Here is a 57,671-nt window from a genome sequence, read left to right on the forward strand (position 1 = left end):
GGCTGAAGGTATCTGGATCGAGGATATGGACGGCCGGCGTTACATGGATTTCCATGGCAACTCGGTTCATCACATCGGCTATGGACACCCGCGCCTGGTTGCCGCGATCAAGGCACAGCTGGACGACCTGCCGTTTGCGCCACGGCGGTTCACCAACGACCCGGCAGTGGAACTTGCGGAAAAGCTCGGCAGCATTGCGCCGGGTGACCTGAACAAGGTGCTGTTCACCACCGGCGGGTCCGATGCAAACGAAGTGGCGCTCAAGATCGCGCGCGCGGCGACAAAGCGCTTCAAGACCATAAGTTTCTGGGATGCGTTCCACGGCGCCGGCTTCGGGGCTGCGAGCGTTGGCGGAGAAGCGACGTTCCGCAGCCACATTGCCGGGCCGCTTCTGCCGGGGACGGAGCATGTGGCCACCTATCATCCCACGCAATGCCCTTACGGACACAAGACCCTTGAGGACAGCGCGGCAGCCTGCGCCAACATGATCGAATTCGTTCTCGGCCGCGAGGGAGATGTCAGCGCGGTGATTGCCGAACCGATGCGCGCCATTCCCCTGGTGCCGCCGCCCGGTTTCTGGAAACGGGTGCGCGAGGCCTGCAACCGGCATGGTGCATTGTTGATATTCGACGAGATCCCGACAGGCCTGGGCAAGACCGGCAAGATGTTCGCGTTTGAACATGACGACGTCATCCCAGACATCGTCACCGTCGGCAAATCGCTCGGCGGCGGCATTCTGCCGATAGCTGCCTGCGTCACGCGGCAGGATCTGGATGTGTGCGGTGAATACGCCATTGGCCATTACACTCACGAGAAGAACCCCGTGACGTCCCGCGCCGCCTTGACGACACTCCAGATTATTGAAGAAGAAGGTCTCGTCGAGCGCTCGGCAGAACTTGGCGCATACGCCGTCTCACGCTTGAAAAACGAACTTCAGGATCTTCCGGCCGTTGGAGATATCCGCGGCCGTGGCCTCATGTTCGGCGTCGAGGTCATCAAAGACCAGTCTGACAACACTCCGGATGTCGACCGTGCGGAACGCATTTATTATGCCTGCCTGGAAGCGGGACTGAGTTTCAAGATCAGTCAGGGAAACGTGCTCACACTTTCTCCGCCTCTGACAATCAGCAAATCCGATCTGGATCACGCGCTTTCCATTGTGATCAGAGCAATCAAGGCGGAGGATTGATCCGCAAGGGCCGAGGCACATTGCCTCGGCTGACGGTGGCATGACCAGAGTTCCCGGAAGTATCCCGCTTGATCCGGTGTGGAGTATCGTCATTCGCCGGACCGGAAGAATGTTGTCACGGTGGGCTAGATCGGATCACCGACTATCCTTCAAGTTCGCTCTAATCGGATTGTCTGGATCATGTCGGACTTCTCAACCAGGGGCAAGCCCCGCCAACTCCAACAACCTAGACCATGCCGTCGGAGAAACTCGGGAAGCGGCTTGATTTCTTGCTCCCACACACGAATTCGTTACCAAAACCAGCAAGTGAATAGACTTAGCTAAACAACCTTATTTATATGTCGCAACCCGGTTGTTTGATATGGTGGCCGAACTGCTTTTTTGAATTTTGATTGCCATTTTCCTACCAGATCATGGTGTTCCGATCATCGGCGCGACCGCTTCGAAGACAGGCTCAACTCGAGCCCAAATCAGAAGAAATCCCAGGTCCTTTGCGACTTGACGTTTGCTGGTGATCGCAAATGGGAGCGAGATTGTGGCCAGACGTTTGTTGCACGTCGGTATGCTCGGATTTGCGACCATTTTCACCCCGGCGGCTTCAGTTCTGGCTGATGAAAACCGAAGCATGGAATGCCGGGGACCGGATGGATCGTACCAGGTACACTACGCACCTGAGGACAAGGTGCTCCAAATCGATAACCGGGAGATCGGGTTCGTACTTCCTCCCGCTGACGACCACGGCACCTACATGGTTTCGGTGGTGATTGATGCCGCCCCTGTCATTGCCCTTTTCGAACCGCAACACAGTGTCGTTTACAATTCATTCGACGGGTCGCGCATTCTGCGGGAAGACCCTTGCAGGCCGATACAATCCGCGACGCGAACCGGCGAGGAGACGCGCGGGCACTCACTCCTTGAAATTCAAGAACTGCTGAACGGTCTCGGCCTCAACACCGGTCCGGTTGATGGCGTGGAAGGACGCAGAACCCGTTCCGCCATTGCCGCTTTCCAACGGCTGATCAATGCACCGGCAACCGGAATGATGACACCGGGACAGACGAGACAACTTATCGAACTGGTCCAGAAATCCAGGGCTGAAACTGCAGACATGCAATCGAGGCACGACGCGGAAGAAACGTTGGAAGCCCCCCCTTCCGACGTGACGTTTTTCAAGGACTGTGAATACTGCCCCGAGATGGCCTCCCTACCCAACGGCCGCTTCATGATGGGAGCAACGCCCGAGGACAAACGTGTGCCTTTCGTCGAACTCAATCTGGCGAATGCATTGCCCAGGCACGAAGTTACCCTGGACTACAGCTTTGCCATCGGCCGTTTCGAGGTGAGCGTCGAGGAGTTCGACCGCTTCGTAAAAGAGACGGGTAGGGAGGTTGGTGGCAGCTGCACCGTACGGCTCATCGAGCGGGGACCATTGGCGCACAAGCACTCAGGCACCCTCCACCCCGACAGCCACAAGATCATGCATGGGCCAAACGCCGTCATCATCTCGGATGGATCTTATCGCCGGCCCGGATTGCCCGTGAACGACCGCCAGCCGGCCACGTGCATTTCGCGCGGCGAAGCGGAGGCCTATCTGCAATGGCTGAACACGAAAACCGGTCGAGCCTATCGCCTGCCAACCGAAGCCGAATGGGAGTACGCAGCCAGAGCCGGAACTGAAACGATTGCCTTCTGGGGCAACGATCTCTCAAGAGCGTGCGAATTTTCCAACTTTGCCGATCAGCATTCCGGGTACGCCGTCGGCATTGCCTCGCCATGCGCCGAAACGATCCGGCGAGAGTGGACGGCGGAAGTCGGCAGCTACAAGCCCAACCCATGGGGCTTGTACGACATGTTCGGCAACGTTCAGGAAATGACGGCGGACTGCTTTTTTACCTCTCACGCGGACTCGCCCGCAGATGGCACAGCGCGTGCCAGGTCCGGCTGCACCGTTTTCGTTGCCAGGGGTGGAGGCTACGAACTGCCCTACACATCCATGAGAGCGTCGGAACGCCTCTTCTACGGCTACGATCCGGAGGCGCCCAACGACATAAAAAGAGGCAGGTCCAACGCACTCGGTTTCAGGGTCGCGCTGTCATTGCGGCCGGAAACGACAGAGGCGACCGCCCAACCATCGCGGGACACGACGCAGCCTGCCAGTGAAATAACGGAAAGCCAGGAAGCAAGTGTCAGGAAAGTGAATACCGAAGCGGTGCAGCCAGTGCATTCCAGCGGCCATACCTGGAAAGCGCTCGGCAATTCACGTTTCGTTACGGGCGACATCGCGATGGGAGAGAACAGTTTGACCTTCGGCAACGGTACCAGATTGTCGATAAAGTTCGTGACCGAGCGCACGGGACCATGGGCAGTTCAGAAGGCTGACCTGCCCGGCAAGATCTACAAGCTCGACCCGCCGGCGAACCCGTCCCTGCTTGGCGGCTATTCGCTTTGCGATGAACCGGTCACCTATCTGGTCTTCGCGCAACCTTCCGCCGATCAGCTGATCATGCTGGCCTTCGTCGGCGACGGTATGCCTTTCACTTCCGGCTACAATCTTTGCGCCAACTACGATTTCGTGCGCTAGTCAGACGGCAAGGCTCAACGTTGTGACACCTGCGACCATCAGAATGGCCGCCGTCAACCGCCGCGCCCAGTAACCTTCCTTCAGGAACACGAAGCCGATCAGTGCCGCGAAAATGACGGATGTTTCCCTGAGCGCGGAGACGGCGCCAAGCGGCGCGAAGTTCTTGGCATAGAGAACCAGGCCGTAAGCGACCATGGACACCATTCCGCCCGCAACGCCGATGACCCAGGTCCTCGCAGGCATATGCGGTAGCACCGCGCGATATCGCATGCCCAGAAACATCACCACGAAGATGTTCAGCAAGGCTCCCCAGGCCCAGTAACTGAGAGTGTTTCCGGAAAGACGGACACCGATTCCGTCTGTGAGCGAATAGCCGGAAATGAAGATCCCGGTAGCAATCGCAAATCCTACCGCTCTCTTCTTGATGCCGGACCGCAGCACGGACCAGCTGGAAAAAATGATACCAAGGGCGATCAGGCCGATGCCAACCCAGGCCTGAAAGGGAAGATATTCGCCAACGAATAGCGCCGCCCAAAGGGAAACCAGAGCAGGCACGATGCCTCTGGCAATCGGATAGACCACGCTCAGGTCGCCGAATTTATAGCCTTGGCAGAGTGTGTAGAAATATCCGAACTGTATGACCGTCGTCAGCAGAATGTAAGGAAAACTCTCTGCCGAAGGCAACGGCAGAAGAAGAACCATCACGGTCCCGGGCAGCACGTGCCCAAGCGCGACAAGCCCAAGCGTGATCGCCCCGTCCGCAGCTGTTTTCACAATGGTGTTCCATGTGGCATGCAGCACGGCCGCCAACAGGACGATCAGGATGACGCTCAGGCTCATGTTGTCAGAGGGCGGCCTTGAACAGGTTGGTCAGATTTTCTTCGGTCAGCTCGATCGGGTTGCCACCACAGCTCGGGTCGACAAGCGCGCCCTTGACCAGTTCCGGAATGGCATCTTCCGTGACGCCGAGCTCGGAAAGACTGCTCGGAATACCAAGACTGTCATTGAATTCCTTCACGAATGCGCGGAAGCCATCAAAACCGCCTTGGATCCCAAGATAGGCCGCTGCCGTGTTGAAGCGGTCGGCAATGGCCGGTGCGTTGAAGTCAAGAACAGCCGGCATACAGACGGCATTGGTGGTGCCGTGATGCGTATTGAAAACGGCTCCGATCGGGTGGCTCATGGCATGAATTGCACCGAGCCCCTTCTGGAAGGCGGTTGCCCCCATCGCGGCGGCCGACATCATGTGAGCACGTGCCTCGATATCGCTGCCATTTTCATAAGCGCGTGGCAGGTAATCCTTGACCAGACGCATTCCCTCCAGTGCGATGCCCTGGCTCATCGGGTGATAATGCGGCGAGCTGAAAGCCTCCACGCAATGCGCGAAAGCGTCCAGCCCCGTTCCGGCCGTGATAAATCCGGGCATGCCGACAGTCAGTTCCGGATCGCAAATGACCACGGATGGCAGAACCTTCGGATGAAAGATGATTTTCTTTACGTGGGTTTCGGAGTTGGTGATGACACTTGCACGCCCGACTTCCGATCCGGTGCCGGCGGTGGTCGGCACGGCGATGATTGGCGCTATGGCGTCGGCGTCGGCGCGCGTCCACCAGTCGCCGATATCTTCGAAATCCCAGACCGGACGGGTCTGACCGGCCATGAAGGCCACCATCTTGCCGAGATCGAGACCAGACCCGCCGCCAAACGCAATCACGCCGTCATGACCACCTGCGTTATAGGCTTTGACACCGGCTTCAAGGTTCTTTTCATTCGGGTTCGGATCAACCTCGAAGAACAGTCCACGGCCCAGACCTGCTGCTTCCATGATGTCGAGCGTCGACCTGGTGATCGGCAGGTCCGCAAGCCCCTTATCGGTGACCAGAAGCGGTTTCTTCATTCCCGTCGCGGCACACGCCTCGGGCAGTTCGTTGATACGTCCTGCACCGAACTTGATTGCGGTCGGATAAGACCAGTTTCCAACAAGGCTCATCGACATGTTTCCTGTTAAAGAGGCTGACCGCGCCAGGCAACATGCCACTGCTCGCGCGCCAGCTCATTGATCGTCTGTTTTCAATTTCTCCAACAGTGCCCCGGCTGCCCCTTCCAAGGTGCAGGCTCGGGAACTGTCGGTTCACATCAGCGGATCGGCCGCGTCAGCTTGTGGCCTTCTTGAGGTGGTAGGACTTCGGGCGTGTCAGGTTGTGATAGCCGATCACCGACAATCCACCTCCGCGCCCTGTATCCTTGCATCCGGTCCAGCAAAGGCCCGGATCGAGGTAATCGGCACGGTTCATGAACACGGTTCCGGTTTCGATCCGGTCCCCTACACGAACCGCCCGATCGATGTCACGGGTCCAAAGTGACGCGGTCAGACCGAAATCGCTGTCGTTCATCAAACGGATCGCGTCCTCGTCGGAAGACACCTTCATGATGCCGACAACCGGCCCGAAACTTTCTTCCCGCATCACCCGCATGTCATGGGTAACGTTGGTCAGGATCTGCGGCGTCAGGTAGGCGCCACCATCGTCTTCTGCAAAGGTTTTGACATGCGCGACCGCACCGGCTTCGACAGCCTCGGCGATCTGAGCACGCACCTCGTCAGCAAAGCGGACATTTGCCATCGGACCAATCGTCGTTTCAGCGTCCAGAGGGTTACCGAGCTTGTAGCCGTTCACGATCGCGACCGCCTTTTCAAGGAAGGCGTCATAAAGGCTCTCATGGACGTAAATCCGCTCGATACCGCAGCAGCATTGACCCGAGTTGAACATGGCACCGTCTATCAGCGTATCGACGGCCGCATCGAGGTCCGCATCTTCCATGACGTAGCCCGGATCCTTGCCACCAAGCTCCGTGCCGACACCGGTAAAGGTTCCCGCCGCAGCCTTCTCCATGGCCTTGCCGCCGCCAACCGAACCGGTGAAATTGACGAAATCGAACGCACGTTCGCGGATCAACTCCGATGTCGTGTCATGGTCCAGATAGACATTCTGGAAAACGTCTTCCGGAACGCCGGCTGAGTGGAAGGCACTTGCCATGCGCTCACCCACCAGCAGGGTCTGGGTTGCGTGCTTCAACAGGACCGCGTTGCCTGCGATCAGCGCCGGAGCAACCGTGTTGATTGCCGTCATGTAGGGATAGTTCCAGGGTGCGACCACGAGCACGACACCGTGCGGGATGCGCTTGATGTATCGCAGGAAATTCTCGTCTTCCCCGGCCTTGATGTCGGCAAGAGCTTCTTCCGCGATTTTGGCCATGTGGCTGGCCCGCTCGTTGAAACCGCCGAACTCCCCGCCGTAGCGGACCGGACGCCCCATCATCTGCGCCAGTTCGGGCACGATCTCGTCATTCATCGCGCCGACCGCCGCAACACCTGCCATGACCAGGTCGATGCGCTCCTGCAGCGGGCGTTGGGACCAGGCAACCTGGGCCGCGCGAGCCTTTCCGGCGGCTTCAAAAGCTTCTTCGTGCGACAGGGTTTCACGTTCTGCAAACACCGACCCGTCGATCGGCGAGATACATTTCAAACTCCGGCTCATGCCGATTTCCTTCTTTTAAAAGGGTTGTGTCTGGATGTGCCTCAGATCAGGCACGTTCAAAGCCGCGCTGGATCTCGTAGTCGGTCACCGCGCGTTCAAAATCCTCAATTTCCACTCCGGCAGCCCGGGTGTAGTGGTCCACCACATCATCTCCGAAGGCGGCCCTCAACATCTCCGAGGTCCGCAACGTCTCACGCGCTTCCCGCAGTGTTCCCGGGATCATGCCCGTCTCGCCCTGATAGACATCGCCCTTTGTCGGTGGCTGAAGGTCCAGCTCTTCTTCAATACCGGCGATGCCTGCCGCCAGCATGGCCGCCATGGCAAGGTAGGGATTCATGTCAGAGCCCGGGATCCTACATTCGACACGAATGGCCTTGGTTCCGTCACCGCACAGGCGGAACCCTGCCGTCCGGTTGTCCACGGACCAGATGATCCTGGTCGGTGCAAACGTCCCCTTCATGAAGCGCTTGTAGCTGTTGATGTAAGGAGCCATGAAGTAGGTGTAATCAGGGGCGTATTTGAGCAGTCCCGCCATGTAGGACTTCATCAGCTTCGACATTCCGAGTTCATCGGCTTCATCGAAAAAGGCCGGTTTGCCGTCCTGCCACAGAGACTGGTGGACGTGGCTCGAGGATCCGACCTTGTTGTGGTTCCACTTCGGCAGGAAGGTCGCGGCATGTCCGTTCTGCCAGGCGATTTCCTTGACCGCATGTTTGGCAATCGTGTGATACGCAGCCGTATCCATGGCGTCTGCGTATTTGATGTTGAGTTCTTCCTGTCCGGTCTCGGCCTCACCCTTGGAATTCTCGACAGGAATGCCGGCGTTCCACAAATGATTGCGGATCGGACGCATCACATGCTCTTCCTTGGTGGTTTGAAGAATGTGATAGTCCTCATTGTAGCCTGAAATCGGCTCCAGATCGCGGAAACCCGACTTCCGGATTTCGTCGAAACTCTTGGCAAACAGGAAGAATTCGAGTTCCGTTGCCATTTTGGCATCAAAGCCCATCGCGTCCAGCCGTTTCACCTGCCTCTTCAGGATAGCGCGAGGCGAATGCGTGACTTCTTCATGCGTGTGGTGGTCGAGAATGTCACACAGAACCATCACCGTGCCATCAAGCCAGGGAACCGGACGCAACGTGGAAAGATCCGGTTTCATGACATAGTCGCCATATCCGCTTTCCCACGAAGTCGACGCGTAGCCGTCCGGCGTCGCCATCTCCAGGTCGGTTGCCAGCAGATAGTTGCAGCAGTGGGTTTCCTCGTAGGCACCATTGATGAAATGACCGGCGTGAAAACGCTTGCCCATCAAGCGGCCCTGCATGTCGACCAGACAAACAAGAACCGTATCCACTTCGCCTTCGGCCACTTGTGCCTTCAGGCTGTCAAAACTCAAAACATCTTTCACGAAACAGTCTCCCCATTCGTGATCTTTTCAAGGGCAGGAAGCAATAGGCTCAGCAGTTCCTGCCCGATTTCATCAATGTCTTCCGGCGTGCTCAGAAGATCGTTGCGCACCTCGATCATTACGTTCGCAAAACCCCGGTTGAGCGCATGGATCTGCAGGGAATGCGTTACGCCATCCTCGGGACCGTAGGGTTCGTTGCGGGCAACACGGCGGTGAGAAAGGGACCCGGCGTGGTCCAGCATTTCATCGACAAGCCTGCTGTCACTGTCATGCAGCAGACCGATTTCAACCGAACGCGGCTTGCCGAAATAGATCGGGGTAAAGCTGTGCACGGTGACCACCACGGTGTCTGTACCGTGGCTGTCGAGTACATTGCCGACCGCATCGCAAAACGGCTTGTAGACAGTCCTCACCCGCGCCTGGCGGTCCTCAGCTGACAGGCCTCGGTTGCCGGGCACATCAATCACCTCGGACCTTTCGGTCATGGCACCGGGAGCTTCCGGCGGCCGGTTGCAATCGTAAACAAGCCGTGAAATGCGCGAAGCGACAACCGGGGCATCCAGTGCCCTGGAGAGGAACAGCGACAGGTCGCGTGCACCCGGATCCCAGGCGGCATGGCTGACGCTGTCAGCGGCCGAAAGTCCCAGATTGTCGTATTGCGGAGGAATATGACTGGAGGCATGTTCACACAGGATGACGACACGTCCCTTGCCTTCGGCATTCAGAATCTCGACGGCTTCCGTCATACCGAACCTCCTTCTTCAGGCATGTTTTCAATCAATCGGGTCTCCAGCAGCTGTCCGTTTCCGTAGAGGATCGGATAGGCAACGGCCGCAATGTGGCTGTTGAATTCGCGCAACGCCCGGAGCGTCTCCAGGTGAATGTCGCTGGTCTCGAAACTTTCCGCATTACCGCCCTGAAGGCGTTTCAGATGCCGCTTTCGGCTTTGGCGTTCGGCACGCTTCAGTTCCGTCTTTTCAAGGCTGAGCAGGCGAGCGCTTTCCAGGTCGTCCGAAATCAAAACGTTCGAGGCGAGCTTGAGGTTGGACAGGATCGCCTCGTGCATATCCACCAGCTCCTCCCATCCGGCCTTTGAAAACTTCGCCTTTTTCTTGCGCAGCTCATTGGCAAGGACAGCCAGGCGTTTTGAAACGACATCCCCGGCCGTCTCCAGGCGAATTGCGTATTCCGCCAGATCGAGCGCCGCGCGCGTATTTTCCTTGCCGAAACTTTCCTGCGGAATGGAGGCCACGTAGGAACGAATGCCGGAAAGACACTCGTTCACATCAAGATCCATCGCCTGCAGCGATCGGATAGCTTCCTTTTCGCCGTGTTCATAGAGCGACAGCACAGGGCGGAACATGGCCTCAACAACACCAAGCATGCGCAACAATTCACGCTTCAGGCTGGTAAGCGCCTGTGCAGGGACTTCCAGGTCTGCTTCGTCGAGAACGCTGACGGGCTTGTGTGCGATGTCGACACCCTGCTTCTGATCGCCGCCTGCCTCAGGCAGGATGCGCTCCATCGGACTGGCCAGATAGTTACAGAACGGCAACGCCAGAATAAGCAGCAGAGCGTTGAAGCCCATATGGGCATAAACCAGCATCTGGCCGCCATCCGGATTTCCAACCAGCCCGGCTCTCAGGACGTTTTGCGACACGAACAGAACACAGATCGCCAATGTTCCCCTGAGAATGAGATTGGCCATCGGTATCCGGCGCGCCGGAATGGGCATGCCGCGGCTCAGCCAGACCGGAATGAATGCGCTGCCGAAATTCGCGCCAAGCACCAGCGACAGGCCGGCGGCAAACGGAATCGCCCCGATCTGCACCAGCGTGACGCACATCAGGATGGCAGCAACGCTTGAATGCATGACAAATGCCAACGCCGCACCGACGATGAAGGCGGTGATGTAATCCCGCTCAAGATAGGCTGCGATGGCGGGAAGAAAGGCGCTGTCCCGGATGGGGTCCATGGCTTCGCGTAGGAAACGCAGCGAAATCAGGATGAAGGCGACGCCCATCAATATCCGGCCGAGTTGTCGCCATTTGCGCGTTTCGGTCTTGACGAAAAGCCAACCGCCTACCGCCAGCAGCAGCGGCACGAGCCAATCCAGCTTGAAGGACAGGATCTGGATAATGAAGGCGGAGCCCAGGTCGCCGCCAAGAACGATCGCCAGTCCCATGCCGAAGCTCAGGAGACCGCCCGCCGCAAACCCGGCGGCAAGTAGCGCGACGGCGGCTGAACTCTGCAGGACAATTGCCAATCCGATTCCCATCAGACTGCCCTGCATCTGCCCGCTTTGCCCGGTCAGCAGGCGCTTGAAAGAAGCACCGTAGCTCCGCTCAATACCGGTTCGCACCATGCGCACCGCAAAGAGGAGCAGCATGGTTGCACCAAACAGGCTTATGAGGAAACTAACGATCGCCATGGTCAGCCATCCAGCAATTTCAGCATTTGAGCATGCAGTTCGGGTGTGGCGGCCGAGACCACGCATCCATCCGACTGCAACGTCAGCGCATTGCCCTGCCAATCCGTCATGATGCCGCCTGCAGCCTCGACCACCGCCGAAACCGGCAGGTAGTCATAAGGCTGCAAATCGTAATCAACCACGACATCAACGTGACCTGCTGCCAGAAGGGCATGCGGGTAACAGTCATAGGTGAAACGGCGGGTTTGCCCGGTTTTCATGAGACGATCGAACACCCCGGGCTTGTCCCGGAAGAGCTTTTCGCCCTCGTTTATAAACACGATGGCCTGATCGAGTTCCGTCTGGCCGGAAGTGTGAATAGCGTCGCCGTTGAGCGTTGCTCCCTCGCCTTTCACTCCCATGAATGTTTCATGCAAAGCGGGCATACCGATGACGCCCAGACGCGGCGTTCCTTCAACAAGGTGCCCAAGCAGGAAACCGAAGAGAGGGTGCCCCGACAGGAATGACCGGGTACCGTCGATCGGATCGATGATCCAGACGTTTTCGGCGTCCACATCCTCTATTCCGTGCTCTTCACCGAATATCCCATGGTCGGGAAACTGCTCGGCAAGATAGGCCCGGACCTTCGACTCCACGGCCTTGTCAGCTTGAGTGACCGGGCTCTCGTCTTCCTTGAATTCGATGCCGAGCCGGCCACGGAAGTATCCACGGGCCGCCTCCGCGCCGATGTTTGCCATGTGCAACGCATGCGCGCTGTAATCAGTCATTTTGGGCCTCATTCAGGTCACGCGATGCAATGTCAATTTCCACTCCGGCGCTCGCGATCCGATGCGACAGGTCCCCGGTGGGCGGCACATCCGTTACCAGGAAATCAACCTCATCCAGGGTCAGGCCCCGGTAGGGTGCACGTTTTTCAAATTTGAAATGATCAAGAGCGATCAGAACCTTGTCGCTGCATTGTCCGACAACGGTCCCGAGTTGGGCTTCACTGGCATTTACATAAAGAAACCCGTGGGAGCTGGAGAGACCGTCGGCACTCAGAAGCGCCAGATCGTAAGCAAATCCCCTCGCCTGCGCCTCCGTCAGAGAGCCAAACGTACCGCGTTCATCCTGCTGCATTTCTCCTCCGAGAAGGTGCACGCTGTTGCCATTGTGGTTCACCAGCGCCTGGGCGACACCGATCGAGTTGGTGGCAATGGTCAGGCGTGCGTATCCACGCAGTTCTTCGGCAACAAATGCGGTTGTCGTACCGACATCCAGGAACAGGCACATGCCGTCCTCGACATGTTCGGCAACCGCAACCGCAATCTTCCGCTTTTCATCTTCATGCTGGGCAATACGCCGGAAAAAACTTGGATCGCCCTGCGCACCCACGAGATAGGCCCCCCCGTGAACACGGGCCACCGCACCGCTTTTCGACAGCGCCTTGACCGCGCGCCGCACGGTTTCCTCGGAAACGTCCAGGGCTTTTGCAAGATCGGCGTTCCGGGCAGAGCCGCCGAGCCTGCGCAAAACACTCAATAACTCAAGCTCCCTATGGGAATGAGTAATCATTTAGCCAGCTCACAACATACAATCACGTTCATCATTACCTCATTAAATCCACAAAAACGCAATAATCTTTTTGCAAAAAATCACAAAACCCCTCATAAACACACAAAATGACGTAATTTCTACGATCGACATCCTGCTGGCGAAAAGGCGCATTTGAGGGTGCGTATCTGGTTCAGCGTTCGTGCAAAGTGATCGGGACGCGATCATTTTGCTCGGAAAAAGGTGTTCGATCTTGCTAGAAACACGGATGAATTTCCGCCCGACTGACTCGGAACGTTTCAGCGTGTGGAGATTGGTCCAGGAGGAAATTCAACATGCACGACAGCCGGAATGTTTTGTTCATCATCATCGATCAGCTACGCGCCGATTGCGTCTTCGGTGAGTTGGCGGAGTATGTTGACTTGCCGAACCTGCGCGCATTTGCGGACGATGCGGTCAGCTTTCATCGCCACTATTCCGTCGTGAACCCCTGCGGCCCTTCGCGCGCATCGATCCTGACCGGCCAGTATGCGATGAACCATCGTTCGGTCCGAAACGGTACGCCGCTGCGGCACGACACCCCGAACATTGCCACTGAAATGCGCAAATCCGGCTACATGCCGCTTCTGTTCGGCTACACCGACACCTCTCAGGACCCAAGAGCCTATCCGGCAAACGACCCTGCGCTGAAGTCGTACGAGTTTCCGATGAACGGCTTCCACGAAATGACAGAGATGCGGCTGGAAATGTCCTATCCGTGGCAGTCGCACCTGATCAACCGGGGTTACAAGTTCGACAAATACTGGGATGTCTACAAACCCGTCTCCCCGACGGGTGGCGCTCCCAAGCTCAACGATCCGGCGCTTTATGCGGCAGAGGACAGCGACACGGCTTTTCTGACCAACTCTTTCCTCAACACGATGCCGGCCTATCGTCAGGAAAGCTGGTTCGCGCACCTGACCTATATCCGGCCGCACCCGCCGCTGGTCGCTCCCGCGCCGTTCAACGACATGTATTCACCGGAGAAGCTTCCTCTCCCCAACAGGCTCGAGAGCAAGGAAGCTGAAAAAGCTCTGCACCGGTTCTTCGCTCCTTTGATCAGGAAGGCGAATGCAGCCAGCTTTGTTGAAGGTTTCCCGGAGCTGGAAGAAACCGACGAGAACATCAAAACGCTCCGATCCATCTATCTCGGGCTGGCGAGCGAAGTCGACCAGCATATCGGCCGCGTGCTGCAATACCTCAAGGATAGCGGGCAATACGACAATACGCTGATTGTCTTGACCGCCGACCATGGCGAAATGCTCGGTGACCGTCATAGCTGGGGCAAGATGACCGTTTACGATGCGGCCTATCACACACCTCTCATCATACGTGCGCCAGGCAAGAGCAGCCAGGCTGGACAGGTCGTTCAGGAATTCACCGAATCAATCGACCTGACGCCGACCATTCTGGACTGGGTCGGCCAGGAGATCCCCAATTCCATGGATGGCAGATCACTGTTGCCGTTTCTGGATGGGCAAACGCCTGCGAACTGGAAAACCTATGCGTTTTCCGAGCTGGATTTCGGCGACCCGATTTCGGAAACTCCGTGGCAGGAAGACCTTGGCACCACGGCCCTCGATTCGAACCTTTGCCGCATGCGTGACGAGCGCTTTACTCTCGTGGAATTTGCCGCAGATCTTCCACCGCTGCTTTTCGACCACACGAAAGGCGGAGAACTGGAAAACGTCGCGGACCATCCGGACTACCAGTCCGATCTGGCTCGCCTGACGCGCCAGATGCTGCGTCATCAGATGAAAAACCGCGATCAGACGCTGGCAATGAGCATGATTACCGAAGACGGAGCCGTGACGCGCTCGCGGCACAAGTAAGGCCACAGACCCTTCGCTCGAACACATTGTCATAAAAGAGAAATATGGAACTGATAGGTCGGCCTCAATCCTGGCCGACCAGCGGATCCTGTGTGCTGACACGGGGGAGTTGCGAAGCCGCTCTCACCTGAAGCGATGCCTATTTTGTGTGCTTTTGAACGTATTTCCGGCAAAATCGGTAAAAAAAACACATATCTATCTATTTTTTTGTTTTTTTGTGGATTCATGGCCGGAAATGTGGGTTAATGAACGTATGGGTGGAGAACAGGAAAAAATTCCTCATAGGGGACGTGAACTGCTCGATGTTCTTGCAAGGTTGGGAGGCTCTGCAAGAAATGCACAGATTGCGCAGGTCATGGATGTCTCCGAAGAGACCGTGCGCCGTCTGGTCAAGTCGCTTTCCAAGATCGGAAAGGTCGAAAGGGTTCATGGCGGCACCTACCTGTCCAGGTCGCAGGGCTCGCCGATGTATTCCGGCGCCCTTGAACAGAACACCAAGGAAAAGACACGCATCGGGCGTGCTGTCCGCAATCTGATTTCGGATGGCATGGTGGTTTTTCTCAACGTGGGTTCGACAACGACTCACGTCGCCGAGCAATTGCGTGACCTGAACGGCCTGACGGTCGTCACCAATTCCATTTCGACTGTCGCTTCTCTTGCAGACCAAAACGGGACCCGCGTCCACCTTGCCGGAGGCGAAGTCATTCGCTCCGAGCGCGGCAGTTTCGGCCGGGCCACGGAAGAATTCGCTTGCCGGTTCAACTACGACGCCGTGATTTGCGGAGCGGATGCAATATCCCACAAGGTCGGGTTCCTTGCTTCCAACCCTGCGGAGGCCGATCTCACGCGCGTCCTGGCGGACCGGACGGAGCGCATGGTGATCGCAGCCGACCGCCGCAAGTTCGAAGCCCGCGCCCCTTACGTGTGTTGCGCGTTCAACAAGGTCACTGACCTGGTGACAGATGCCAGACCGGTGGAAGCCTTAAGCGCTGCGCTGAAACAGGCGAACGTCACGGTTCATGTGGCAGCCAGGCAGGCGTCAAGGACCTCGGAAATGTCGGTTTCCGACAGGGGTCTGGCGTCGGAATCAACGGCTTAAGGTGCAAGGGGGGAGGAGCTTATGAGAAATCTGCCTTTGCACACCCGGACAACCAGTCTTCGCTTTGTCCATTCGGGCATGAATTACGTTTTGCCGGACAACGGAACGGATTTGAAAAGCTCGTCCGGACAAGGCTCCGGGTCGCATAAAAGAGGCCTGCGTTTCCATAAGAACGCCTTATCGTTTCATCCTCTTTATCGATTTTACATATGCTATTCCGCAGTGAATAGTTTCATCGGGGAAATACGTCACTCAACGTGGAGGAACTAATGAGAAAACTGCTTCTGATGGCCGGTGTCGCCGGCCTGGCACTTACCGGAACGGCATATGCGAGCTGTCCTCCGGTAACAGTCGCAGACCCGCAAGGGGTCGCTGCCGGTGCATACCCTCAACAGTACGATCTGGCGGAATTCGAGTCTGCGGCAAACTGCAAGCTGAGCTTTGCAGAAAACCCGGCAATCGGCGAGCTGAACGGCCGTATCCGCGGCAATGGCGACCTGCCTGCCGTGGCTGACCGCCTGCCTTCCGAACCGCTGGTTCTGGCACCCTATTCCGAAATCGGCCAGTATGGCGGCGTTCTCGACGCGCTTTCCAATGCGACAGAGTCCGGCACTTCCGACTTCCTTTCGGTCCGTCACGTCAACCTGTTCCGCTACTCGGACGACCTGCAGACCGTTGTCCCGAACGTTGCCAAGTCCTTTGAATGGAACGATGATTTCACGCAACTTACCGTGAAGCTTCGTGCAGGCCACAAATGGTCCGACGGCGCGCCGTTTACCGCAAACGACATCGCGTTCTGGTACAACAACCTGATGATGGACAAGAACGTCTTTGCCGAGGCGAAGGACTACGCCCTGGCGGGCGGCAAGCCGATGAAGGTCGAGGCACTGGACGACACGACCGTTCAGTTCACCCTGGAAGCTCCGAAGCCGGGTCTGGTCGAGACATTCACTTCCAGCTATGCCCAGCCTTATCAGCCGAAGCACTTCTTCGAGCAGTATCACCCTGCGCTGAATGACGGTGCCGATGAGGCTGCAAAAGCTCTGGGCTATGAAGGCGGCTACGACCTGATCAAGGCCTATTACGGCAACTCCGACTGGATGGACACGCCGTCACCGATGCTGACCGCCGGTGACCGCATTTCCAACCTGCCGAAAGATGCCGCTCCGACGCTGGAAAGCCACATCCTGGTGAAGGAAACGGCTGAAGGACGTCACTACGTCGCCAACCCGTACTTCTTCCAGATCGACACCCAGGGCAATCAGCTGCCCTACATCAACGAAATGGACGAAGTCTATATCGGCGACGAAGAGGTTCGTAACCTCAAGCTGCTGAACGGCGAAGTCGACTACAAGTCCCAGGCGATCAACCTGACATCGGCTCCGGTTCTGCTTGAAGGCCAGGAAAACGGCAACTACACGATCGAAGTGAAGCCGACCATTTCGAGCCCGACCCTTGCGTTCAACGTGACTGCAGAAGACGAAGCCCGCCGGGAGATCTTCAACGACATCCGGTTCCGCACGGCAATGTCCATCGGCATCGACCGCGACCAGATCAACGAGGTCATCTCCTTCGGTCTCGGCACACCGCAGCAGTATATCGGCTTCTCGCCACGTCCTGAATATATCGACGAAAAGTGGTCGAGCCACGAAATGGCCTATGAGGCAGATCGCGCCAAGGCGCTGCTGGACGAGATGGGTCTGGTCGACAAGGACGGTGACGGTTTCCGTGACCTTCCGAATGGTGACCCCTTCGTCCTCGACTGGCAGTTCGCGACCCAGGCAACCTCGTCTCAGCTGGTTGAACTGGTCGGCCGGAACTGGACAGAGCTGGGTGTTAAGACCACGATCAAGGAAGTGACTTCGGACGAGTACCGTTCGGCTCAGTCCGCGAATACACTCGACGTTCTCATCTGGACGAAGGGGCAGCCGGCGGGTTCAATCCTCGGCGACGGCGAGATCTGGGTACCGCCGTTTGACGGTTACTTCGATGTCCGTACAGGCATGCTCTGGGCTGAATATATCAGCTCGAACGGGGCAAACGGCATAGAGCCGCCGGCTTGGGTTGGTGAGCTGAAGACCCAGCTTGACATCTACCAGTCCTCGGCTCCGGGTTCAGATGCTTCGAAGGCAGCAGCCAACAAGATGGTTGAAATCATGACCGGCCAGCTGCTGTTCATCGGTGTCGTCAACTCTCCGGCACCGATCTACCATTCGAACAACCTGAAGAACTTCGCGGACTTCAAGACGTCCTCCTACGAGTACTACCGGACTTATCCTTACCGTCCGGCTCAGTGGTTCCTGAGCAACTAAGCTCCTGAGATAAACCGAAAGCGGGCGCCCGCGCCCGCTTTCTCCTGGGAGGGGGGAGCTATGCTACAATTTGCCCGTTTCACTGCCATCAGGGCAGCCCTGGCGCTTGTCACGCTGGTGATCGTTTCGCTGGTCGTGTTCTCGCTGATGGAACTGGTGCCCGGCGACTGCGCCGAGCGTTACCTGGCCTATAAAAACACACAAGGATCTGCCATTACCCTGGCGGATATCGAGGCCGAACGCGCCAGACTTGGTCTGGACCGGCCGTTCCTGACACGCTGGGCGAGCTGGCTGGCCGGTGCGTTTCAGGGAGAATTCGGCGACAGCTGCATTCTGCGCGTGAACATTGCACAGCTGCTTGGATCCAAGTTCTGGATTTCCCTTGCGATCTGCCTCGGTTCGTTGGTTCTGGCCTACTCGATCGCCATTCCGGTCGGCATCATTTCGGCAGCTTCCAAGAACCCGCTTCTGAACAACTCCCTTCGTTTCGTCAGCTATCTCGGCCTGGCAATGCCGAACTTCCTGCTCGCGCTGATGATCATGCTCGTTTCCACCGTCTATTTCGGTGAAACACTGACAGGGCTCTTCTCGCCGCAATACAAAGACGCGCCCTGGTCACTCGACAAGTTTCTGGACCTCCTGAAGCATGCCTGGCTGCCGATCTTCATTCTCGGCTGGTCGGCAACAGCCTTCGCGCTGCAGACCGTACGAGCCCTGATGTCGGACGAAATCGGCAAGCTCTACGTGACGGCTGCAGCCGCGCGCGGGATATATGGCCGCCGCCTGTTGTGGAGGTATCCCGCTAGGCACGCCCTGGGTCCGATCGTGAACTCGCTCGGCTTTGACCTCAACCGCATCTTCAACGAACTTCCCATCGTCGCGCTCATCCTGACGCTGACCGAAATGGGATCGCTGCTCCTGGACGCACTGGCGCGTTCCAACGACCAGCAGCTTGCAGGTGCCATCATCTTTCTGCTGACCGCGTCCATCGTTGCCGTGAATTTCCTGACGGAAATCCTTCTGGCAGTGATTGATCCGCGCGTGCGCAAGAGCATCATCAGGTAGGGCCATGACAGCAGTAGCAAAAGACCAAAAGGCCAAGGAAGCCTATTTTACCGCCTCACAAAGGCAGCTGATCTGGGCGCGTTTCAAGAAGCAGAAAGCGGCGATGGTGGCAGCCACCGTGCTGGCCATGCTCATCCTGTCCGGCCTGTTCGCCCCGTTCCTGGCACCGTACGACCCGACGATTGCCGGGCGTGACAAGGACTACCTGAACGGCGCTCCGCAGATTCCACAATTCTGCGACAAGAACGGCTGCTCCCTGCGCCCGTTCCTGCATCCGGTCACCCGTGAACGGTCGATCCAGACCAATTTCCGCTGGGTTGAAAAGATCAATGATGACGAGCGCGTCTACATGCAGTTTTTTGTGCGTGGCGACGAGTACAAGCTGTTCGGCTTCATTCCGGGCGACGTGCACCTGTTCGGCATGGAAGAAGGCTATGTTCACCTGTTCGGCACCGACAGCGCCGGCAAGGACATTTTCTCCCGTACCTTGTTCGCGATCTGGACATCGTTGCAGGTTGGCACGCTGGGTGTCGTGATCTCGTTTGTTCTGGCGCTGATCATCGGAGGGGTTGCCGGCTATTACGGTGGCATGGTTGACAGCGTGATCCAGATGATCACCGATGCCGTGCGAACGATCCCGTCCATTCCCCTGTTCATGGCGATTGCCGCGTTCATTCCGCCCGAGTGGTCGGCAGAGACACGCTTCTTTGTCATCACGATGATCCTCGGCCTGGTCGGTTGGCCGACGCTGGCCCGTCGCGTGCGAACACACCTGCTGGTCGAGAGAAACCAGGAATATGTACTTGCGGCCCAGCTGTGCGGCGCGAGCGCAGGACATGTTATCCGAAAACATCTCCTGCCCAGCTTCACCAGCTACATCATCGTCGATCTGGTGATTTCCTTCCCCTACATGGTTCTGTCGGAAACCGCACTGAGCTTCATCGGCCTCGGTCTCAAGGACCCGGTCAACAGCCTCGGCGTGATGTTGCAGAACGTGACCAAGGCCGACGTCTTGCTGAACTACCAGTGGTACTTCATCCCGGTGGTGTTCTTCATCACGCTCGTCATGGCCTTCGTCTTTGTCGGTGACGGGTTGCGCGATGCCGCAGACCCTTATGCAGAGGCCAGAAAATGAGCCTGATTGACGTTGAAAACCTGACCCTTCAGTTCCAGACGGACGAAGGACTCATCACCGCCGTTGAAAACGTGTCGTTCTCGATCGCGCCGGGTGAAGTGATGGGGCTCGTCGGCGAGTCGGGATCCGGGAAGTCGGTGACTGCAAAGTCCCTGATGAAACTGAATTCTTCCAATGCCCGCTATTCTCCGGAAAGCAAGATCACGCTTCACCTGGAAAGTGGTCCGGTCAGCGTGCTCGATCTCAAACGCCCGCGTGACATGGAAGTCGTGCGCGGCGGTGCGATCAGCATGATCTTCCAGGAGCCGATGGCCAGCTTTGCGCCGGCCATGACCATCGGCAAGCAGATGGTAGAGCAGCTTCTTGTCCATTCCGACATGACGAAGAAACAGGCCAAGGAACTGTCCATCGAAATGCTGGACCGTGTTGGCATCTCCGATGCTTCCATGCGGTTCAACCAATATGCGTTCGAGATGTCCGGTGGCATGCGTCAACGCGCCATGATTGCGATGGCTCTGTCGACAAAACCGAAACTTCTGATCGCCGACGAACCGACAACGGCCCTTGATGTTACGATCCAGGCACAGGTGATCGACCTGATGAAAGAGCTGGTCGACGAGTTCGGCATGGGGATCATCTTCATCACCCATGACCTGGGCGTGGTTGCTCAAACAGCGGACAAGGTCGCGGTCATGTATCTGGGCCGAATGGTTGAGGAAGGACCGGTGCGCGAGGTGATCCGAAATCCGTTCCATCCCTATACGCAGGGTCTGATCGACGCGTTGCCCCAGCTGGACGATCTCGACAAACCGCTCACACCGGTCCCGGGCGACATCCCCAGTCCTCTGGAACGGCCGGAAGGCTGCGTCTTTCACACAAGATGCAGCCAGATCATCGGCGACATTTGCAAGACCGTGGTGCCACACCGGATCGAGACCGGAGAATTCCACGGCGCAAGCTGCCACCTCTGCCACCAGGGAGCTGCTGAATGAGTGACGATATTCTGATTCAGACCAAAGATCTGTCCGTTGGCTTCCGGGTCGGTGGCGGCGTGTTCAACAAGCAAATTCTCAAGGCAGTCGACGGCATTTCCATCGACATTCCCAAAGGATCGTTCTTCGGCGTCGTGGGAGAATCGGGGTCCGGCAAGACCACCCTTGGACGCGCTCTGTTGAAGGCAGTCTCCATCACCGGCGGGCATGCCACCTATGACGATGGCGAGGTTCAATACGATCTGGCAGAAATGACGCCTGCGCAACTGAAGGACTACCGCAAGCGCGCTCAGCTGATTTTCCAGGATCCTTATGCGGCCCTAAGCCCGCGCATGACCGTTCGAGACATCATTGCCGAGCCGCTTGAAGTCATGGGTCTGACGAAAACGCGGGAGGAAACCGACGCACGAGTTCGCGACATCGCATCCAAGTGCAGGCTCAACCTGGAGCATTTGCGCCGCTTTCCGCATGCGTTTTCCGGCGGCCAGCGTCAGCGAATATCCATCGCTCGCGCGCTGGTATCGGGACCGCGCTTCGTGGTCGCGGACGAGTCCGTCGCCGCGCTCGACGTGTCGATCCAGGCCGACATCCTGAACCTGCTGCGGTCGTTGCAGGAAGAGCTGGGCCTCACCTTCATGTTCATCAGTCATGACCTGTCGGTGGTGGCCCATACCTGTGACCATGTTGCGGTGATGTATCTCGGTCGGATCGTGGAAAGCGCTCCGACGCGTCAGCTGTTCGCCAATCCTCGCCATCCCTATACAAAGGCCCTGTTTTCGGCGATCCCGTCACTGGACCCGGACCATCGGGGAGCCGCGCAGAAGCTGGAAGGCGAGATCCCCTCACCGACCAATCAGCCTTCAGGGTGCAAGTTCCACACCCGCTGCCCATATGCTGCGGATATCTGCAAACTCGAGGAACCTCCTCTGGAAAGCTGCGAAGAGGGCCATTCCGTTTCCTGCCATCTATGGAAGGAACTGCAGCACTATGAACACGCGACGCAAGCCTGACCGGTGAATCTGTTCGCGTTTTTCAAAGAAGCGCCGGAATGCGGGCAACCGCTTTCCGGCCGATTTTCGCACGTCCCACGATGCCGAACCGGGGCTTTCGAAAACTGAAGCGCTCCGTCATGCTTTCTCCAAACGTCGCTCGAACACAACTTCACCATTCGAACATCTTCCGGTTTCGGTCCAACCATTCCGACGATAGAAGGCTTCCGCGCGAGTGTCCGGATCGGTGCTGAGTTTCGCCACGGACCAGCCGGCCTGGCGCAATTCGGAACAGGCACTTTCCAACAAAGCTTGGCCCAGCCCTTGCCCTTCCTTTCCCGGAAGAACGAACAGGGCCCAGATCGATCCGTCTCTCGGGTCTGCTGCTGAAAAACCGGTGACTGTCCCACTCAGCTCACAAAGCCAGATGCTCGTGTTTTTGATGAACCAGGCATAGTCCCGCGGCCCGATCAGGCTCGGATCGGATAATCGGTTCTCCACGACGGAACTCCGCACTTTGGATAACGCCGGAATATCGTCGATCGTCGCTTTTCTAAGCTGCTTCATGGTCTTTCGTCTTTATCCCGCGAAGGTCGCGGATGAATGGCTTGCCCCACTTAAACAAAGCCCGTCAAAAAGACTACTCATATGCGTTCTTGAGTTTTTCAAGTTCGGAACCAAGGAGTTTCGCAAACTCGGTTGTCAGTGCCGAAGGAGGCCGGTGAGCCGGTTGCATGATCGAGACGGAAAGCACGACCCTCGGCCGGAAGGGGCGGAAAATCACAGGACATGGTTGCGGCCTTGAATTGACATATCCGGCAGCGGTGATCGGGTCGCATACGCAGTAGCAAAGACCCTTTTCGACAAGCGTCAAGGCAGGCTGAAAGGTTCGGAGCTCGAACCGGTGGGCAAAGTCGGCTTTCTGTTCTTCGAAGGCTGCGATAGTCGCAATCAGGTTGGGATGCCCCTCCTGAAGAGCTGCCATCGGCTTGCCCGACAGGCACTGCGCATCAATCTCCTGTCTCTCAGCCAGTCGATCCCCTTCCGGCACGGCGCATACGCATTCCAATTCGAAATCTTGCGTTTCGATAGCCGGATTGGGCGACGGCGTTTCAGCAAATCCGATGTCATATTGCTGCGACGAAATCCACTCAGCGACCACCGAGGACGCCCGCATCATCAAAGAGGCACGGACCTCGGGCCGGCCTTCGAGAAACTCGGCCAGGATCTGCGGCATCATCATGTTGGCCGCCGCCGGCATGCAGGCGATGTTCAACCGGCCTTTGCTGAGTGCCCCGATTTCCCGCATCGTCCGCGTTGACAGGGTCAACCGGCTCAGGATCGCTTCGGCTTCACCGATGAAGAACTTTGCCTCGGGTGTCGCTTCCATCCGGCCACGCTGACGGCGGAACAGCGTCAGCTCAAGCTCGGCCTCCAGATTGGCGATCAAGGCGCTGACAGCAGGTTGCGTTCGGCCGAGAATTTTGGCCGCTTCGGACACCGATCCCGTCCGCATCACTTCTCTGAACGCTTGAAGTTGCCGAAAACTAACATTCATCAACATTGTTTTTTCACGCGTTTTTCCGACTTTATAAAGTCACTTTATTCTAGCATCAATATTATCGTTTTGACCTAATATATTGCTGACAGCATGTTCCTCCGAAGTTTTGGTGCCGGTGTCGACCGGTGCGGGGGAGGAACGAATGGAACGCTTTGCCAGCATCACGCTGACGTTTCTGATATGCGTAGTCGCCCTGGGTCAGTTCGTGCAGGTGATCACCCGCTACGTTCTGGAAATCCCGGTGATGGGGCTGGAAGAAAGCCTGCTTTATCCGACCATGTGGCTCTACATGCTCGGCGCGGTCAACGCTTCACGGGAAAACACCCATATCCGGGCAAACGTGCTTGAGATTTTCCTCACGACCAAGCGCCAGCATCAGGTTCTTGCCGTCATTGGCGAAGTCATCAGCCTGACCATCGGCCTCTGGCTGACCAGCTGGGCGTGGGACTTCACCCGCTATTCCATCCGCGTCTGGCGCGAGAGCCCGACGCTCTACCTGCCGACATTCTATGTCGATATCGCCCTGACCGTGGGGCTGGTCCTGATGATGGTCTTCACCGCCCTGCATCTGCTGCGCCACCTGCGCGCTCTTCTGGTCAAGGAGGCCTGAGATGGTTGAGGTCGCACTTCTCGCGGTTCTGGTTCTTGTCATCCTGCTGACCCTGGGCGTGCCACTGCCCTACTGCTTCGGCGGCGGACTGATGGTGATGTATTTCGTCGGCGACGTGGTGATGAAGGGCAACATGCTGTGGGGCTTCCAGCAACTCGGCAATCCGGTTCTGCTGGCAATACCGCTTTTCGTCCTTGCCGGGACAATCATGAGCGTCTCGGGCATTGCCGCGTCCCTGCTGAATTTCGTCAACATCTTCATTGGCCACCTGCGCGGCGGTCTTGGCGTCGTGGCCACCGTGTCCTGCGCCCTGATCGGTGCCATTTCCGGCTCCGGCCTCACCGGTGTTGCCGCTATCGGCCCGCTGCTCATCCCGGAAATGGAAAAGCAGGGCTATCCGCGTGAATACGCCACGGCCCTGATTGCCAATTCCTCGCTTCTCGGACTGCTGATCCCGCCATCTGTCACGATGATTGTCTATGGCTGGGTCACGGATACGTCGATCCTGGCCTGTTTCCTGGCAACGCTCGGCCCGGGCCTGCTGATCATGCTGAGCTTTTCCGCGGTGAACATTCGCATGGCGAAGAAGTTTCCGCTGAAGCTGAACGAGCCTCTGAAGGGGCAAGACTTCGTTGCCGAGGCGTCCTCGCGCGGTTTCAAGGCGACCCCTGCGCTGCTGATGCCGGTCATCATCCTTGGCGGAATTTACGGTGGCATCATGACGCCGACCGAGGCCGCCGCAGTCGCCGTGATCTATGCCGTCCCGGTTGGCTTCCTCATCTACAGGGGCCTGAACCTCAACACATTTTTAGGTGCCGGCCGGGAAGCTGCAACCTCCGTCGGCGCAATCATGCTGATGATCCTGTTCTCGATGATCTTGTCACAGATGTTCGTTCTGGAGAGCATTCCGCAAGCACTCGTGCAGGCGATCTTCTCGATCACCGAAAACAAGGTCGTACTGCTGATCCTCATCAACATCCTGCTGTTTCTGGTGGGCATGGTGGTCAATGACGTCACCGCCATCATCCTGATCGCGCCGCTGCTTTTGCCGCTGATGGAAGCGATCGGTGTGAGCCCGATCCAGTTTGCCGCAATCATGGGCGTGAACACCGCCATGGGCGGCGTCACCCCGCCCTATGCCTCAATTCTCTATCTTGGCGCACGGATCGGCAATGTGCCGGTCACCAAGGTTATTCGGCCCGCGATGATCCTGATCCTGCTCGGTTACCTGCCGGTGGTGTTCCTGACCAGCTTCTGGCCGGACCTGTCGATGTGGCTGCCGCGCGTCTTTGGCTACTGACCCCGTTTCATCTTTACTGGAGGAGAAACCAACGATGATGAACTTCCTGAAATCCACCTGCATTGCCGCCGCCCTGCTGGCAACCACCGGCATAGCAACCGCCGACACGCTGAAGGTCAGCCACATCCGTCCTCAGGATGCGACGATTGACAAGGAACTGCGTGTCTTCGCCGACAAGCTCAAGGAAGCCACCGGCGGCTCGCTGGAACTCAACCTGTTCCCGGCATCCGCCCTTGGCGACTACACGTCCGTTCAGGAACGTATTTCAGTCGGAGCAATCGACATGGCCGTTCAGCCGGCTGCTACCGCAGTTGACCGGCGCATGCAGATTTCAGCCTTTCCGTATGTCGCCGCGAACTGGGACGACGCCAAGAAGATCTATGGCCCGGGCGGTGCGATCTATGACGCGATGAAAGAGCTTTACGCCAAGCAGGACATCACCATGCTGGCAGCTTATCCGGTCTATTTCGGCGGTATTGCGCTCAATACCGATGCTGTAAACCCGGGTGATCCGTCGGCATCCAAGGGCATCAAGGTCCGCGTACCGGGCATCAAGAGCTTCCAGCTGACCGCAGACGCTCTCGGGTACATCTCTTCCCCGATCCCGTTCTCCGAAGCCTTCACCGCCGTGCAGACCGGCGTTGTTGACGGTGTCGTCGGCTCCGGAGCGGAAGGTTACTACGCATCATTCCGGGACGTGACCACCACTTATGTGCCTGTGAACACCCATTTTGAAGTCTGGTACATGATCATCAATTCCGGCACGCTGGCCGACCTCAGCGATGAAGACCGGGCAGCTCTTGAAAAGGCGGCACTGGAGTTCGAAGCCAAGCGCTGGGAAACCGCCGAGGCCGACCAGGGTGCCTTCGAGCAGAAACTGGCCGACTACGGCGCCACCATCGTCAAGCTGAGCGACGGGGAACTTACCGCCACCGCAGAGCATGTGCGCGCGCAGGTCTGGCCACAGGTTCTGGAAGATGTCGGCCAGGAATGGGGCCAGTCCATCCTCGACAAGATCGGCAACTAAGCCTTCGCAGAAGGGGGCGTCATCGCCCCCTTTTGTCTTCAACCGGAGATCACCCATGTTTCGATCCCTGAGAGAGACGTCACCGGATATCGTCCAGGTGACAGTCAATGGTCAGCCGGTCCGGGTTCCCTCCGGGCAAACCGTCTGGTCGGCTCTTGCCCTGTCAGGTCAGCCAGTCACGCGCAAGGCAGCCCTTTCCGGAGAAGACCGCAGCGCCTATTGCGCCATGGGCGTCTGTTTCGAATGCATGGTGGAGATAAACGGCGAGCCCAACCAGCAGGCCTGTTTGCACAAAGTGGCACCGGACATGGTCATCACTTCCCAGAACATTACCGAAACCACGAAGGCGACAAATGCCGGCCTTTGATTGTGTGATCGTCGGAGCAGGCCCGGCCGGTATGGCAGCAGCGACAAAACTCGCTGAACACGGTGTGCGTCCTCTGGTTCTGGATCGCGGAACAAGGGCTGGTGGTCAGATCTATCGCTCCGCTGCGTCTTCTCCGCTCCCCGACGCATCCAAACTGGGCCCCGACTATACGATTGGCGCAAACTTGATTGCAGAGTTTGAAGCCTGCGGCGTGGATTATGTGCCTGGTGCAGATGTCTGGCACGTCGGAGACGACGGCAGGATCCTCTATTCTCTCGATGGAGAGACAAGACAGGTCGAGACCCGCGAAATTCTGATCTGTCCGGGTGCCATCGAACGCCCGATGCCGATCCCCGGCTGGACCCTGCCAGGCGTCATGACAGCAGGTGCAGCACAGGTCATGCTGAAATCGGATGCGATCGTTGCCGACGATGCAGTCTTTGCAGGCTCCGGTCCATTGTTGTACCTCATCGTAGCGCAGTATCTGCGCCTCGGCGTCAAGGTGGCAGGACTGGTCGACACCACTCCAAAAGAAAACTATCTACACGCAACGCCTTTGATCACCGGAGCTCTGAGCTCTGTGTCTCTCCTGCGCAAAGGATTGTCCCTTCTTCGTGAGATTCGGCAGGCCGGGATACCGGTTTTCCGAAATGCGTCACAGTTGAAAGTGCTCGGAGCAGATCGCGCTACCGGTCTTTCGTTTCACTGCCGCGGGCAACGAAAACTGTCTGCCGAAACCGTCTTTCTGCACCACGGCGTCATACCAAATCCGAACATGGCAAGAGCACTCGGTCTCGACCATGTCTGGAACGAAGACCAGCTGACCTGGAATGTGAAAAAAGACCGGTTCGGACAAAGCTCTTTGCCGCATGTTTCTGTTGCCGGAGACGCGGGAGGTATCGTCGGAGCCGATGGAGCGCGTCACGAGGGTTACATCAGCGCGCTCAATATCCTGGCGCGGCTTGGCCGGATTTCCTTGGACAAACGGGATCAATTGTCCCGTCATTCCTTCGGAGAATTACAGCGTTTGTCCAAGTTCCGCCGGTTCATCGACCAGCTCTACCGGCCCGTTGAAGCATTGCGCCTGCCGCAAGACGAGAACACCCTGGTGTGTCGCTGCGAAGAGCAGAGCGTCGCCGACCTTCGCGCTGGATTTCAGGAAGGTGCACGGGACCCGAACGCGCTGAAATCCCGGACCCGCTGCGGCATGGGGCCATGCCAGGGGCGGCAATGCGGCCCGATCGTCAGCGCCCTCCTGGCCGAATGGCGCAATCAAAGCGAGGCGGAAGTCGGATACTACCGGCTGCGCAGCCCTCAGCGCCTGCTCAGCCTGGAAGAGTTGAGCCGCTTCGAAACGGTTGAACCGGCCCGATCCGAAGCAGCGGAGGCTGCGCAATGAAAACGGAAGTGCTGATCATCGGTGGCGGCATCCAGGGATGCGCCACAGCCTATCACCTTGCGCGCCAGGGCGTCGCGGTCATTGTCCTGGAGAAAGACTACGTGGCCCGTCACGCCTCGGGCGTGAATGCAGGTGGTGTTCGCCTCCTGGGGCGCGATCTTGCCGAGGTTCCCCTGTCCAAGGCTTCAATGCACATCTGGCAAACGCTCGATGAAGAACTGGACGCTGATACGGGATTTCACGCAACGTCACTGGTGAACATCGCAGCGGACGAAGCCGACATGGATACCTTGAAGGCGCGTGAAGCAACGATGCATGCAATCGGTCATACCCATGAGCAGATCCTGGACCGGCAGGAACTGCGTGAGATTCTGCCGCAAGTCCATCCCTCCTGCGTCGGTGGCGCAACATCAAAGCTGGACGGTCTTGCCCACCCATATCGATCGACCAACGCTTTCCGCCTGGCAGCTGAACGCCATGGCGCCCGTATCGTGGAAGGTACCGAATTGCAGAGCCTCCGGCGGGTCGGATCTACCTGGATCGCACAATCGAAATCCCACAGCTATGAAGCTGCCACCGTTGTGAATTGTGCAGGGGCCTGGGCAGACCGTGTCGCGTTGATGATCGGCGACAACGTTCCGCTCAGCCACGCGGCGCCGATGCTGATGATCACTGCGCGCATGCCGCATTTTGCTTCACCTGTCGTCGGTGCGGTCAGCCGGCAGCTCAGCTTCAAGCAATTCGACAACGGCACCGTTTTGATTGGTGGCGGGGCCAAAGGATTCGCCGACCGGGCAACCAACACGACGCGTCTGGACTACGCGAAGCTTGCCAAAGCGGCGCGCACCACAATCGACTTCTTTCCGATCATGGCCCGCGCTTCAATCAATCGCATGTGGGCCGGGCTCGAGGCCTATATGCCCGACAATCTGCCGGTGATCGGCCCGGCAGTAAATGCTGAAAACGCCTTTCATGCTTTCGGCTTTTCCGCTCACGGGTTTCAGCTCGGCCCAATCGTCGGCAAGGTTGTTTCCGACATGATTTTGACCGGACAGGCCGGATTTGACTTGTCCGCATTCCGTATCGACCGCTATGACCGGAAGATACTTTAACTGGAGCAGAAAATGTCAATCACACGCATCGAAACCGGCCAGCGCATGAGCAAGATCGTCAAGCACAACGGTACGGTCTATCTCTGCGGCCAGACCTCGGACAAGGAATCCGTCGCCGAGCAGACCCGTCACTGCCTTGAGAAGGTCGAAGCTCTTCTCGAACAGGCCGGCAGCGACAAGACCCGCATCCTGCAATGCATCATCTGGCTGTCGGACATGGCGGACTTTGCTGAAATGAACGCTGTCTGGGACGCCTGGGTTCCGGAAGGCCATGCTCCGGCACGGGCCTGCGGTGAAGCCAAGCTTGCCCGGGACGCTCTGAAGGTCGAGCTGATCGTCACCGCAGCCTGCGACTGATCGCAGATCACGCCGGTCTATCTGTTTTCAAGGTTTTGACGGGGCTCCATGGAGCCCCGTCTGCATTCTTCAAAAGTGCGACTTAGCGCTTCGGGATGATGTTGTGCTCCGGTCCGAACGGGAAACCGGTAATGTTGTCGGCACCGTCTTCCTTGACAATCAGGATGTCGTGCTCGCGGTAACCGCCGGCACCCGCCTGACCTTCCGGGATCATGATCATCGGCTCCATGGAGACAACCATACCCGGTTCCAGAACCGTTTCGACATCTTCGCGCAGTTCTACCGAGGCTTCACGACCATAGTAGTGGCTGAGCACGCCAAAGGAGTGGCCGTAGCCGAAGCTTCTGTATTGCAGCAGATCGTGACTGCGATAGATGTCGTTGAGTTCAGCGGCGATGTCGCAGCAGCGAGCGCCCGGCTTGATCAGTTTCAAACCTTCGCGGTGGACGTGACAGTTGACTTCCCACAGCCGCAAGTGCTCGTCCGACGCATGCTCGCAGAAAAGCGTGCGCTCAAGGGCGGTGTAGTAGCCGAAGATCATCGGGAAGCAGTTCAGACTGAGAATGTCGCCTGCCTCAACAACCTTGTTGGTGACCGGATTGTGCGCACCATCCGTGTTGATGCCTGACTGGAACCAGGTCCAGGTGTCCATCAGTTCAACGAACGGGAAGGACTTGGCAATCTCGCGGATCATTGCATTTGTCGATGCGATGGCCACTTCGTGTTCGGTGACCCCGGCCTGAACGGCCTCGACCAGCGCCGCTCCGCCAACGTCGCAGATACGAGCACCTTCACGGATGAGAACGTGTTCTTCAGCGCTCTTGATGGTGCGCTGACCCATGGCGTCAGCAGCGATGTCGACAAACTCAACACCCGGAAGGGCGTCCTTGAGCTGCTTGAGCAGGTCGAGCGAAACATGGTCGAACTCGATACCAATGCGCTTGACCGATGCATTCGGCATACCGAGGAGTGACTGGATTGCGTAGAAATAATTGTCACGGCGCCAGTCGGTGTAGATCACCGTATCGCCGTGCGTGCGGCGCCAGGGCTGACCGCCATCAATCCCGGCCGCTATTGTTGTCGCCTTGTCCTGCGTGATCACCATGCCGTATTTGCGACCGAAGTAGCAGTAAAGGAAGCCGGAGTAGTAGCAGATGTTGTGATAGGAGGTGAACAGGCAGGCGTCGATCTGCCGGTTGGCCATCAGTTTTCTCAGGTTCGCCTGTCGGCTATCCATCTCCTGCGGAGAAAACGGCGAGAAAGCCTTCTCACCATTGTTCATCTCGTAAATGCGGATCATGTCTTCGCTCATGGGAGGTCTCCTTTCCCTGTTTCGATTCTAGGTCAGCTTTGCGCTGTTTTCCGGGCCTGAAACGCAAAACGGGCCGGCTTCCCTTCACAGAAGCCGGCCCGCCAGGCCCAAATTCAAATTGTCTTGCTGCCGGGAGAGCCGGTCTTCGGCCTCCGCCCGGTGGCTGGCGTTCCGCCACCGGCTCAGTTTGAAAGCAGCGGGGCTGGTATCAGCCCGGTGATAATCCTCTCAGGCGTTCCGACCGCCGGCGCAACAGCTCCAGAACGGTCAGGAGTGCAATTGATATGGCAACCATCAAGGAAGCCACCGCCAGAATGGTCGGAGAAATCTGTTCACGCAACCCTGTAAACATTTGCCATGGTAGCGTCTTCTGTCCGGCCGAACCAAGGAAGAGAACGACGACCACTTCATCGAACGACGTGATGAAGGCGAACAGTGCACCCGATACAACACCCGGGATGATCAGCGGCATCTGAACCTTGAAGAAGGTTGTCACCGGATTTGCGCCAAGGCTTGCGGATGCGCGAACCAGACTGCGGTCGAAACCGACAAGCGTTGCCGTGACCGTGATGATCACGAAGGGCGTGCCGAGGGCGGCATGTGCGAGCACAACGCCCCAATAGGTGCCTTGCAGACCGATACGGGAGTAGAAGAAGTACATGCCCGCAGCCGAGATGATCAACGGCACGATCATCGGAGAAATCAGCACTGCCATAATTGCCGACTTGTAAGGCACGTGCGACTGCGACAGGCCGATTGCCGCCAGAGTGCCGAAACCTGTTGCGAGCACTGTCGCGATCGGTGCAATCAGCACCGAGTTTTTCAACGCCTGCTGCCAGTCCGGGTTGGTGAAAAAGTCGTTGTAGTGCTTGAAGGAATAGCCTTCAGGACTCAGCGCTAGCATTTCCTTGGTGAAGGTAAAGAAATCCTGCGCGTTGAAGCTGAGCGGAAGGATCACCAGGATCGGAAAGATCAGGAAGAAGAAGATCAGTCCGCAGATGACCCTGAAAGAGTAGAACCATGCCCGCTGAAGAGGGGACGCATATGGTGGAAGTGCGCTCATATCGTCCTCCTATCCGAGTTTGACGTTATCGATGCCGACGATCTTGTCGTAGACAACGAACAGCATGAGAACCGCAACCAGCAGCAGGGTTCCGAGGGAAGCCGCCAGTCCCCAGTTCAGCGACGAGGAAATGTGATAGGCGATCCGGTTGGAGATGAAGATACCCGATGTACCGCCCACCAGTTCCGGCGTGATGTAGTAGCCGATGGAAAGAATGAACACGAGCACCGCACCTGCGCCGATCCCCGGCACCGATTGCGGGAAATAGACGCGCCAGAATGCGATCCAGTCATTAGCGCCCAGGCTCTTCGCAGCCCGCACATAAGACGGTGAGATGGTCTTCATTACCGAATAGAGCGGCAGGATCATAAACGGCAGCAGAATATGCGTCATGGCGATGATGGTGCCGGTCTGGTTGTTGATCATCACCAGACGGCCAGCGTCGCTGATCACCCCGGTCCAGACCAGGAAGTCATTGATCACCCCTTGCTGCTGCAACAGCACCTTCCAGGCAGACGTTCGCACAAGAAGAGATGTCCAGAACGGCAGCAGGACCAGGATCATCAGCAAGTTTGACGTTCGTAGCGGCAGGGCGGCAAGCAGGAAGGCGATCGGATAGCCAAGCAACAGGCAGGAAACCGTGATCACGATGGACAGGAAAAGAGTTCGGCCGAACAGGAACAGATAGATCCGTTGGTCTGCCGGTTTCATCTCAATGCCATCAGCTGTCTGGTGCGCATCGAATGAGTTCAGGAAGTAGCCGCCGGTATAACGTGGCGAGAACTGTTTCAGGACCTGCCAGGTTGAAACGTCGCCCCACTTCCTGTCCGCATCGAGAAACTGTTCCTTGAAGGGTCCGGCCTCGTCCATGCGCTTGATACGCCGGCCGGTCTTGCGGAAAAGGCTGGAAATCCCGCTCTGCTCGTAGTTCAGACGAGACCCGAGGCGGGTATGCGTTTTTTCCTCAACGGCAACGACCATGTCGCCGTAAAGAGCGGCAAAGACTTCCTCATTCGGAACTTCGCCGGAATTCGGGTCCCATTCCTGAATTGCGATAACCGTTCTGGGCAAAGTGTCGGCAACGATCCCGTTTTCTACGGAGCGGAACAGCATGTCCGCAATCGGTGCGACGAAGGTAATCAGGACAAAGATCAGGAGAGGCGCAATCAGCATCAGGGCGCGCAGCTTTTCCCGGCGCAGCGCCTTTGCCAATGCCGCCTTAAGCGGCTTGCCGTCCTGGGTCGTCAGGACCTGACCGTCAGTGGTATCGCTCATGAAACAGTCTTCCGCAAATCAGATTGGAGGTTCCGGGTGAGGAAAACCCCACCCGGACCAGAGCCTATTGGCTTACTGAGACAGCCACGCCTGGAACTTGGCGTCGATGTCGTCGCGGTAATCCGCCCACCACTCATAGTTATAGAGGAAGGTGTTCTTGGCGTTGTTCGGATCGGTCGGCATATGCGGAGCCATGTCGATACCGAGTTTCGCGTGCTTGCCCACCAGCGGAGCGGAGGACTTGCGGGCCGGGCCGTAGGAGATGTATTTCGCCTGATCGGCCAGACGCTGCGTGTCGGTGGCGTACTTGACGAGTTTCTTCACCTCGGCCAGACGGTCTTCAGGCAGACCTGCCGGAATGATCCAGCCGTCGAGGTCGAACACCTGCGCGTCCCAAAGCATCTTGACCGGCTGCTTCTGCTCTTCGATCAGAGCGAACAAACGACCGTTATAGGTGGAGCCGATCACGACTTCCTTGTCGGCCAGAAGCTGCGGTGTTTCCGCACCTGCAGACCACCAGACAACGTTGTCCTTGATGGAATCAAGCTTTGCGAAAGCCTGTGCCTGACCTTCTTCGGTTTCCAGGACGTTGTAGACTTCGTCCTTCGGAACGCCGTCACAAAGAAGAGCCCATTCCATGTTGTTGATCGGACGCTTTTCCAGGGAACGCTTGCCCGGGAATGTTTCCAGATCGAAGATGTCACAGATCTCTGTCGGCTCCTTGCCGCCCCACTCGTCGACGTCCGAACGGTAGCCGAACGTGGTGGAGTAAACGATCTGCGGAATGAAGCACTCGGATACCAGCAGGTCACCGAAATCTTCGGAGGCAGGCGTCCCGTCCGGAGCAGCGGCAAGGTCTTCGTCCGCGTTGATTTCCAGAGCCAGGCCTTCGTCACACAGACGAATGGCGTCGGAAGCAACCACGTCGACCAGATCCCAGGTAATGTTGCCGGCTTCGTTCATCGCGCGCAGCTTTGCCACCGCTTCGTTGGACGACTCGTCCCAGATCACGTTGATGTCCGGGTTTTCAGCCGTGTACGGATCTGTGTAGGCATTCTTCTGGGACGCCTGATAGGCACCGCCCCAAGAGACAACCGTCAAGTCTTTCGCAAGCGCCGCGCTACCGGCAAACGCCAGTGCAGTACCTGCAAGAATTACAGTCTTGAGCTTCATGTGAGCTAGCTCCCTCTTTTAGGATTTAACGGATATCTTTCCGTTGTTGTCGCTGGCGGCCAAAGGCCGACCGCCTTGCGAATTTAGACAACTGCGTCGAGCGCTTTACAGTCGTTGAGCGCCCAGCCCACAGGGACCGTGTCGCCAACATGCAGCTTGCGCTTCTCTCCGCGGTTGCGAACCTTAACGATGAACTCATCGTTGCCACACACGTTCATGCGAACGCGGATGTGATCCCCTAGATAGATCAGTTCTTCAATCCGGCCATTCACCAGATTGTCCATGGCGTCATGAGTATCGAATTCAACACGCTCGGGACGCAGGGACAGCGTGGTCTTGTCACCGATGGCGGACACGTTGACCTTGTCGGCCTTGAGCTGCGTACCGTCTCCCAGTTCGACAAGGCACTCCTCACCCTTGATGTCGACGACCTTGCCGCTCAGCTTGTTGTTTTCACCGATAAACTGGGCCACGAAGGAGTTCTGCGGATCTTCATAAAGATCGTCGGGCGTGGACAATTGCTGGATGACACCGTCATTGAAGACCGCAACCCGGTCCGACATTGTCAGCGCCTCGGTCTGGTCATGTGTCACGTAGACCACGGTCACGCCGAGATTTTCGTGGATGTGCTTAATTTCGTATTGCATCTGCTCACGCAGCTGCTTGTCGAGCGCGCCAAGCGGCTCATCCATAAGAACCAGCTCGGGATCGAACACCAGCGCGCGGGCGACGGCGACACGCTGTTGCTGACCACCCGACAACTGCGCCGGACGGCGATTGCCGAAGACGCCGAGCTCGACCATATCCAGCGCACGCTGCACCTTCTCTTGCTGCTCGGCCTTGCCGACCCCCCGGACCTGAAGCGGGAAAGCCAGATTTTCGGCGACCGTCATATGCGGAAAGAGAGCGTAGTTCTGAAAGACCATGCCGATGCCACGCTTGTGCGGTGGCACATTGTTGATCGGCCTGTCGTTCAGATAGATCTCGCCGTGCGTCGCCGGCTCAAACCCTGCCAGCATCATGAGGCAAGTGGTCTTTCCGGACCCAGACGGCCCCAGCATGGTCAGAAATTCGCCGGGCGGGATATCGAGGTTGAGGTTTTTTACGACCAGGGTTTCCCCGTCATAGCTCTTTTGAACGCTGTCATACTTAACAGCAGCGCCCCGTGATTTCGCCATTTTGTCCCCAAGTCTGGTTCTATAATTATTATTAATTGCACGACCGACATGTCGCAGGAGGCTTTTGCCGCCTGTAACTATCGCCCTTGCGATCGCGACTAGAAAAACAAAAAAAATCGTACAATGAAAGAGGCAAATGAAAAAAAATGAATATTTTTTAGCCAGAACCCGATTGAATATTTTGCATCGCAGAAAATAAACGGGAATTTATACTAAATACCTACGGCCCGGAGGAAAGATTAACTTCCACCAGGCTGAGTTATCTCTAACGCACAAATGTATTTGTTCTGATTATTTCCAAAGAGTGTCACAAGCCTCTGCTTGGCCGACATGTCCCAGAACGTCAAAAAGTGCTCCCGATACGCCAAAAGCGACACGTATTCGACCAAAGAAGACCAATGAAAGTTCTTTTTGTGATTTTCGTGGTGACAGGAAAACGCCAGATTCGGGCCGCAATCGATTCATTTCGTCTACCGTCTCGACTATCTTGAAATCGATAGACTTCCTCCGTTAGGTTCCGTGCAAACAGCAGGAAAAAATTTGTCAAACTCAACCCATCAAAACCCGCTTTTTCTCACGACCAGGGAAGTTGCCGATCTGTTGCGCGTGAAGGAACGCAAGGTTTACGACCTGGCGGCGGCGGATGAGATCCCGCACCGGCGGATCACCGGCAAGTTGTTGTTTCCGGCAGATGAAATTCTCGCCTGGATCGACGGTTCCGGACAGCTGCGTGCCAGGGAGCGTCCGAACGTCCTGGCCGGGTCACATGACCCTCTTCTGGACTGGGCCATCCGCGCGTCCGCCTGCGGTCTTGCCACTCTCTGCAATGGCAGCCGGGACGGATTGAACCAGTTTGACGGCGGAACAGCAGCACTCGCAGGGATACATCTGCCTGAGACAAACGGCTGGAACATCGAGACAGTAGCCGGTCGGGGTTTTCAAGACGCTGTTCTGATCAACTGGGCAACCCGCAAGCGCGGCCTTCTGGTTTCCAATGAGCTTGCGAGCGAGATTCACTCGATCAATGACCTGAAGGGCAAACGCGTTGCACTGCGCCAACCGGATGCAGGTACAGCCGTCCTTTTTTCAAGCCTGCTGGAGGACGCGGGACTGAGCGAGAGCGATCTCGCTTGCTCAAAGAACCGTGCACACACGGAAAGCGAGGCAGCAGCAGCCGTCGCATCCGGCGAAGCGGACGCATCGCTCGGCATTGAAGCCATGGCGCGGCAGTTCAAACTTGCCTTTGTGCCGCTTGCCGACGAGTGTTTCGACCTTCTGATCGATCGCAGAAGTTACTTTACCGAGCCGGTGCAAGAGCTGTTTGCCTTTGCCCGTGCCACCGATTTTCAGGAAAAAGCCACAGCGCTTGGCGGATACAGCCTGACCGATCACGGATTGGTCCGCTGGCTCTCCGCCTGACGCCCAACAGGACATTTCAATGAGCGACATCCGTCCACACGAGATCATGGTTCCGACATCTGCGCCGGACGACGCACGGCTTCATTTCATCGGCAGAATTCTCACGCCCTGGACTGACAGGAAAGAGTGCCCGCGACAGGGAAAGCAGGACGGCCCGGAATGCCACATCGAGATTTTCGAGCCCTGGGTTCCGGCTCTGAAAGGCATAGAAGAGTTCGACCAGATCGAAGTGCTCTACTGGCTCAATCAGGCCCGGCGCGACCTGGTCGTCCAGAATCCCGGTCACAGCAACCGGACATTCGGTACGTTTGCGCTACGCTCTCCCGTTCGGCCAAACCCGATCGGCACAGTCGCCGCAAAACTGATTTCCGTCGACGGCGCGACGCTGGTCGTGCGAGGTCTCGACTGCCTCAACGGCACACCCCTGATCGACCTGAAGCCGGACCGTTGCTCGTTCACGCCCAAGGCTCCGCCAAAACCTTCAAGTTGATCCGCAACGAATGACGGGCCAGTCGACATTATCCCTGTGGCTGGCTTGACAAGCCTCTGTCAGAATTGAAAATCCCCGGCAAAACCGTTCATCCGAAACGGTGCTCTGGAGGATTTCATGCAAACGAATGCGGAGACCGGCGCCGTCGGCGTCAATGACGTTGTGTCCATTGAGCGGTTGGGGGCTGTTGCCCTCGTTGCTCTGGACAATCCACCGGTAAATGCGGCCTCGCATGCTTTGCGCTCCGGTCTCTGGCAGGCTGTTGAGGAGCTGCAGAAAGACCCGGGCATCAAGGCCATAGCGATTTACGGCAAAGGCCGTACCTTTATCGCCGGAGCCGACATCCGCGAATTCGGCAAGCCTCCACAGGATCCCTGGCTGCCGGATCTCTGCAACTTCCTGGAAGGCTGCCCGACTCCGATCGTTTGTGTCCTGCACGGAACGACGCTTGGAGGCGGTTTGGAGGTCGCTCTGTCCTGCCATGCGCGGGTTGCCGTCACCGGCACGAGGGTCGGCTTGCCTGAAGTCACACTCGGCATTCTTCCGGGCGCCGGTGGCACACAGCGGGCACCAAGGCTTGCAGGTGTGAAAGCTTCGCTGGACATGATCACCAGCGGCAAACCAATAGCCGCCGACAACGCTCTGCAGATCGGATTGGTCGACAGGATTGAAGGCGGCGCTCCACGCGATGTTGCCGTCAAAGCCGCGCAGGACGTCATCGATCAGACACTTCAGACCAGACGCACCGGTGACCAGACCGTCGAGCAGGACGATGAAGCTGTTCGGGCCATGCGCGACAAGCTGGCCAAAACGCAACCGCTGCTGTTTTCACCGCATAAATGCGTTGATGCGGTGGAAGCCAGCCGACTGCCTTTGAGCGAGGGTCTGAAGGAAGAGCGCCGGCTTTTCAACGATTGCATGGAAAGCCCGCAGCGCGCCGGGCTCATTCACGCGTTTTTTGCCGAGCGAGCCGTCTCCAAGATACCTGAAGCGTCCGCAACGCCACGCGATCTCAAACTGATCGGCGTCATCGGCGGTGGCACCATGGGCTCCGGAATTGCAACAGCACTGCTTGTTGCCGGATTTCAGGTCGTCCTGGCCGAGCGTGATCAGGCCGGCCTGGACAGAGGAACAACCACAATCGGGAAGAACCTGGAAGGCGCGGTCAAGCGGGGCAAGCTGAAGGCCGAGGCCCGTGACGCCATTCTGGAAAGCAAACTGGCAACATCGACCGACTTGTCATCACTCGCTGACGTCGACCTCGTGATTGAAGCTGTCTTTGAAGATATGGGCGTCAAGCGCGAGATCTTCGAAAAACTCAATGAGTGCATGAAACCCGGTGCTGTGCTGGCCTCGAATACCTCTTATCTCGACATCAACCAGATTGCCGCTACGACCAGCCGACCGCAGGACGTTATCGGCCTGCACTTTTTCTCGCCCGCACACGTCATGCGCCTCCTTGAAGTCGTGGTCGCCGACAAGACAAGCGCCGATGTGGTGGCAACAGGATTTGCCCTTGCAAAGCGGCTGAAGAAAATCGGTGTCCGGTCGGGAGTATGTGACGGCTTCATCGGCAATCGCATCATGACCTTCTACAAGAAGGCAGCCGACTACATGATGATGGATGGCGCTGCTCCCCAGGAAATTGACGAGGCCATGAGGGGTTTCGGCCTCGCCATGGGGCCTTACCAGGTCGCAGATCTTGCAGGTCTCGACATCAGCTGGGCTGCCAACAAGCGCCGCGCCGCAACGCGGCCACCTGAAGAGCGCTATATTCCAATTGCCGATCAGTTGTGTGAACAGGGGTGGTTCGGGCGCAAGACCGGTCAGGGCTTTTACATCTACGATGACGATGGAACCCGGCCCAACCCGGAAGCTCTGGCAATCATCGAAGACGAACGCCGAAAGGCGGGCATCTCCCCTCGCTCCTTTTCCTCAGAAGAGATCGTCAACAGGTTCACCACCGCAATGATCCTGGAAGCGACACGCGTACTTGAGGAGAAGATTGCATTGCGACCGATCGACATCGATGCAGTGTTCCTGTTTGGCTATGGTTTCCCGCGCTTCCGCGGTGGCCCGATGCACACCGCCGATCAGGTCGGACCGAAAGAGCTGGTGAGGCGGATCGAGGAATATGCCCGGGAAGACGGCTACTACTGGCAAGTGCCAGACCTTCTGAGAAAACTGGCCGAGACTGGCGAGACTTTTGCGCAGATGAACGAACGCGTGTGAGGCCTACGGCGCTCGGCAACATCCAAATTCAAAGCATGGCATTCCGGCAAATTAGGGTCCGGAAAGTCCCTATAGCGCGGCGCTTATTCGCAACTCCGGAAGGGTACTGGATCCCGGGCCTCCCGCTGGTCGCCCGGGATGACAGCAAAGCGGCGACCGGCTCTCATTGTCATCCCGGCCGCAGCGTGACGGAGAGCCGGGATCTAGTAGCCTCAAACCCAGTAATCGCCCTAAACGCTAGCATTTGTGCAACGTGCTAAATCCTCCGGGCTGCGTCTAGACCACCCGCAGCATATTCCGGAACGCTGGCACCGAGGCGAAGCCCCAGTTCCGGATTTGACGCATTGCCGTCCAACGCGCGTTTCTTCACGCCCTGCAGGATCGCACCCATGCGAAAAAAACAAAAGGCAAGGTAAAAGCCGAAGTCCGGAATTCCCGGCAGCCCCATCCGATCGCAATAAGCGTCGACGAAGGCCTGGTCTTCCGGCAGGCCGAGCTTCGACCTGTCGATGCCTGCCAGCCCCCTGCCCTCTTCGCCGGGTGGCCGTTGCCATTGCATGATCAACGCGGCGAGATCGGCATAGGGATGTCCGATGGTTGACAATTCCCAGTCGAGGACGGCGACACATTCCGGGCCTTCCCTGGCAAAGAGCAGATTGTCGATGCGATAATCGCCGTGCACAAGTGTACGCTTGCCATCGTCTTCCGGGATATTCTCGTTCACCCATGCGATCAGATCATCCATCGCCGGAATGGTTTCCGTTTCGCTTGCCCTGTACTGCTTGGTCCAGCGATCGGTCTGACGACGATAGTAGTTCCCGACAGGACCAAAGTCAGCCAGTCCGCGTGCTTCGAGATCAACTGAATGTATCGCAGCCAGAACCCTGTTCATTTCGTCATAAATGGCAACACGCATATCCGGGAGCAAATCCAGCAGACATGGATCATCAAAGTTCCTGCCGTCGACCAGATCCATGATGTAGAAGGGCGAACCGACAATGCTGTCCTCTTCGCAAAGCAGATGCATGCCCGCGACCGGAACCTCTGACCCGGCAAGCGCCTTTTGGACACGGTATTCGCGATCTACCGCATGGGCCGATTTCAACAACGAGCCGGGAGGTTTCCGGCGTAGCACATAATTTCCCGAAGCCGCGGAAAGCCGGAAGGTCGGATTGGATTGACCACGGTTGAATTTTGTCGCCCGAACCGGACCACGAAACCCGGGCAGGCGCTTCTCCAGCCAGGCAGTCAGATTGTTCAGATCCAGTTCCGCTCCGTGTCCGGACATTTTCACACCTTGTCATTGGTGTATTTGCGCAGCTCGGTCCGCGCGATCTGGCGACGATGCACCGCGTCGGGACCGTCGGCAAATCGCAGGGTTCTCAAATGCGTCCACATGCCTGCCAGAGGAAAATCCTGGCTGATGCCCGCTGCACCATGAACCTGCATTGCCTCGTCAACGACTTTCAGGGCCATCAGCGGTGCGATGACCTTGATCTTGCTGATCCAGGGTTGGGCAGCACGCGTTCCCTGCGTGTCCATAACCCAGGCTGCTTTCAGGCACAGGAGCCGCGCCATCTCAATTTCCATGCGCGCATTGGCGATGATATCGTGATTGGCGCCCAGGTCAGTGAGTTTCTTGCCAAACGCTTCACGCCTCATGGCGCGTTTGCACAAAAGCTCCAGGGCTTTCTCAGCCTGACCTATGGCCCGCATGCAATGGTGAATGCGTCCCGGTCCCAGGCGACCCTGAGCGACTTCAAAGCCCCTGCCCTCGCCCAGAATGAGATCGTCTTCGGGAACACAAACGTCGGTAAATCGAATATGCATATGACCGTGCGGAGCATCATCTGCACCAAAGACATGCATGGGGCGCAGGACCTCGATCCCCGGAGCATTCGCAGGTATCAGATACATGGAATGGCGGGCGTGCTTGTGAGCCTCCGGATCCGTTGCGGCCATGACGATATAGAGCTTGCAGCGCGGGTCCCCCGCCCCTGTCGCCCACCACTTGTCGCCGTTCAGGATCCACTGTCCATCCTTTCTTTGCGCGGTCATCGCGATGTTCGTGGCATCCGAAGACGCAACATCAGGCTCGGTCATCAGGTAGGCAGAGCGAATTTCTCCGTTCAACAAAGGCTTCAGCCAGCGTTCCTTGTGCGCCTCGGTGCCATAGCGTTCCAGCACCTCCATATTGCCCGTGTCGGGCGCGTTGCAGTTGAACACTTCCGCTGCGATGCCGACCTTGCCCATTTCTTCCGCAAGATACGCATATTCGACTGTCGTCAGACCGAAACCCTTCTCGCTATCGGTCAGCCAGAAATTCCAAAGCCCCCTTTGCCTGGCCTTTGCTTTCAGGTCTTCCAGGATTTCAATCTGGCGATCGGTCAGCTGAAAACGATCACCCGAAGGGTGCCTTCCCACCTCATGGTGATACTCGACATCGAGTGGTTCAATTTCGGTCTCGACCATCTCCCGAACTTTTTCGATAAGCGGCCGCACCTTGTCGGTTATTCCAAGGTCCATGTGTCCCCCAATTCACGTTAGATAAAAGCGGTTCAGCCAGTCGGCCTTCAAAGCCGGGCGTCGTTCGCCTTCAATTTCCACGGTCGCCAGCCAGAGGACGTCAACTTCTCCGGGCTTTTGCTGCTTCACCTCTCCGACAACAAACCGGCCGCGCAGGCGTGCCCCGGTTCTGACCGGTGATAGAAAGCGAACCTTGTCGAAGCCGTAATTGATGCCCAAGACAGCCCCGTCGATCTGCGGCTGAGCTTCCTGCCCCATTGCAGACAGGAGTGAAAGCGTCAGAAACCCGTGCGCAATTGTGCCGCCAAATGGTGTTGCGGATGCCCGTTCCGGATCGACATGGATGAACTGATGATCGTGGGTAACATCGGCAAAAGCATCAATTTGCGGCTGGTCGATCAGGTACCAGGATGAAACGCCAACCTCCTGACCGGTCATCGCCTTCAGACTTTCGATCGTGACCGCCCCGGTCTTGCATACTGCCGTCACTCATACGCCTCCTGAAAAAGGTCCGGTCCCGTTTCCACATTGATTCCGCCGCTGACAGGCAAGACTGCCCCGGTAACGTATGCTCCTCCACGCCCGCACAGAAACTGCATTGCCGCAGCAATATCTTCCGGGCGCCCGACGCGGCCGAGCGGCACCTGCGCCCCGACCCGTGACCTGACCTCTTCATCCGCCGTGGCGAAGGCGGTCATTTTGCTGACGAAGGGTCCGGGGGCCAGGGCATTGACCGTGATCCGCCGTTCCGCCAGCTCCTTTGCGAGAATTCTGGTGAGGTGATGGACGGCAGCTTTCGAGGCGGCATAGCTGTAGGCTCTGTCCCCGTGAGCGGTTTCCCCCATGACCGAGCCGACATTGACCACACGTGCGGGATCATCATCACTTGCGGCAGCTTCCAGCATGGGCAACAGGCTTTGCGTCAGTTGAAAGAGGCCGGCAACATTCAGCCGCATCACCCTGTCCCACGCGGAGTGGGGAAACTGACCAAGCGGCGCGCCCCAACTGGTACCGGCGTTGTTCATCAGGATATCAAGCCGATCGGTTCGCCTGCCGATCTCTGCGCTTAATCCGGCAATGCCTTCTTCCGTCGACACGTCGCCGCCAAAGCCTTCCGCTTTTCCTTCATATCCGATCGCGTTCAGCTCCGCCGCGGTTGCCTTGCAGGCCTCTTCCTTGCGGCTGGCGATGAAAACGGTGGCACCTGCCGCCAGCAACCCTTCCGCAGCCATCCGGCCTATTCCCGTTGCGCCACCCGTTACGAGCGCCGTTTTGCCCGGCAGGCTGAACAAATCTTCCGGCTTCATTCGGTTTCTCCGGCATGCTGTTTTCTGAGTGTCAGTTTCGACACTTTCCCCGTTGCCGTCAGAGGCAACTCATCAACGAAGACGACGTCGTCCGGCAACTGCCATTTCGCGATCCGTTCGGCCAACAGATCCAGAAGGTCCTGCTTTTGCGGCTGTGCGTCCTCCTTTGTCTGAACAATCAGGAGCGGTCGCTCGTCCCACTTCTCATCGGGAACTGCAATAACCGCGCAGTTGGCCACACCGGGATGAGACATGACGATGTTTTCCAGGTCCAGCGAAGAGATCCATTCGCCACCGGACTTGATGAGATCTTTCGACCGGTCGGTGATGTTCAGGAAGCCGTCCGGATCGATTGTGGCGATATCGCCAGTGCAGAACCAGCCTTCACCGTCGAACACTGGCCTGGACGCTTCGTCATTGTTGAAATACCCGGATGTAATCGTGTTGCCACGGACATAAAGATGACCTGGCGTCCCGCCGTCGTGCGGCAACCTGATACCCGCATCGTCGACAATCTTCATGTCAACGCCAAAGACCCGCCGTCCCTGCGACTGCTTGCGGTCGATGCGCTCGTCGAAAGCCAGTAAGTCCATTTCTGACGGCAGGTTGCACTGGGTGCCAAGCGGGCTCATTTCTGTCATGCCCCAGGCGTGACAGACGTTAACACTGCGGCTCTCAAAGGCCTCGATCAAACTTCGAGAAGCAGCCGAACCACCAACGACAATATCGCCAAGGCCCTCCGGCAAACGACCTCGCTGGGTGATTTCATTCAGCAGTCCGTGCCAGACCGTGGGTACTCCCCAGGCGGAGTAGACCTTTTCCCGGTCCATCAGATCAAAGAGGCTTTTGCCGTCCAGAGCACTGCCTGGGAAAATCATGCTCACGCCGGAGAGTGGCGCCGCATATGGCAACCCCCAGGCGTTCACATGAAAGAGCGGCACAACCGGCAGGATACGGATACCCTCGCGGAGGATCTTAGGGATGGTCACACACATACTGAAAGCGTGCAAAACCGTGGAGCGGTGCGAAAACAGAGTTCCCTTCGGTTCGCCGGTCGTGCCAGAGGTATAACAAAGGCCTGCTGCCTGATCTTCGGAAAATTCCGGCCAATCAATCTCCTCCGGCTGGCCATCCAGAAGATCCTCGTAACAAAACACACTTTCCAGCGACGTTTCAGGCATGTGAGCCCGATCAGTCATGATGATAAAGCGTAAGTCCTTCGGCAAATGCGCGGCCAGCCTCTCCAGGATCGGAACGAAGGTAAGATCAACAAAGAGCAGGCGATCCTCGGCGTGTTTGACGATATAGATCATCTGCTCAGCCGACAGGCGTGGATTGATGGTATGGCAGATCGCACCTATGCCCGAGATCGCATAATAAAGCTCAAAATGCCGGTAGCCGTTCCAGGCCAGTGTCGCAATCCTGTCCCCCGGTTGCACCCCAAGGCGCTTCAGACCATGTGCCAGTTGCGCGACCCGTCGTGCGGTCTCGCCATAAGTTGTTCGGTGAATGCCGCCTTCGGTGCGCACCGACACGATCTCCCCGGAAGGGTATGTTTCCGAGGCAAATGTGATGAGATCCGCCACCTTCAGCGGACGGTGCATCATCAATCCCTTCATGTGTGTCCTCCCAACACCGGCTGCGTTTTGCAAGTTCCTAAAGGGCTTTAGGAGCAACCGTAGCGTGAGCTTCCCCAACGGGGAAGCCCGTTCCGGCGAAATCCTTTGACAGCGCGCCGTACTTGCGCCAAACCCTGCGCTAACAGCTTGCACCAAACAGGTGGCTGCCAAACGGAATGATTGAGATCCCCTTATGACCCAGAAACTGGTCATCGCCGTTTGCACGGCGCAACGGCCGAAAATGTTGCAGGCCTGTCTTTCCAGCCTCGACAACTTGATCCGGCCGGATGGAACCGAGCTGGCAATTGTTGTTGTCGAGAACGACCCGGAGCCGTATTTTTCTGGTCAGGTGGCGGAAGACACCAAGGCGCGGTACTCGCTGCCGGTGTTTTTCTATCATGAAAAAAGAAAGGGCATTCCGTTTGCCCGCAATCTGGCTCTTGAGGCCGCTATCGAACACGACCCGGACTGGATCGCCCTGATCGATGATGATGAGCGTGCGGAACCGGACTGGATCGCAAAGCTGCTCTCCGCCTGTGCGGAACACAAGGCCGAAGTCGCAAATGGTCCGGTTCGCCGGATCTATGAAAAACCGGCGCCGCATTGGTGGAAGTCGCAGCTGCTGAAACCGCGCCCGACCGGAACGGTGATCACTGAAGCCCCGACCAACAACGTGCTTCTGAGCGCCCGGATTATCCACAAGGACGGACTGGGTCTGAGGTTCGACGAGCGCCTGACCTTCGGCAGTGAAGACATCGACTTCTTCCGCCGCACGCATGCGGCAGGAGCCAAGATGATCTGGGTTGACGATGCGTTTGTCGAAGAGGATATTCCGGCAACGCGCGTGACCACCGGCCGGCTTTTGAGCCGCATGCACATGGCCGCCACATCGGGTGCTTTCAACATCGTTTTGCGCGAAGGACGTTGGAAAGCAGCGCTCCACTTCATCCCCAAGAGTTTTCGGCGCATGCTTTTCGGCTCGCTTGCAACGCTTGTGGGTTTCGTGATCAAGCCCTTTGCCCGCAAGCGCGGCGAAAAACTCTTTTATTACGGCCTGATCCGGCTGATGAAGGGCTCAGGCAACTTGCGCGGCCTTCTGGGGCGCGCGCATAATTACTATGATGTGATCGATGGCCACTGACGTATCACACAGTCCCGGAAAAATCGCTCACATTCATCTCGGCGTTGATGGCGGTGCTGAGAAGTTCTTCGTGCGCCTTTCCCGCGCGTTGGCGAAGCGCGGTATTGAACAGATTGCTTTTATCAGGCCCGGCAGAGCCTGGCGGGACGAGCTGGCGGAGCACTGCGACGTCAGGGAGCTGAAATTCAGCCGCTCGCACATCAAACGCCATTTCGTTCGATGGGGCATTTCTCGGGAGATCCGCAACTTCGGCGCAACAGCGACCATGGGCTGGATGAGCCCGGCCAGCAAGTGGCTGCCGAAACCGGGACCGGACATGCGTACGTTCCTGCGCCTTGGAGACTGGCCGGACGGCTTTCACACCTATGGCAATGTCGGAGACCTGATCGGCAACACACCCGAAATCATCCGTCAGGCAGTCGAGATGGGCTGGCCGTCCGGCAGGGCTCACGTGATCAGCAATTTCGTCGACCCGCTGCCGGAAGACCTTGAACCAGTCAAACGCGCAGATATCGACACACCGGAAGATGCCACCGTCCTGATTGCCTTGGGACGCTTCGTCCAACGCAAACGGTTCGATCTGATCATCAAAGCACTGCAGAAGTTGCCGGATAATGTTCATGCCTGGCTGATCGGCGATGGTGAGCTGATGGACGACACGAAGGCGCTGGCAAAGGAGTGCGGCGTGCGCTCGCGCGTCCATTTCCTCGGCTGGCAGCGCGACCCTTCCCCGTTTCTCAAGGCAGCGGACATTCTGGTCTGTCCGACAGACGACGAACCGCTCGGCAATGTTGTTCTGGAAGGCTGGAATGCCGGTCTGCCTGTCGTCGCGACTGCGTCACCGGGTCCCAGCTGGCTGATCGAACACGGCAAAACGGGGTTGTTGTCGCCCTGCGGGGATGTGGACAAACTGTCTGGATCAGTCTCCGAGATTCTGAAGTCAGACAAGCTGCGTCGGATGTTGGTTCAAGACGCTGCGAATTTCTTGCAGGCCCAATACTCTGAAGACCGCATCTGCGAGAGATATCAGGAACTTGTGCTTGGAGGCTGAGCTACGACAACTCAGAGCTTCTGCCGTCGACGCCGGTCTCTTTGATGGTAAGCCTATGAAATCCAGGTCGTCCGGCGAACTGACCATCGTGAACCCTGACACAACGCAGGCAACCGGCAAGACGTTTGAATTTTGATCCAGTTGTGGCAAACAGCAACCGTGATAGCTGCTTCTGATCAATTCCTGAAGAAAATTCCCGAGGTTTCTATTGTCCAAACTATCTACCAGAGCGAGCATGCCGGTCAACGAGCTGATCGACCGGATCGAAAAACGTGACTTCTCCATCGGCATCGTTGGCCTGGGATATGTCGGCTTGCCTCTGGCGATAACCGCAGTCCAGGAAGGATTTACGGTCATCGGATTCGACATCAATGACGATCGCGTCAAAATGCTGAATGATGGGAAATCCGGAATCGAACACATCGATGATGCTGCAATTCGCGACGCACTTGACAACAAGCGTTTCCGGGCGACCAGCGATTTCACTGAATTGGGCGAACCTGACGCAATCCTGATTGCTGTCCCGACGCCGCTGAGCAAGCAGCGCGAACCCGATCTGTCGTTCATCGAAAAAAGTGCTCACTCCATTGCTGAAACGCTGAGGCCCGGTCAGCTCGTGGTCTTGGAATCTACGACCTGGCCGGGAACGACAAACGAAGTCGTAAAACCGATCCTTGAGAGGACCGGTTTGCAGCAAGGCTCGGATTTCTTTCTGGCGTTCTCTCCGGAACGTGAGGACCCGGGCAATGCCCAGTTTGACACCAAAGCCATTCCCAAAGTGGTCGGTGCCGATGACGAGAATTCGCTCGACATTGTCCAAGCTCTCTACGGTGCTCTTGTTCAGCAGATCGTTCCCGTTTCTTCTGCAAAGACCGCGGAAGCAGTTAAGCTCACGGAGAATATCTTTCGTTCGGTGAACATCGCTCTCGTGAACGAGCTCAAGGTTATCTATGAAAAGATGGACGTTGATGTCTGGGAAGTCATCGACGCGGCGAAAAGCAAGCCGTTCGGTTTCATGCCTTTTTATCCCGGACCGGGTTTGGGTGGCCATTGCATCCCGATAGATCCCTTTTATCTTTCGTGGAAAGCGAAGGAGTTTGAAGTCGCGACCCGGTTCATCGAGCTCGCAGGCGAGATCAATACGAACATGCCGCAACATGTTCTTGAACGTCTTGCTTGGGCTCTCGATACAAGGTTTTCCCGCGGACTGAACGGCGCAAAAATTCTTATCGTGGGAATGGCATACAAGAAAAACGTGGACGACATCAGAGAAAGCCCCTCACTTAAGCTGATCGAACTCCTCCAGTCCCGAGGCAGTCAGATCGACTACCACGACCCTCATGTTCCGGAAATCGGCTCTACGCGTGCTTATCCTCATTTGCAGGGATATCAATCGCAAAACTTGTCAACAAGCAAACTGCGATCATACGATGCTGTCATAATATCAACCGACCATGACTGCATTGATTGGGGCCTAATCGCAGAAAGCGCTCAACTCATAGTCGATACACGCAATGTTTGTGCTCGTTATGGACAAACGGGTCAAAACATAATCAAAGCGTAGATTGAGGCTTCGCAATGGTTAGGACTATTCCCTCGAACTGAATTCGAGGTGTTCAGTGCCATATAAGATCAATTTCGATGACAACTTGATTTGAAGCATGACTGCGAAGATGAAAAATCACCCAAAAAATAATCAAGAAACTTCGCGCGCGGCCATATCTTGAGAATGTAAAGTGTTCTGCATAGAAAATCCCAAGTGGCTATTCGATTCAAAGGGAACTGCTTTCAATCACGGCGTAGATACTGGCTTAAAAGCCAGACTCCGGGATTAGTTCAGCACCTAGACGAAGTTTATATCCTGAGTAGCCAGGAGTCGTCAGAGACATACCAGCGCAGCCTAGCTAGCAATGTTCTTTGCCATTTAACAAGATACCAAGATGACAACCCGCGCCATTACTCCGAGTACCAGGATCTTCTTAGTCAACGCATGTCTAATTTGACGGGAAACTTGATAAAATACATTTCGATCTCATGAATTGAACACAACAAATTCTTAAATTCAGATGACAAGTCTAACCTTTTGTCAAACGATGGTGCGCTCAGCAGCCGTTCCAATGAGGGAGGTGTCCAACGTTTGAAAGCAACTATCAAGGCGATCACTAGAAAAATCAGTGCACAGGATGCCTCGAAACGAAGGATCCGTTGAGTATTAGCATTGACCAGGATGTTGCGATTTCACCGTTCGTTGGCGAGAATATGCACTCACTGTTCAACATCTTATTGACTTCAGTGGAGATAATTTCGTGCAGGGTGGATGAGACTGCATTTTTTCCTCTCCACCGCCCCAAAATACTTCTCGATTAGCTCCCCCGGCTCATACACAGCTGCAATGTATTCAAATTGAAAGATGTTGACATTGTGGTAGAAGCAATCTGCCAAATTCAGGAGCTTTTTGGAAATTGTGATGTATGAGCGAGATAATGGCTTTGCCGATCAATTAGTAGAGTACTGCGCTGCGAATGCCTCCCAACATCGTGTAATTTATGGCGAGGTGTTACATCCCCATCGGCTTGCTGAGGAAATACGCGTATCAGATTTTTTTGTCTTTTGCTCGTTGATGGAAGGTCTCGGAAAGTCTGACCTTGAAGCAATGACTTGTGGAGTTCCTGTAATCGTCTCCGACATTGACGCTCTCAAAGGTTTCGTGAACGGCTTGGTCGTGAAGGGAGAAACTCCATCAGATCTAGCTTTCGCTAATGATAGGCTACTGCAGAACTCTGATATGCGAAAGAAGATAACTATACGCGCTAGAGAAACGATTAGCTTCCACTATTCAAGCAGCCACGAAGTTGAACTATGGATAAACCTCGCTAATGAAATACTCTCATGCAGGAGCAGTTAGAAAGATAGAATTCACCACAATGCACTTGAACTTCTTCGACACTATTACGTGATGATTTAGTCCCTCATCCTGAAAAAGCAAAAATTCGATGAATGTATTGTTTGTCACAACAAAAAACCCGTATAGCAACAAACCGTTTGGAGGGGGGGCTGAGACTTCCTGCAGGTTAATCGGAAAAAACCTGAGTGCACTGGGGCACGGAGTGTCATACTTGGCGGATGAGGTCGAACAGAGCAGCCTGGCGACAGCAAGAAAAGAAAATGTTTCACTGTTCGGATTTAATCAATCTTTATTTTCTAGATTTCACTCAAGTCGTCTAACTCGATTACTATCTATTTTACAAATCGTGCACACAAATAAAATTGATATCATCTACTGCTTCTTTGAACTGAAAAACCTAGAAACAATTCTGAATGTCAAAAAAGTCTTTCCCAAGGTGCGAGTAGTTATGCGCATGGCAGGACTCGCTTGGCATGAAAAAATCACCAATCGCCAGAAGTTGAAGTCACGGTATGAGAACGCTTTTAGTGGCGTGGATTCTGTCAATTTCATTCATGAAAACTTACCAGAAATGGTGGCAAAGAAACTGAATGATCTTAAGATGTCGGTCAGCTTCAAGCACAGCTTCATCTTGGATATTGGAACAAAAGTTTCCACGCATGTTGACTTGGAAGACCGTTCTGATGGCACCTTAAGAATGGTGATGGCATCACGTTTCGCGGACTATCATAAACGCCAAGATATTCTGGTAAGAGCAATGGCTCTTGTACCACAGGACCTGCCTGTCACCCTGACATTTATTGGAGAAGGAAAGCGCCTGGATGAAAACCGGAGCGCAGCGAGGGAACTTGGGCTGGAAGACAAAGTATTTTTTGAACCATTTCTTCCACAGGAACAGCTTTGGCGGCGACTGGCAGAATGCAATTTGTTGTGTCATTGCGCAGATTATGAAGGACTAGGCAAAACCGTCGTGGAAAGTATGACGATGGGTTTGCCGGTCCTTGTCTCTGACGTGAGCCCTTTAAATGCTTATGTACAAGATGGAGTGACTGGCTTCCTGGCGCCAAACACACCGGAAGACTGGGCTAAAAAAATCTCTGAGATTGCGTCCGATCTTGGCAGGCTCTCTGTTATCAGCAATCAATCTCAAGAATATGCAGAAAAGAATTTCAATGACACGCAACGCGGAAAAGAATACGAACAAGAATTTCTTAATTTGATTTGAACTCTAAGCAATACCAGTATGTCAAGATCGATTGATAGCAAGTTAAATTCGCTTCGTCAGCTTTTTCTAACTTCCTCGCCCAAACAACCAATATCTAGCCTTCGCGAACCAACCCACATTTAAACAAACTGCTGATATCTGAAAACCGATTACTTCTTTCGAAGTGCAGTCCCTGGTTCATCAAAATGTCCATTTGCCCATCATAGTCCTGATAGTGACCGGCATTGTCCGTGTGCTGTTTTCTTGCGATGGCTTCGGCGACCTTGCTTTTGAAGTCGTCCAGGTACTTGAAGTGCAGCAACGCGCCCCAATCAGGGGCGATCTTGATCTGTTTGTCGATACCATGGACACCACCGGAAAACTTGTACTCGGAGTTCCACTTGATGAGCGGGATTTTGCTTTGAACCGCAGCAGTGTCCGGCAGTGCATTTTTCACAAACTTGAACAAGAGATGATCGAGTTGTCGCCCCAGTTCGCTCTCGGGTGCCCTGGCCCTGATTGAAAAGCGTCCAGCCAGAATCGCTCTGTCGAGCAGGTTCTTCGGGCGTTTGGCGTTTTGATGGAACAGCCGTTCGCGTGTTCCGCCGAAAACGTGACGGGAAGGCGTCTTGTAGCGTTTTCTGTGACTGCCCTTGAGAGGGTTGAACCGATAACCCGTGGCGTCGAAATAGGGGCAGCAATCGAAGAAGCTCTCGCCTGCCCTGTAGGCGAGATCCTTCAACGGTCCTTCCGGGTACATGTCGACCATCGGGCAAAAGAGGGCTCTGTAGCGATTGGTGTCCAGATAGGTCACCAAATCATCTATCTTTCTGTCTGGCCACCCGGGATAAACAAAGAGCTCATCGACATCGGGAAAAATGACCCATCTGTCTTCCAGATACTTTTCGCATAACAGTTGCCGCCAAACCGATTTGTAGTCCCTATAGGGCTTTGCGGTCGGAACAATACTGACATCCGGCTGTCCTTCCAGAAGCGCAGCAGTGCCGTCAGTTGAGCTGTTGTCCACCACAATGAAATGGCGCACGCCGAGATTGCGGTAGTGCTCGAGAAAGTAGGGAAACCGGAGGGCTTCATTATAGGCAAGGATGATCGCGATGACCCCATCGGCCGGAACAGACAGGTTATGCGCAGCTGCTGACGCAAACGCCTCTTCCAGACGGTCATGGATATTATCGTTCACCATTCTTTGGTCCATGCTGAAGCTATCTGTTCGTGTAGTACGCATTTCGGGACGCGGCGGTGTCGAAATCGAAGCCGAACCGCTTGATGTCGGCCTCGTACCAGTCGGCAATAATCTGGATTGTCCTGGCTGTATAGAGTTCCCGATAGTCTGAACCGGAAGCCTTGCTGACGTTTCTTGGTTGCAGGTCATTTTTCAGGGTCAGGTATTTTCTCAATTCCTCACCAAGAAACTCCTGCCTCAGGATGTCAACAGATAGCTGGTTTTGTTCGTCGATCAGATAGTCTTCCTGCGGATACCAACCTCTGATCGCCCGGTGCCAGTAGTAATCTTCCTGGCCCCATGCATGACGTTCTTCCAGGAAGGTTTCGAACGCTTCCTGATTATAGTTATGTTTCTGTGCGCCGTTGTTCCTCGTCTGCAGCGCAAACTTGAACCGCGATACGGTTCTCGACCAGGGATTACGGACAATGGCGAAGGCTCTGGTCGCCTTTCGCACCGAGATATCAACATCGCGATAACGCGCATGTTCATACCCTGGCTGAGCGCCCGTTTTGCCCATATGCCCTTTCAGTCCGTCCGCATAGGATTTGCTTTTCAAGCGCCGCCGATTGGCCAACACCAGACGGCCCTGAAGTTCAGGTGCCTGCCTGATCGCCATGCCACCGTTTTTGGGGATGTGAATGAACAAATGTTTCTTGGGAACGAGACCCAGGCAGGCCGGGGCGAATTTCAGGAAATTCTTGAGCTGGTATTCGTCCATCATCTCGGTCTCATGGGCCCGGCAACGCGTATTGGATCTCAGAGTTGCCAGACCGGCGCTTCTAACGCCGCATGTCTATCTGGTGGTGCCTTATCCCAATCTTCCAGGACTGTCCATTCATCGGCTCGCCGTCCAGATTGAACTGGACTGGTTTTTGGGTCTGGATGGTGATGTTGCGGGCTTTTCTCTGGATGAGGCCGTTGTTCATGCCGTCAACACCCCTGTCCAGCAGGGTCGACAGGATATCGATGGCTCTTCCAGATTTCGGGAAGGGCAGAATTGTGAGATCCAGAAAGCCGTCATCGAGTTTCGCCCGCGGACACAGGCGGATGCCGCCACCGGCGCGGCGGCCATTGCCTATTGCCAGGGCCAGAAAAGGACCTTCCCAGGAGAAACCTTCCGCCTCGATGCGTGCTTCGCAGGCGGCCAGTTCCGAAAATCGGTGCAGGCCAGTGAAAAGATAAGCCGCCCCGCCCAGCACACGTTTCAGGTTTGGATCCGTTTGCGACGTCACCTGCGTCCCGAAGCCGCCTGTTGCCATGTTGACGAAGACACAGCCGTTTACTTCGCCTACATCCATGGGTTTGGCGCTGGCACGTGCGGCAAAGCGCAGACAGGACGGTACATCAGCCGGGTCCAGGCGAATGTGGCGGGCAAAATCATTGGCCGTGCCGAGCGGCAAAATGGCAAAGGCAAAGGGCGGTTTTTCACCTTCGGGCAGCTCGTGCAGGACTGCATCGACAACTTCGTGGATCGTGCCGTCGCCGCCACCGCTTACAAGCGTATCGATTTTTTCCTGGGCCTGATCGCGCAGGGCTTCCCTTGCCAACCGCGCTGTGTCACCGGCCTCGAAAGTTACCCGGACAGAGACTTCGTGCCCCATCGCGCGCACAGCTTGCACGGCCGTTCGCACGTCGTTGCGGCCAGCCGACTTGCCGTTGAGGATCAGGCGCAAATGTTGCTTGTCCAAGTCCGTCTCCTTGTTCTGACAAAACACTGCCGGTTGCTAGCCCGGCAACATCGTCTCGCGTTTGGTGCGCGCGGTTCTCGCCTCTTCCATCAGCCACTGCCGGAAAGCCGCAACGACGGGCCGCATGGTCCGACCTTCCGGATAGACAAAGTAATAGGCCGTCTGCTGATCCGGCGACAGCTCAAAAAGGCGCACGAGGCGACCTGAAGCCAGTTCCGCTTCAACAAAGAACCTTGGGATGAGCGCCGCTCCGGCGTGATGGATGGCAGCTTCGGATATCATGACGAACTGTTCGAAACGCGCGCCCTGGAAGGCGGCGTCGGTTTCGACACCGGCCCGGTCGAACCATTGACGCCAGGCTAGCGGCCGGGTTGCCAGCTGAAGACGCGGAACGCGGGCGAGATCAGCCGGTGTCCTTATTTGATGCCGGTCGCGAAACGCACGGGACGCCACGGGAATGACTTCCTCGTCGAAAAGGCGTTCAGCGATTGCGCCTGCCCAGACCGGATCCCCATGATGAATAGCTCCATCAAACGGCTCTTCGTCAAAGTCGAACGGTTGAAGGCGGACACTCAGATTGAGCCCTGCATCAGGATAACGCTTGACGAACTCTGCAAGCCTGGGCGCGAGCCAGCGCGTGCCGAATGTCGGGAGAACCGCCAGGTTCAGAACGTCGGCACTGCCGGCATAGGACATCACCTGCCGTGTCGCCGCGGTCATCTGCTCCAGCGCGCCGCGTATGTCATGAAGGTACAGCCGACCGGCATCGGTCAGCACGATGCGCTGGCGAACACGCCGAAACAATTCGACGCCAAGCCGGTCTTCAAGCTGACGGACCTGCTTTGACACCGCGCCTTGGGTCAGATGCAGTTCTTCGGCAGCACGTGTGAAGCTCAAATGCCGTGCAGCACATTCAAACGCTATCAGGGTGTCTGCTGGAGGGACAAAGGCGCGGCGCATGTGTTTTGACCTACTTCATTCCATTTCGTCATGAAAGATGGAGCAGCTTTCGCTTTTCTGCAAATGAAATTCCGGCAACACTAGCTGAAACAGAATGACCCAAGCCGATAATCGGCAACAAAGCGAGGGCCGTGACGGAAGGGCCCGGGAGAAAAAATATGAATGCACCGGCACATATCAAGTCCTCACCCTCCGGCGGCGGTACTTTTGACTGGCAGGACCCGTTCCATCTGCGCGAACAGCTGAAAGAAGACGAGCAGCTGATCCAGGACACTGCCCGCGCTTATGCGCAGGAGAAACTTCTGCCACGCGTGATTGATGCCTACAGAGAAGAACAGACCGACCGGTCCATCTTCAACGAAATGGGCGAACTCGGCCTGCTCGGTGTCACCCTACCGGAAGAGTATGGCTGTGCGGGCGCCTCTTACGTCGCTTATGGCGTGGTTGCGCGGGAAATCGAGCGGGTCGATTCCGGTTATCGCTCCATGATGAGCGTCCAGTCCTCCCTTGTGATGTATCCGATTTATGCTTACGGCTCAGAGGAGCAGCGTCAGAAGTACCTGCCGAAACTGGCAAGCGGCGAATATGTCGGCTGTTTCGGCCTGACAGAACCGGACGCAGGGTCCGACCCGGCAGGCATGCGCACACGCGCGGAAAAGATTGACGGTGGCTACAAGCTGACCGGATCGAAGATGTGGATTTCCAATTCACCGATTGCGGATGTCTTCGTTGTCTGGGCGAAGTCGGAGGCACACGACGGTGCGATCCGCGGCTTCGTGCTAGACAAGGGCATGAAGGGGCTGAGCGCCCCGAAAATCGGCGGCAAACTGTCCCTGCGCGCGTCCATCACCGGTGAAATCGTGATGGATGGGGTCGAAGTCGGTGAAGATGCCCTGTTGCCGAACGTTTCCGGCCTCAAGGGTCCGTTCGGTTGCCTCAACCGCGCGCGTTACGGCATTGCCTGGGGCTCCATGGGCGCTGCCGAGGACTGCTGGGCGCGGGCCCGTCAGTACGGCCTCGACCGCGAGCAATTCGGTCGCCCGCTGGCACAAACGCAACTGTTCCAGAAGAAACTTGCCGACATGCAGACGGAAATCACGCTCGGCCTGCAGGCAGCACTTCGCGTCGGCCAGCTGTTCGATGCGGGCAAGGTCGCACCCGAAATGATCTCGATCATCAAGCGGAACAACTGTGGCAAGGCGCTGGATATCGCCCGTCAGGCACGTGACATGCATGGTGGCAACGGCATCCAGGAGGAATATCACGTCATGCGTCATTCCCAGAACCTGGAAACCGTCAACACATATGAAGGCACGCATGATGTTCATGCGCTGATCCTCGGTCGCGCGCAAACCGGCCTGCAGGCATTTTTCTGATAACGATGAACTGCTTTCCGGCGGGCCTTCGGGCCCGCTTTGTCTTTTTTTGAGGGGGTCGTATGGCGGAACGGACTGCGGATGTTGTCATAATCGGAGGAGCCGTCATGGGATCCTCGGTTGCCTGCCACCTTGCCCAGCGCGATGACTTTTCCGGCCACATTGTCGTTGTCGAGGCTGATCCGGCCTATGAAACATGCGCCTCGGCCCGCTCTGCCGCTTCCATTCGGCAACAGTTTTCCAGTGCCATCAATATTGAAATCTCGCTTTACGGCATTCGGTACCTGCGTGAGATCGGTATCAACCTTGAGGTCAACGGCAACCGGCCATCGATAGACCTGCATGAAGGCGGCTACCTCTTTCTCGCAACGCCCGACAAATCTGGAATTTTGCAAGAAAATCATCAATTGCAGCAAAGGCTCGGAGCCGACATAGGTTATTTCGATCAATCCGGACTCAAAGAAAATTTTCCCTGGTTGAACGTGTCGGATCTGGCTGCAGGTTGCCACGGACTGACCGGTGAAGGCTGGTTTGACGGCTATGGCCTGATGCAGGCCTTCCGCAAGAAAGCCCGCGATCTGGGTGTCGATTACATATCGTCCGAGGCGAGGCTAGAAAAGGACACGTCCGGC

50 protein-coding genes (2 of these 50 cut by a window edge) are annotated in these 57,671 nt (G+C 56.6%); 26 read left to right on the forward strand and 24 right to left on the reverse strand.

Going from position 1 to position 57,671, the window contains the following annotated elements; translation table 11 throughout:
* A protein-coding gene (pbfA, locus tag ABLQ08_RS21990) for a (R)-1-hydroxy-2-aminoethylphosphonate ammonia-lyase (RefSeq protein WP_352946397.1) crosses the window boundary here: on the forward strand, window positions 1-1,189 show its 3' portion. 164 nt of this gene lie to the left of the window's left edge; only the last 1,189 of its 1,353 coding nucleotides appear in the window; its start codon lies beyond the left edge, outside the window; the stop codon is at window positions 1,187-1,189.
* A 535-nt stretch (window positions 1,190-1,724) separates the two neighbouring features.
* Window positions 1,725-3,770 carry an SUMF1/EgtB/PvdO family nonheme iron enzyme gene (locus ABLQ08_RS21995; protein ID WP_352946400.1) on the forward strand — a complete coding sequence of 682 codons (2,046 nt, stop codon included), beginning with the start codon at window positions 1,725-1,727 and terminating at the stop codon, window positions 3,768-3,770.
* Here ABLQ08_RS21995 and ABLQ08_RS22000 read toward each other — a convergent pair whose 3' ends face one another.
* From ABLQ08_RS22000 to ABLQ08_RS22035, 8 genes are all read right to left on the reverse strand, one after another.
* On the reverse strand, window positions 3,771-4,610 hold the full coding sequence (locus tag ABLQ08_RS22000) for a DMT family transporter (RefSeq protein ID WP_352946403.1): 840 nt from the start codon (window positions 4,608-4,610) through the stop codon (window positions 3,771-3,773).
* Window positions 4,611-4,614: 4 nt separating this feature from the next.
* Window positions 4,615-5,760: an iron-containing alcohol dehydrogenase gene (locus ABLQ08_RS22005; RefSeq protein ID WP_352946405.1), complete on the reverse strand. Its 1,146-nt coding sequence runs from the start codon at window positions 5,758-5,760 to the stop codon at window positions 4,615-4,617.
* A gap of 163 nt (window positions 5,761-5,923) precedes the next feature.
* Window positions 5,924-7,306 carry an aldehyde dehydrogenase family protein gene (locus ABLQ08_RS22010; protein ID WP_352946407.1) on the reverse strand — a complete coding sequence of 461 codons (1,383 nt, stop codon included), beginning with the start codon at window positions 7,304-7,306 and terminating at the stop codon, window positions 5,924-5,926.
* A gap of 46 nt (window positions 7,307-7,352) precedes the next feature.
* On the reverse strand, window positions 7,353-8,714 hold the full coding sequence (locus tag ABLQ08_RS22015) for a glutamine synthetase family protein (protein ID WP_352946409.1): 1,362 nt from the start codon (window positions 8,712-8,714) through the stop codon (window positions 7,353-7,355).
* The gene (locus ABLQ08_RS22020) at window positions 8,711-9,460 is read right to left on the reverse strand and encodes an N-formylglutamate amidohydrolase (RefSeq protein WP_352946412.1); all 750 of its coding nucleotides are present in this window, start codon (window positions 9,458-9,460) and stop codon (window positions 8,711-8,713) included. The genes ABLQ08_RS22015 and ABLQ08_RS22020 overlap by 4 nt, the downstream gene beginning before the upstream one ends.
* Window positions 9,457-11,145, reverse strand: coding sequence for a Na/Pi cotransporter family protein (locus tag ABLQ08_RS22025; RefSeq protein WP_352946415.1), 1,689 nt, complete (start codon window positions 11,143-11,145; stop codon window positions 9,457-9,459). The genes ABLQ08_RS22020 and ABLQ08_RS22025 overlap by 4 nt, the downstream gene beginning before the upstream one ends.
* 2 nt (window positions 11,146-11,147) lie before the next feature.
* Window positions 11,148-11,912: an inositol monophosphatase family protein gene (locus ABLQ08_RS22030; RefSeq protein ID WP_352946418.1), complete on the reverse strand. Its 765-nt coding sequence runs from the start codon at window positions 11,910-11,912 to the stop codon at window positions 11,148-11,150.
* The gene (locus ABLQ08_RS22035) at window positions 11,905-12,699 is read right to left on the reverse strand and encodes a DeoR/GlpR family DNA-binding transcription regulator (RefSeq protein ID WP_352946421.1); all 795 of its coding nucleotides are present in this window, start codon (window positions 12,697-12,699) and stop codon (window positions 11,905-11,907) included. The genes ABLQ08_RS22030 and ABLQ08_RS22035 overlap by 8 nt, the downstream gene beginning before the upstream one ends.
* 314 nt (window positions 12,700-13,013) lie before the next feature.
* Between ABLQ08_RS22035 and ABLQ08_RS22040 the strand changes: the two genes are divergently transcribed.
* The 7 genes from ABLQ08_RS22040 (at window position 13,014) to ABLQ08_RS22070 (ending at window position 22,162) form a co-directional block, all read left to right on the forward strand.
* On the forward strand, window positions 13,014-14,549 hold the full coding sequence (locus tag ABLQ08_RS22040) for an alkaline phosphatase family protein (RefSeq protein WP_352946424.1): 1,536 nt from the start codon (window positions 13,014-13,016) through the stop codon (window positions 14,547-14,549).
* 235 nt (window positions 14,550-14,784) lie between these two features.
* A complete protein-coding gene (locus tag ABLQ08_RS22045) occupies window positions 14,785-15,648 on the forward strand; it encodes a DeoR/GlpR family DNA-binding transcription regulator (RefSeq protein WP_352946427.1) in 864 nt (287 codons plus the stop codon).
* A gap of 269 nt (window positions 15,649-15,917) precedes the next feature.
* Window positions 15,918-17,960 (forward strand): ABC transporter substrate-binding protein, encoded by a 2,043-nt coding sequence (locus tag ABLQ08_RS22050; protein WP_352946430.1) that lies wholly within the window; start codon window positions 15,918-15,920, stop codon window positions 17,958-17,960.
* A 60-nt stretch (window positions 17,961-18,020) separates the two neighbouring features.
* A complete protein-coding gene (locus ABLQ08_RS22055; RefSeq protein ID WP_352946433.1) occupies window positions 18,021-19,025 on the forward strand; it encodes an ABC transporter permease in 1,005 nt (334 codons plus the stop codon).
* A 4-nt stretch (window positions 19,026-19,029) separates the two neighbouring features.
* Entirely contained in the window at window positions 19,030-20,160 is a 1,131-nt protein-coding gene (locus tag ABLQ08_RS22060; protein ID WP_352946436.1) for an ABC transporter permease, read from the forward strand.
* The gene (locus ABLQ08_RS22065) at window positions 20,157-21,152 is read left to right on the forward strand and encodes an ABC transporter ATP-binding protein (RefSeq protein ID WP_352946439.1); all 996 of its coding nucleotides are present in this window, start codon (window positions 20,157-20,159) and stop codon (window positions 21,150-21,152) included. Before ABLQ08_RS22060 ends, ABLQ08_RS22065 begins: the two co-directional genes overlap by 4 nt.
* Window positions 21,149-22,162: an ABC transporter ATP-binding protein gene (locus tag ABLQ08_RS22070; protein WP_352946442.1), complete on the forward strand. Its 1,014-nt coding sequence runs from the start codon at window positions 21,149-21,151 to the stop codon at window positions 22,160-22,162. Before ABLQ08_RS22065 ends, ABLQ08_RS22070 begins: the two co-directional genes overlap by 4 nt.
* 117 nt (window positions 22,163-22,279) lie before the next feature.
* Here ABLQ08_RS22070 and ABLQ08_RS22075 read toward each other — a convergent pair whose 3' ends face one another.
* Together ABLQ08_RS22075 and ABLQ08_RS22080 are read right to left on the reverse strand one after the other, a co-directional pair.
* Window positions 22,280-22,708 carry a GNAT family N-acetyltransferase gene (locus ABLQ08_RS22075; RefSeq protein WP_352946445.1) on the reverse strand — a complete coding sequence of 143 codons (429 nt, stop codon included), beginning with the start codon at window positions 22,706-22,708 and terminating at the stop codon, window positions 22,280-22,282.
* Between the two features lie 73 nt (window positions 22,709-22,781).
* Window positions 22,782-23,705, reverse strand: a complete 924-nt coding sequence (locus tag ABLQ08_RS22080) for a LysR family transcriptional regulator (RefSeq protein WP_352946448.1) — start codon at window positions 23,703-23,705, stop codon at window positions 22,782-22,784.
* Between the two features lie 139 nt (window positions 23,706-23,844).
* Here ABLQ08_RS22080 and ABLQ08_RS22085 point away from each other — a divergent pair, with 139 nt between their 5' ends.
* Genes ABLQ08_RS22085 through ABLQ08_RS22115 form a run of 7 tightly spaced genes read left to right on the forward strand, consistent with a single transcriptional unit; the run spans window position 23,845 to window position 29,874 of the window.
* Window positions 23,845-24,312, forward strand: a complete 468-nt coding sequence (locus ABLQ08_RS22085; RefSeq protein WP_352946451.1) for a TRAP transporter small permease — start codon at window positions 23,845-23,847, stop codon at window positions 24,310-24,312.
* Window position 24,313: 1 nt separating this feature from the next.
* Complete coding sequence (locus tag ABLQ08_RS22090; RefSeq protein ID WP_352946454.1) at window positions 24,314-25,612, forward strand: TRAP transporter large permease; 1,299 nt, start codon at window positions 24,314-24,316, stop codon at window positions 25,610-25,612.
* 34 nt (window positions 25,613-25,646) lie between these two features.
* The gene (gene dctP, locus ABLQ08_RS22095; RefSeq protein ID WP_352946457.1) at window positions 25,647-26,639 is read left to right on the forward strand and encodes a TRAP transporter substrate-binding protein DctP; all 993 of its coding nucleotides are present in this window, start codon (window positions 25,647-25,649) and stop codon (window positions 26,637-26,639) included.
* 55 nt (window positions 26,640-26,694) lie between these two features.
* Window positions 26,695-27,006 carry a (2Fe-2S)-binding protein gene (locus tag ABLQ08_RS22100; protein WP_352946460.1) on the forward strand — a complete coding sequence of 104 codons (312 nt, stop codon included), beginning with the start codon at window positions 26,695-26,697 and terminating at the stop codon, window positions 27,004-27,006.
* Window positions 26,993-28,405, forward strand: a complete 1,413-nt coding sequence (locus tag ABLQ08_RS22105; protein ID WP_352946463.1) for an NAD(P)/FAD-dependent oxidoreductase — start codon at window positions 26,993-26,995, stop codon at window positions 28,403-28,405. Before ABLQ08_RS22100 ends, ABLQ08_RS22105 begins: the two co-directional genes overlap by 14 nt.
* A complete protein-coding gene (locus ABLQ08_RS22110; protein ID WP_352946466.1) occupies window positions 28,402-29,517 on the forward strand; it encodes an NAD(P)/FAD-dependent oxidoreductase in 1,116 nt (371 codons plus the stop codon). Before ABLQ08_RS22105 ends, ABLQ08_RS22110 begins: the two co-directional genes overlap by 4 nt.
* 12 nt (window positions 29,518-29,529) lie before the next feature.
* A complete protein-coding gene (locus ABLQ08_RS22115) occupies window positions 29,530-29,874 on the forward strand; it encodes a RidA family protein (protein WP_352946469.1) in 345 nt (114 codons plus the stop codon).
* An 82-nt stretch (window positions 29,875-29,956) separates the two neighbouring features.
* Here ABLQ08_RS22115 and ABLQ08_RS22120 read toward each other — a convergent pair whose 3' ends face one another.
* The 5 genes from ABLQ08_RS22120 to ABLQ08_RS22140 form a co-directional block, all read right to left on the reverse strand.
* Window positions 29,957-31,186, reverse strand: a complete 1,230-nt coding sequence (locus ABLQ08_RS22120) for a M24 family metallopeptidase (protein ID WP_352946472.1) — start codon at window positions 31,184-31,186, stop codon at window positions 29,957-29,959.
* Window positions 31,187-31,394: 208 nt separating this feature from the next.
* Window positions 31,395-32,249 (reverse strand): ABC transporter permease, encoded by an 855-nt coding sequence (locus ABLQ08_RS22125; protein WP_352946475.1) that lies wholly within the window; start codon window positions 32,247-32,249, stop codon window positions 31,395-31,397.
* A gap of 9 nt (window positions 32,250-32,258) precedes the next feature.
* Entirely contained in the window at window positions 32,259-33,524 is a 1,266-nt protein-coding gene (locus ABLQ08_RS22130; RefSeq protein ID WP_352946478.1) for an ABC transporter permease, read from the reverse strand.
* A 72-nt stretch (window positions 33,525-33,596) separates the two neighbouring features.
* The gene (locus ABLQ08_RS22135) at window positions 33,597-34,697 is read right to left on the reverse strand and encodes an extracellular solute-binding protein (RefSeq protein ID WP_352946481.1); all 1,101 of its coding nucleotides are present in this window, start codon (window positions 34,695-34,697) and stop codon (window positions 33,597-33,599) included.
* A gap of 83 nt (window positions 34,698-34,780) precedes the next feature.
* On the reverse strand, window positions 34,781-35,875 hold the full coding sequence (locus tag ABLQ08_RS22140) for an ABC transporter ATP-binding protein (RefSeq protein ID WP_352946484.1): 1,095 nt from the start codon (window positions 35,873-35,875) through the stop codon (window positions 34,781-34,783).
* A gap of 540 nt (window positions 35,876-36,415) precedes the next feature.
* Here ABLQ08_RS22140 and ABLQ08_RS22145 point away from each other — a divergent pair.
* The 3 genes from ABLQ08_RS22145 to ABLQ08_RS22155 all read left to right on the forward strand — a co-directional run bounded on the left by ABLQ08_RS22145 (window position 36,416) and on the right by ABLQ08_RS22155 (window position 40,016).
* Window positions 36,416-37,294 carry a helix-turn-helix transcriptional regulator gene (locus ABLQ08_RS22145; protein ID WP_352946487.1) on the forward strand — a complete coding sequence of 293 codons (879 nt, stop codon included), beginning with the start codon at window positions 36,416-36,418 and terminating at the stop codon, window positions 37,292-37,294.
* 19 nt (window positions 37,295-37,313) lie between these two features.
* Window positions 37,314-37,784, forward strand: coding sequence for a tRNA (N6-threonylcarbamoyladenosine(37)-N6)-methyltransferase TrmO (gene tsaA / locus ABLQ08_RS22150; RefSeq protein WP_352946490.1), 471 nt, complete (start codon window positions 37,314-37,316; stop codon window positions 37,782-37,784).
* 117 nt (window positions 37,785-37,901) lie between these two features.
* Window positions 37,902-40,016: a 3-hydroxyacyl-CoA dehydrogenase NAD-binding domain-containing protein gene (locus tag ABLQ08_RS22155; protein ID WP_352946493.1), complete on the forward strand. Its 2,115-nt coding sequence runs from the start codon at window positions 37,902-37,904 to the stop codon at window positions 40,014-40,016.
* 256 nt (window positions 40,017-40,272) lie between these two features.
* On the opposite strand, the gene ABLQ08_RS22160 is transcribed toward ABLQ08_RS22155, so the two are convergent.
* From ABLQ08_RS22160 to ABLQ08_RS22180, 5 genes are read right to left on the reverse strand one after another with little or no spacing between them, the layout of a single operon-like run.
* Window positions 40,273-41,304: a phosphotransferase family protein gene (locus ABLQ08_RS22160; RefSeq protein ID WP_352946496.1), complete on the reverse strand. Its 1,032-nt coding sequence runs from the start codon at window positions 41,302-41,304 to the stop codon at window positions 40,273-40,275.
* A 2-nt stretch (window positions 41,305-41,306) separates the two neighbouring features.
* On the reverse strand, window positions 41,307-42,542 hold the full coding sequence (locus ABLQ08_RS22165; RefSeq protein ID WP_352946499.1) for an acyl-CoA dehydrogenase family protein: 1,236 nt from the start codon (window positions 42,540-42,542) through the stop codon (window positions 41,307-41,309).
* A 12-nt stretch (window positions 42,543-42,554) separates the two neighbouring features.
* Complete coding sequence (locus ABLQ08_RS22170; protein WP_417714937.1) at window positions 42,555-43,031, reverse strand: MaoC family dehydratase; 477 nt, start codon at window positions 43,029-43,031, stop codon at window positions 42,555-42,557.
* Window positions 43,028-43,849: an SDR family oxidoreductase gene (locus tag ABLQ08_RS22175; protein WP_352946502.1), complete on the reverse strand. Its 822-nt coding sequence runs from the start codon at window positions 43,847-43,849 to the stop codon at window positions 43,028-43,030. The genes ABLQ08_RS22170 and ABLQ08_RS22175 overlap by 4 nt, the downstream gene beginning before the upstream one ends.
* Entirely contained in the window at window positions 43,846-45,468 is a 1,623-nt protein-coding gene (locus tag ABLQ08_RS22180) for a long-chain fatty acid--CoA ligase (protein WP_352946505.1), read from the reverse strand. Before ABLQ08_RS22180 ends, ABLQ08_RS22175 begins: the two co-directional genes overlap by 4 nt.
* Window positions 45,469-45,661: 193 nt before the next feature.
* Between ABLQ08_RS22180 and ABLQ08_RS22185 the strand changes: the two genes are divergently transcribed.
* The 5 genes from ABLQ08_RS22185 (at window position 45,662) to ABLQ08_RS22205 (ending at window position 51,790) form a co-directional block, all read left to right on the forward strand.
* Window positions 45,662-46,609: a glycosyltransferase family 2 protein gene (locus tag ABLQ08_RS22185; RefSeq protein ID WP_352946508.1), complete on the forward strand. Its 948-nt coding sequence runs from the start codon at window positions 45,662-45,664 to the stop codon at window positions 46,607-46,609.
* Window positions 46,599-47,660, forward strand: a complete 1,062-nt coding sequence (locus ABLQ08_RS22190) for a glycosyltransferase (RefSeq protein WP_352946511.1) — start codon at window positions 46,599-46,601, stop codon at window positions 47,658-47,660. The genes ABLQ08_RS22185 and ABLQ08_RS22190 overlap by 11 nt, the downstream gene beginning before the upstream one ends.
* Before the next feature lie 235 nt (window positions 47,661-47,895).
* Window positions 47,896-49,224: a nucleotide sugar dehydrogenase gene (locus ABLQ08_RS22195; protein WP_352946867.1), complete on the forward strand. Its 1,329-nt coding sequence runs from the start codon at window positions 47,896-47,898 to the stop codon at window positions 49,222-49,224.
* 903 nt (window positions 49,225-50,127) lie between these two features.
* Entirely contained in the window at window positions 50,128-50,565 is a 438-nt protein-coding gene (locus ABLQ08_RS22200; RefSeq protein WP_352946514.1) for a glycosyltransferase family 4 protein, read from the forward strand.
* An 88-nt stretch (window positions 50,566-50,653) separates the two neighbouring features.
* Window positions 50,654-51,790 carry a glycosyltransferase family 4 protein gene (locus tag ABLQ08_RS22205; RefSeq protein ID WP_352946517.1) on the forward strand — a complete coding sequence of 379 codons (1,137 nt, stop codon included), beginning with the start codon at window positions 50,654-50,656 and terminating at the stop codon, window positions 51,788-51,790.
* A 94-nt stretch (window positions 51,791-51,884) separates the two neighbouring features.
* Here the strand turns inward: ABLQ08_RS22205 and ABLQ08_RS22210 are convergent, their stop codons facing one another.
* From ABLQ08_RS22210 to gcvA, 4 genes are read right to left on the reverse strand one after another with little or no spacing between them, the layout of a single operon-like run.
* Window positions 51,885-52,973: a glycosyltransferase family 2 protein gene (locus tag ABLQ08_RS22210; RefSeq protein WP_352946520.1), complete on the reverse strand. Its 1,089-nt coding sequence runs from the start codon at window positions 52,971-52,973 to the stop codon at window positions 51,885-51,887.
* Window positions 52,974-52,992: 19 nt separating this feature from the next.
* A complete protein-coding gene (locus ABLQ08_RS22215) occupies window positions 52,993-53,736 on the reverse strand; it encodes a sulfotransferase family 2 domain-containing protein (RefSeq protein WP_352946523.1) in 744 nt (247 codons plus the stop codon).
* A 58-nt stretch (window positions 53,737-53,794) separates the two neighbouring features.
* Window positions 53,795-54,703 carry a lipid kinase YegS gene (gene yegS, locus ABLQ08_RS22220; protein WP_352946526.1) on the reverse strand — a complete coding sequence of 303 codons (909 nt, stop codon included), beginning with the start codon at window positions 54,701-54,703 and terminating at the stop codon, window positions 53,795-53,797.
* Window positions 54,704-54,739: 36 nt separating this feature from the next.
* Window positions 54,740-55,663: a transcriptional regulator GcvA gene (gene gcvA, locus ABLQ08_RS22225; protein WP_352946529.1), complete on the reverse strand. Its 924-nt coding sequence runs from the start codon at window positions 55,661-55,663 to the stop codon at window positions 54,740-54,742.
* Window positions 55,664-55,821: 158 nt separating this feature from the next.
* Between gcvA and ABLQ08_RS22230 the strand changes: the two genes are divergently transcribed.
* Together ABLQ08_RS22230 and ABLQ08_RS22235 are read left to right on the forward strand one after the other, a co-directional pair.
* Entirely contained in the window at window positions 55,822-57,039 is a 1,218-nt protein-coding gene (locus ABLQ08_RS22230) for an acyl-CoA dehydrogenase (protein ID WP_352946532.1), read from the forward strand.
* Window positions 57,040-57,101: 62 nt separating this feature from the next.
* Window positions 57,102-57,671, forward strand: partial view of an NAD(P)/FAD-dependent oxidoreductase gene (locus tag ABLQ08_RS22235; protein WP_352946535.1) — the start only. It continues 612 nt past the right edge of the window; only the first 570 of its 1,182 coding nucleotides appear in the window; the start codon lies at window positions 57,102-57,104; its stop codon lies off the right edge, out of view.

This window comes from Roseibium sp. SCP14 (assembly GCF_040329475.1).
Taxonomy (GTDB): domain Bacteria; phylum Pseudomonadota; class Alphaproteobacteria; order Rhizobiales; family Stappiaceae; genus Roseibium.

Bases quoted from the DNA above. Each gene is read 5' to 3' on its own strand.
- ABLQ08_RS22000 (WP_352946403.1), bottom strand. From the start codon at position 4,610: ATGAGCCTGAGCGTCATCCTGATCGTCCTGTTGGCGGCCGTGCTGCAT.
- ABLQ08_RS22005 (WP_352946405.1), bottom strand. From the start codon at position 5,760: ATGAGCCTTGTTGGAAACTGGTCTTATCCGACCGCAATCAAGTTCGGT.
- ABLQ08_RS22010 (WP_352946407.1), bottom strand. From the start codon at position 7,306: ATGAGCCGGAGTTTGAAATGTATCTCGCCGATCGACGGGTCGGTGTTT.
- ABLQ08_RS22020 (WP_352946412.1), bottom strand. From the start codon at position 9,460: ATGACGGAAGCCGTCGAGATTCTGAATGCCGAAGGCAAGGGACGTGTC.
- ABLQ08_RS22025 (WP_352946415.1), bottom strand. From the start codon at position 11,145: ATGGCGATCGTTAGTTTCCTCATAAGCCTGTTTGGTGCAACCATGCTG.
- ABLQ08_RS22030 (WP_352946418.1), bottom strand. From the start codon at position 11,912: ATGACTGATTACAGCGCGCATGCGTTGCACATGGCAAACATCGGCGCG.
- ABLQ08_RS22035 (WP_352946421.1), bottom strand. From the start codon at position 12,699: ATGATTACTCATTCCCATAGGGAGCTTGAGTTATTGAGTGTTTTGCGC.
- ABLQ08_RS22040 (WP_352946424.1), top strand. From the start codon at position 13,014: ATGCACGACAGCCGGAATGTTTTGTTCATCATCATCGATCAGCTACGC.
- ABLQ08_RS22045 (WP_352946427.1), top strand. From the start codon at position 14,785: ATGTGGGTTAATGAACGTATGGGTGGAGAACAGGAAAAAATTCCTCAT.
- ABLQ08_RS22050 (WP_352946430.1), top strand. From the start codon at position 15,918: ATGAGAAAACTGCTTCTGATGGCCGGTGTCGCCGGCCTGGCACTTACC.
- ABLQ08_RS22055 (WP_352946433.1), top strand. From the start codon at position 18,021: ATGCTACAATTTGCCCGTTTCACTGCCATCAGGGCAGCCCTGGCGCTT.
- ABLQ08_RS22060 (WP_352946436.1), top strand. From the start codon at position 19,030: ATGACAGCAGTAGCAAAAGACCAAAAGGCCAAGGAAGCCTATTTTACC.
- ABLQ08_RS22065 (WP_352946439.1), top strand. From the start codon at position 20,157: ATGAGCCTGATTGACGTTGAAAACCTGACCCTTCAGTTCCAGACGGAC.
- ABLQ08_RS22070 (WP_352946442.1), top strand. From the start codon at position 21,149: ATGAGTGACGATATTCTGATTCAGACCAAAGATCTGTCCGTTGGCTTC.
- ABLQ08_RS22075 (WP_352946445.1), bottom strand. From the start codon at position 22,708: ATGAAGCAGCTTAGAAAAGCGACGATCGACGATATTCCGGCGTTATCC.
- ABLQ08_RS22080 (WP_352946448.1), bottom strand. From the start codon at position 23,705: ATGTTGATGAATGTTAGTTTTCGGCAACTTCAAGCGTTCAGAGAAGTG.
- ABLQ08_RS22085 (WP_352946451.1), top strand. From the start codon at position 23,845: ATGGAACGCTTTGCCAGCATCACGCTGACGTTTCTGATATGCGTAGTC.
- ABLQ08_RS22090 (WP_352946454.1), top strand. From the start codon at position 24,314: ATGGTTGAGGTCGCACTTCTCGCGGTTCTGGTTCTTGTCATCCTGCTG.
- dctP (WP_352946457.1), top strand. From the start codon at position 25,647: ATGATGAACTTCCTGAAATCCACCTGCATTGCCGCCGCCCTGCTGGCA.
- ABLQ08_RS22100 (WP_352946460.1), top strand. From the start codon at position 26,695: ATGTTTCGATCCCTGAGAGAGACGTCACCGGATATCGTCCAGGTGACA.
- ABLQ08_RS22105 (WP_352946463.1), top strand. From the start codon at position 26,993: ATGCCGGCCTTTGATTGTGTGATCGTCGGAGCAGGCCCGGCCGGTATG.
- ABLQ08_RS22110 (WP_352946466.1), top strand. From the start codon at position 28,402: ATGAAAACGGAAGTGCTGATCATCGGTGGCGGCATCCAGGGATGCGCC.
- ABLQ08_RS22115 (WP_352946469.1), top strand. From the start codon at position 29,530: ATGTCAATCACACGCATCGAAACCGGCCAGCGCATGAGCAAGATCGTC.
- ABLQ08_RS22120 (WP_352946472.1), bottom strand. From the start codon at position 31,186: ATGAGCGAAGACATGATCCGCATTTACGAGATGAACAATGGTGAGAAG.
- ABLQ08_RS22125 (WP_352946475.1), bottom strand. From the start codon at position 32,249: ATGAGCGCACTTCCACCATATGCGTCCCCTCTTCAGCGGGCATGGTTC.
- ABLQ08_RS22130 (WP_352946478.1), bottom strand. From the start codon at position 33,524: ATGAGCGATACCACTGACGGTCAGGTCCTGACGACCCAGGACGGCAAG.
- ABLQ08_RS22135 (WP_352946481.1), bottom strand. From the start codon at position 34,697: ATGAAGCTCAAGACTGTAATTCTTGCAGGTACTGCACTGGCGTTTGCC.
- ABLQ08_RS22140 (WP_352946484.1), bottom strand. From the start codon at position 35,875: ATGGCGAAATCACGGGGCGCTGCTGTTAAGTATGACAGCGTTCAAAAG.
- tsaA (WP_352946490.1), top strand. From the start codon at position 37,314: ATGAGCGACATCCGTCCACACGAGATCATGGTTCCGACATCTGCGCCG.
- ABLQ08_RS22155 (WP_352946493.1), top strand. From the start codon at position 37,902: ATGCAAACGAATGCGGAGACCGGCGCCGTCGGCGTCAATGACGTTGTG.
- ABLQ08_RS22160 (WP_352946496.1), bottom strand. From the start codon at position 41,304: ATGTCCGGACACGGAGCGGAACTGGATCTGAACAATCTGACTGCCTGG.
- ABLQ08_RS22165 (WP_352946499.1), bottom strand. From the start codon at position 42,542: ATGGACCTTGGAATAACCGACAAGGTGCGGCCGCTTATCGAAAAAGTT.
- ABLQ08_RS22175 (WP_352946502.1), bottom strand. From the start codon at position 43,849: ATGAAGCCGGAAGATTTGTTCAGCCTGCCGGGCAAAACGGCGCTCGTA.
- ABLQ08_RS22180 (WP_352946505.1), bottom strand. From the start codon at position 45,468: ATGAAGGGATTGATGATGCACCGTCCGCTGAAGGTGGCGGATCTCATC.
- ABLQ08_RS22185 (WP_352946508.1), top strand. From the start codon at position 45,662: ATGACCCAGAAACTGGTCATCGCCGTTTGCACGGCGCAACGGCCGAAA.
- ABLQ08_RS22190 (WP_352946511.1), top strand. From the start codon at position 46,599: ATGGCCACTGACGTATCACACAGTCCCGGAAAAATCGCTCACATTCAT.
- ABLQ08_RS22195 (WP_352946867.1), top strand. From the start codon at position 47,896: ATGCCGGTCAACGAGCTGATCGACCGGATCGAAAAACGTGACTTCTCC.
- ABLQ08_RS22200 (WP_352946514.1), top strand. From the start codon at position 50,128: ATGTATGAGCGAGATAATGGCTTTGCCGATCAATTAGTAGAGTACTGC.
- ABLQ08_RS22205 (WP_352946517.1), top strand. From the start codon at position 50,654: ATGAATGTATTGTTTGTCACAACAAAAAACCCGTATAGCAACAAACCG.
- ABLQ08_RS22210 (WP_352946520.1), bottom strand. From the start codon at position 52,973: ATGGTGAACGATAATATCCATGACCGTCTGGAAGAGGCGTTTGCGTCA.
- ABLQ08_RS22215 (WP_352946523.1), bottom strand. From the start codon at position 53,736: ATGATGGACGAATACCAGCTCAAGAATTTCCTGAAATTCGCCCCGGCC.
- gcvA (WP_352946529.1), bottom strand. From the start codon at position 55,663: ATGCGCCGCGCCTTTGTCCCTCCAGCAGACACCCTGATAGCGTTTGAA.
- ABLQ08_RS22230 (WP_352946532.1), top strand. From the start codon at position 55,822: ATGAATGCACCGGCACATATCAAGTCCTCACCCTCCGGCGGCGGTACT.